Annotated in this window: 48 protein-coding genes, 1 tRNA gene and 2 pseudogenes (1 of these 51 only partly in view); 24 read left to right on the top strand and 27 right to left on the bottom strand. The window is 62.2% G+C overall.

The annotated features are described in order from the left end of the window. From NKJ89_RS11385 to NKJ89_RS11360, 6 genes are all read right to left on the bottom strand, one after another. Positions 1–33, bottom strand: partial view of an ABC transporter permease subunit gene (locus NKJ89_RS11385; protein ID WP_352602383.1) — the start only. 942 nt of this gene lie to the left of the window's left edge; 33 of the gene's 975 nt are visible here — the first part of the coding sequence; it begins with the start codon at positions 31–33; the stop codon falls past the left edge of the window. An 8-nt stretch (positions 34–41) separates the two neighbouring features. Beyond that, on the bottom strand, positions 42–1,181 hold the full coding sequence (locus NKJ89_RS11380) for an ABC transporter ATP-binding protein (RefSeq protein ID WP_352602381.1): 1,140 nt from the start codon (positions 1,179–1,181) through the stop codon (positions 42–44). A gap of 82 nt (positions 1,182–1,263) precedes the next feature. After that, positions 1,264–2,361, bottom strand: a complete 1,098-nt coding sequence (locus NKJ89_RS11375) for a polyamine ABC transporter substrate-binding protein (RefSeq protein ID WP_352602379.1) — start codon at positions 2,359–2,361, stop codon at positions 1,264–1,266. 344 nt (positions 2,362–2,705) lie between these two features. Next, on the bottom strand, positions 2,706–3,659 hold the full coding sequence (locus NKJ89_RS11370; protein ID WP_352602378.1) for a DMT family transporter: 954 nt from the start codon (positions 3,657–3,659) through the stop codon (positions 2,706–2,708). Positions 3,660–3,836: 177 nt separating this feature from the next. After that, positions 3,837–4,736: a DUF2167 domain-containing protein gene (locus tag NKJ89_RS11365; protein WP_023758365.1), complete on the bottom strand. Its 900-nt coding sequence runs from the start codon at positions 4,734–4,736 to the stop codon at positions 3,837–3,839. A gap of 151 nt (positions 4,737–4,887) precedes the next feature. Continuing rightward, positions 4,888–6,330 (bottom strand): helix-turn-helix domain-containing protein, encoded by a 1,443-nt coding sequence (locus tag NKJ89_RS11360; RefSeq protein WP_352602376.1) that lies wholly within the window; start codon positions 6,328–6,330, stop codon positions 4,888–4,890. Between the two features lie 235 nt (positions 6,331–6,565). Between NKJ89_RS11360 and aceA the strand changes: the two genes are divergently transcribed. The 3 genes and pseudogenes from aceA (at position 6,566) to NKJ89_RS11345 (ending at position 8,836) form a co-directional block, all read left to right on the top strand. Beyond that, the gene (gene aceA, locus NKJ89_RS11355) at positions 6,566–7,855 is read left to right on the top strand and encodes an isocitrate lyase (RefSeq protein ID WP_352602374.1); all 1,290 of its coding nucleotides are present in this window, start codon (positions 6,566–6,568) and stop codon (positions 7,853–7,855) included. 58 nt (positions 7,856–7,913) lie between these two features. After that, positions 7,914–8,156: an SMc00767 family acetate metabolism repressor gene (locus tag NKJ89_RS11350; protein WP_006202762.1), complete on the top strand. Its 243-nt coding sequence runs from the start codon at positions 7,914–7,916 to the stop codon at positions 8,154–8,156. 228 nt (positions 8,157–8,384) lie between these two features. After that, positions 8,385–8,836: pseudogene (locus tag NKJ89_RS11345) on the top strand (response regulator). A 66-nt stretch (positions 8,837–8,902) separates the two neighbouring features. Here NKJ89_RS11345 and NKJ89_RS11340 read toward each other — a convergent pair. After that, positions 8,903–9,619 carry an HAD family hydrolase gene (locus NKJ89_RS11340; RefSeq protein ID WP_352602372.1) on the bottom strand — a complete coding sequence of 239 codons (717 nt, stop codon included), beginning with the start codon at positions 9,617–9,619 and terminating at the stop codon, positions 8,903–8,905. A 163-nt stretch (positions 9,620–9,782) separates the two neighbouring features. Here NKJ89_RS11340 and NKJ89_RS11335 point away from each other — a divergent pair, with 163 nt between their 5' ends. The 3 genes from NKJ89_RS11335 to NKJ89_RS11325 all read left to right on the top strand — a co-directional run bounded on the left by NKJ89_RS11335 (position 9,783) and on the right by NKJ89_RS11325 (position 13,834). Then, positions 9,783–11,219: a glutamine synthetase family protein gene (locus NKJ89_RS11335; protein ID WP_023758370.1), complete on the top strand. Its 1,437-nt coding sequence runs from the start codon at positions 9,783–9,785 to the stop codon at positions 11,217–11,219. 173 nt (positions 11,220–11,392) lie between these two features. Further along, positions 11,393–12,679, top strand: coding sequence for an NAD(P)/FAD-dependent oxidoreductase (locus NKJ89_RS11330; RefSeq protein ID WP_352602370.1), 1,287 nt, complete (start codon positions 11,393–11,395; stop codon positions 12,677–12,679). A 300-nt stretch (positions 12,680–12,979) separates the two neighbouring features. Then, positions 12,980–13,834 carry an SH3 domain-containing protein gene (locus NKJ89_RS11325; RefSeq protein ID WP_352602368.1) on the top strand — a complete coding sequence of 285 codons (855 nt, stop codon included), beginning with the start codon at positions 12,980–12,982 and terminating at the stop codon, positions 13,832–13,834. A 45-nt stretch (positions 13,835–13,879) separates the two neighbouring features. Here the strand turns inward: NKJ89_RS11325 and NKJ89_RS11320 are convergent, their stop codons facing one another. Beyond that, entirely contained in the window at positions 13,880–14,626 is a 747-nt protein-coding gene (locus tag NKJ89_RS11320; RefSeq protein WP_352602447.1) for an SDR family oxidoreductase, read from the bottom strand. 316 nt (positions 14,627–14,942) lie between these two features. On the opposite strand from NKJ89_RS11320, the gene zwf reads away from it, so the two are divergent. From zwf to edd, 3 genes are all read left to right on the top strand, one after another. Next, positions 14,943–16,412, top strand: coding sequence for a glucose-6-phosphate dehydrogenase (gene zwf, locus NKJ89_RS11315; protein ID WP_352602366.1), 1,470 nt, complete (start codon positions 14,943–14,945; stop codon positions 16,410–16,412). After that, positions 16,394–17,110 carry a 6-phosphogluconolactonase gene (pgl, locus tag NKJ89_RS11310; protein ID WP_352602365.1) on the top strand — a complete coding sequence of 239 codons (717 nt, stop codon included), beginning with the start codon at positions 16,394–16,396 and terminating at the stop codon, positions 17,108–17,110. The genes zwf and pgl overlap by 19 nt, the downstream gene beginning before the upstream one ends. A gap of 71 nt (positions 17,111–17,181) precedes the next feature. Further along, positions 17,182–19,005, top strand: coding sequence for a phosphogluconate dehydratase (gene edd / locus NKJ89_RS11305; protein WP_352602363.1), 1,824 nt, complete (start codon positions 17,182–17,184; stop codon positions 19,003–19,005). Positions 19,006–19,079: 74 nt separating this feature from the next. Here edd and NKJ89_RS11300 read toward each other — a convergent pair whose 3' ends face one another. From NKJ89_RS11300 to NKJ89_RS35745, 4 genes and pseudogenes are all read right to left on the bottom strand, one after another. After that, positions 19,080–20,738 carry a vWA domain-containing protein gene (locus tag NKJ89_RS11300; protein WP_352602361.1) on the bottom strand — a complete coding sequence of 553 codons (1,659 nt, stop codon included), beginning with the start codon at positions 20,736–20,738 and terminating at the stop codon, positions 19,080–19,082. A gap of 454 nt (positions 20,739–21,192) precedes the next feature. Next, entirely contained in the window at positions 21,193–22,155 is a 963-nt protein-coding gene (locus NKJ89_RS11295; RefSeq protein ID WP_013530232.1) for a GlxA family transcriptional regulator, read from the bottom strand. Positions 22,156–22,210: 55 nt separating this feature from the next. Then, positions 22,211–23,110, bottom strand: coding sequence for a bifunctional methylenetetrahydrofolate dehydrogenase/methenyltetrahydrofolate cyclohydrolase FolD (gene folD / locus NKJ89_RS11290; protein ID WP_023758378.1), 900 nt, complete (start codon positions 23,108–23,110; stop codon positions 22,211–22,213). A gap of 846 nt (positions 23,111–23,956) precedes the next feature. Next, positions 23,957–24,169: pseudogene (locus NKJ89_RS35745) on the bottom strand (hypothetical protein); the annotation flags it as partial. 263 nt (positions 24,170–24,432) lie between these two features. On the opposite strand from NKJ89_RS35745, the gene proC reads away from it, so the two are divergent. Continuing rightward, positions 24,433–25,248: a pyrroline-5-carboxylate reductase gene (proC, locus tag NKJ89_RS11280; protein ID WP_352602358.1), complete on the top strand. Its 816-nt coding sequence runs from the start codon at positions 24,433–24,435 to the stop codon at positions 25,246–25,248. Positions 25,249–25,251: 3 nt separating this feature from the next. Here proC and NKJ89_RS11275 read toward each other — a convergent pair whose 3' ends face one another. The 3 genes from NKJ89_RS11275 to metH form a co-directional block, all read right to left on the bottom strand. Continuing rightward, positions 25,252–26,568 (bottom strand): NAD(P)H-dependent oxidoreductase, encoded by a 1,317-nt coding sequence (locus tag NKJ89_RS11275; RefSeq protein WP_352602356.1) that lies wholly within the window; start codon positions 26,566–26,568, stop codon positions 25,252–25,254. A gap of 85 nt (positions 26,569–26,653) precedes the next feature. After that, a complete protein-coding gene (locus NKJ89_RS11270) occupies positions 26,654–28,048 on the bottom strand; it encodes a multicopper oxidase family protein (RefSeq protein WP_352602354.1) in 1,395 nt (464 codons plus the stop codon). Positions 28,049–28,155: 107 nt separating this feature from the next. Next, positions 28,156–31,956, bottom strand: coding sequence for a methionine synthase (gene metH / locus NKJ89_RS11265; protein ID WP_352602352.1), 3,801 nt, complete (start codon positions 31,954–31,956; stop codon positions 28,156–28,158). A 378-nt stretch (positions 31,957–32,334) separates the two neighbouring features. On the opposite strand from metH, the gene NKJ89_RS11260 reads away from it, so the two are divergent. The 4 genes from NKJ89_RS11260 (at position 32,335) to NKJ89_RS11245 (ending at position 35,202) form a co-directional block, all read left to right on the top strand. Continuing rightward, positions 32,335–33,288: an RNA polymerase sigma factor gene (locus NKJ89_RS11260; RefSeq protein WP_352602350.1), complete on the top strand. Its 954-nt coding sequence runs from the start codon at positions 32,335–32,337 to the stop codon at positions 33,286–33,288. 87 nt (positions 33,289–33,375) lie between these two features. Then, positions 33,376–33,912, top strand: a complete 537-nt coding sequence (locus NKJ89_RS11255) for a carboxymuconolactone decarboxylase family protein (protein WP_352602348.1) — start codon at positions 33,376–33,378, stop codon at positions 33,910–33,912. Positions 33,913–34,014: 102 nt separating this feature from the next. Beyond that, positions 34,015–34,539 (top strand): OsmC family protein, encoded by a 525-nt coding sequence (locus NKJ89_RS11250; protein WP_352602346.1) that lies wholly within the window; start codon positions 34,015–34,017, stop codon positions 34,537–34,539. 231 nt (positions 34,540–34,770) lie between these two features. Continuing rightward, on the top strand, positions 34,771–35,202 hold the full coding sequence (locus tag NKJ89_RS11245) for a YybH family protein (RefSeq protein ID WP_352602445.1): 432 nt from the start codon (positions 34,771–34,773) through the stop codon (positions 35,200–35,202). A 182-nt stretch (positions 35,203–35,384) separates the two neighbouring features. On the opposite strand, the gene NKJ89_RS11240 is transcribed toward NKJ89_RS11245, so the two are convergent. Further along, positions 35,385–35,459: transfer RNA gene (locus tag NKJ89_RS11240), tRNA-Thr, on the bottom strand. 160 nt (positions 35,460–35,619) lie between these two features. On the opposite strand from NKJ89_RS11240, the gene NKJ89_RS11235 reads away from it, so the two are divergent. From NKJ89_RS11235 to yacG, 9 genes are all read left to right on the top strand, one after another. After that, entirely contained in the window at positions 35,620–35,796 is a 177-nt protein-coding gene (locus NKJ89_RS11235) for a hypothetical protein (RefSeq protein WP_352602344.1), read from the top strand. Positions 35,797–35,943: 147 nt separating this feature from the next. Further along, entirely contained in the window at positions 35,944–37,236 is a 1,293-nt protein-coding gene (murA, locus tag NKJ89_RS11230) for a UDP-N-acetylglucosamine 1-carboxyvinyltransferase (RefSeq protein ID WP_023758393.1), read from the top strand. Positions 37,237–37,327: 91 nt separating this feature from the next. Further along, complete coding sequence (locus NKJ89_RS11225) at positions 37,328–37,762, top strand: DUF2948 family protein (RefSeq protein ID WP_023758394.1); 435 nt, start codon at positions 37,328–37,330, stop codon at positions 37,760–37,762. Between the two features lie 7 nt (positions 37,763–37,769). Then, positions 37,770–39,062 carry a histidinol dehydrogenase gene (hisD, locus tag NKJ89_RS11220; RefSeq protein ID WP_352602342.1) on the top strand — a complete coding sequence of 431 codons (1,293 nt, stop codon included), beginning with the start codon at positions 37,770–37,772 and terminating at the stop codon, positions 39,060–39,062. 6 nt (positions 39,063–39,068) lie between these two features. Further along, positions 39,069–39,554, top strand: a complete 486-nt coding sequence (locus NKJ89_RS11215) for a UPF0262 family protein (RefSeq protein WP_352487184.1) — start codon at positions 39,069–39,071, stop codon at positions 39,552–39,554. Between the two features lie 2 nt (positions 39,555–39,556). Next, a complete protein-coding gene (locus NKJ89_RS11210) occupies positions 39,557–40,015 on the top strand; it encodes an arsenate-mycothiol transferase ArsC (protein WP_352602443.1) in 459 nt (152 codons plus the stop codon). A gap of 199 nt (positions 40,016–40,214) precedes the next feature. Then, a complete protein-coding gene (gene infA, locus NKJ89_RS11205) occupies positions 40,215–40,433 on the top strand; it encodes a translation initiation factor IF-1 (protein WP_006200926.1) in 219 nt (72 codons plus the stop codon). A gap of 21 nt (positions 40,434–40,454) precedes the next feature. Next, positions 40,455–41,081, top strand: a complete 627-nt coding sequence (locus NKJ89_RS11200) for a Maf-like protein (protein ID WP_352602340.1) — start codon at positions 40,455–40,457, stop codon at positions 41,079–41,081. Next, complete coding sequence (gene yacG / locus NKJ89_RS11195; RefSeq protein ID WP_352602338.1) at positions 41,078–41,275, top strand: DNA gyrase inhibitor YacG; 198 nt, start codon at positions 41,078–41,080, stop codon at positions 41,273–41,275. The genes NKJ89_RS11200 and yacG overlap by 4 nt, the downstream gene beginning before the upstream one ends. A 4-nt stretch (positions 41,276–41,279) precedes the next feature. On the opposite strand, the gene NKJ89_RS11190 is transcribed toward yacG, so the two are convergent. The 6 genes from NKJ89_RS11190 to NKJ89_RS11165 form a co-directional block, all read right to left on the bottom strand. Beyond that, complete coding sequence (locus NKJ89_RS11190) at positions 41,280–42,650, bottom strand: alpha-glucosidase/alpha-galactosidase (RefSeq protein ID WP_023758400.1); 1,371 nt, start codon at positions 42,648–42,650, stop codon at positions 41,280–41,282. 19 nt (positions 42,651–42,669) lie between these two features. Continuing rightward, positions 42,670–44,337 carry an ABC transporter ATP-binding protein gene (locus NKJ89_RS11185; RefSeq protein WP_352602336.1) on the bottom strand — a complete coding sequence of 556 codons (1,668 nt, stop codon included), beginning with the start codon at positions 44,335–44,337 and terminating at the stop codon, positions 42,670–42,672. A 10-nt stretch (positions 44,338–44,347) separates the two neighbouring features. Beyond that, a complete protein-coding gene (locus NKJ89_RS11180; RefSeq protein ID WP_352602334.1) occupies positions 44,348–45,484 on the bottom strand; it encodes an ABC transporter permease in 1,137 nt (378 codons plus the stop codon). A 1-nt stretch (position 45,485) separates the two neighbouring features. Continuing rightward, the gene (locus NKJ89_RS11175) at positions 45,486–46,493 is read right to left on the bottom strand and encodes an ABC transporter permease (protein WP_352602332.1); all 1,008 of its coding nucleotides are present in this window, start codon (positions 46,491–46,493) and stop codon (positions 45,486–45,488) included. Between the two features lie 114 nt (positions 46,494–46,607). Next, complete coding sequence (locus NKJ89_RS11170) at positions 46,608–48,692, bottom strand: ABC transporter substrate-binding protein (RefSeq protein ID WP_352602330.1); 2,085 nt, start codon at positions 48,690–48,692, stop codon at positions 46,608–46,610. 119 nt (positions 48,693–48,811) lie between these two features. Then, on the bottom strand, positions 48,812–50,278 hold the full coding sequence (locus tag NKJ89_RS11165) for an alpha-glucosidase/alpha-galactosidase (RefSeq protein ID WP_352602328.1): 1,467 nt from the start codon (positions 50,276–50,278) through the stop codon (positions 48,812–48,814). Between the two features lie 75 nt (positions 50,279–50,353). Here NKJ89_RS11165 and NKJ89_RS11160 point away from each other — a divergent pair, with 75 nt between their 5' ends. Beyond that, positions 50,354–51,400 (top strand): AraC family ligand binding domain-containing protein, encoded by a 1,047-nt coding sequence (locus tag NKJ89_RS11160; RefSeq protein ID WP_502904123.1) that lies wholly within the window; start codon positions 50,354–50,356, stop codon positions 51,398–51,400. 25 nt (positions 51,401–51,425) lie between these two features. On the opposite strand, the gene NKJ89_RS11155 is transcribed toward NKJ89_RS11160, so the two are convergent. From NKJ89_RS11155 to NKJ89_RS11135, 5 genes are all read right to left on the bottom strand, one after another. Continuing rightward, entirely contained in the window at positions 51,426–53,453 is a 2,028-nt protein-coding gene (locus NKJ89_RS11155) for an aldo/keto reductase (protein ID WP_352602324.1), read from the bottom strand. A gap of 35 nt (positions 53,454–53,488) precedes the next feature. Continuing rightward, entirely contained in the window at positions 53,489–54,568 is a 1,080-nt protein-coding gene (locus tag NKJ89_RS11150) for an ABC transporter ATP-binding protein (protein ID WP_352602322.1), read from the bottom strand. A gap of 8 nt (positions 54,569–54,576) precedes the next feature. Further along, positions 54,577–55,413 (bottom strand): carbohydrate ABC transporter permease, encoded by an 837-nt coding sequence (locus NKJ89_RS11145; protein WP_352602320.1) that lies wholly within the window; start codon positions 55,411–55,413, stop codon positions 54,577–54,579. After that, positions 55,410–56,270, bottom strand: a complete 861-nt coding sequence (locus tag NKJ89_RS11140) for a carbohydrate ABC transporter permease (protein ID WP_023758410.1) — start codon at positions 56,268–56,270, stop codon at positions 55,410–55,412. Before NKJ89_RS11140 ends, NKJ89_RS11145 begins: the two co-directional genes overlap by 4 nt. A 106-nt stretch (positions 56,271–56,376) precedes the next feature. Further along, positions 56,377–57,648, bottom strand: a complete 1,272-nt coding sequence (locus NKJ89_RS11135; protein WP_023758411.1) for an ABC transporter substrate-binding protein — start codon at positions 57,646–57,648, stop codon at positions 56,377–56,379. Between the last annotated feature and the right edge of the window lie 23 nt (positions 57,649–57,671).

The raw sequence follows: 57,671 nt of genomic DNA, 5'->3' as shown, positions 1-57,671 counted from the left end.
GGCTGATGCGGTGGTGACGGCGGCGCTCGACATGGTCGCTCCTACCGTGTCAGCACGACGCCGGCGTCAGGCCGGAAGGAAACCCAGGCGCGGTCGTTCCAGCTCAACGGATCCTCGGTGATGCGGGCCGCGTTCATGGTGCTCGCGCGCACGACCTGTCCGTCGTCCAGCCTGACGTGAAAGACGGTCATGTCGCCGAGATAGGCGATGTCGTAGACCTCGCCCTCGATGGCGTTGATGGCCTCGGCCGGCTTCTTCGACGACACCTTGATCTTTTCCGGCCGGATGGCGAAGGTGACGGCCGTTCCGGCGCTGGCGGCGCCGGCATTGTCGGTGCGGATGGTGATGCCATTACCGGCATCGATGCTGGCAGCGCCAGCCTCGCCACGCGCGATCTTGCCCTCGAACATATTCACATTGCCGACGAAACCGGCGACGAAGCGCGACCCCGGCGCCTCGTAGACCTCTGCCGGCGTTGCCACCTGCATCACCTCGCCCTTGTCGATGATGGCGATGCGATCGGCCATCGTCATCGCCTCTTCCTGGTCGTGGGTGACGACGACGAAGGTCAGACCGAGGTTCTGCTGCAGGTCCATCAGTTCGAACTGGGTTTCCTCGCGCAGCTTCTTGTCCAATGCGCCGAGCGGCTCGTCGAGCAAAAGCACCTTCGGCCGCTTGGCGACAGAGCGGGCGAGCGCAACGCGCTGGCGCTGGCCACCGGACAACTGGTGCGGCTTGCGCTTGGCGAACTGTTCGAGCTTGACCAGCCTGAGCATTTCGGCGACGCGGGCCGCGATTTCGGGCTTCGGCATGCCATCCTGCTTGAGGCCGAACGCGATGTTGTTCTCGACAGTCATATGCGGGAACAGCGCATAGGACTGGAACATCATGTTGACCGGCCGGCGATAGGGCGGGATGCCGCGCAAATCCTGGCCATCGAGCAGGATACGACCGGCCGTCGGCTCCTCGAAACCGGCGAGCATCCTGAGCAGCGTCGACTTTCCGCAGCCCGAGGCGCCGAGCAGAGCGAAGAACTCGCGCTCGAAGATGGTCAGCGACAGATTGTTGACGGCGGTGAAGTCGCCGAACTTCTTGGTGACGTTATCGAACTGGATGTATGGCTTGGCGTTCGGGTCGTTCCACGGCGTAAAATCCCTGCGGATGCTGCCAAGCGATTTCATGTCCCACTCCGTCCTGATTCTTGCTTCTTGCCCCAGAAAAGAATGGTCCCGGCAGGTGGCTGCCGGGACCATCTCAGATTGCTTACTGGCCAGTGACGATCTTGGTCCAGGTACGCGTGATGACGCGCTGGGTCTTGGGATCGTAAGGCGAGACGGTGTAAAGCTTCTTTATCGTCTCGGCATCGGGATAAACCGAAGGATCATCCAACAGCGCCTTGTCGACGAATTGCTGCGAAGCCTTGTTGCCATTCGCGTAGAGCACATAGTTGGACGACTTGGCGATAACTTCCGGCTTCATCATGTAGTTGATGAACTCGAGCGCCTCCGCGACATGCGGCGCATCAGCGGGGATAGCCATCTGGTCGAACCACATCTGAGCGCCCTCCTTCGGCACGGAATAGCCGATCTCGACGCCTTGCTTGGCCTCGACCGCGCGGTTGCGGGCCTGGAACACGTCACCCGACCAGCCGACCGCCAGGCAGATATCGCCGTTGGCGAGGGCGTTGATGTATTCGGAGGAGTGGAATTTCCTGATATAGGGCCGGACCTTGAGCAAAACCTCTTCGGCCTTGGCGATGTCGTCTGATGACGTGCTGTTCGGGTCGAGGCCGAGATATTTCAACGCCGCCGGAATGATGTCGGCCGGGGAGTCCAATACGTAGACGCCGCAGTCCTTCAATTTGGCCAGGCTGTCCGGATTGAAGAAAACATCCCAGCTGTCGATCTTGTCGGTGCCGAGTGCTGCCTGCACCTTCTTGATGTTGTAACCGATGCCAACCGTGCCCCACATGTAGTTGACCGAGTATTCGTTGCCGGGGTCATATTTGGCAGTGCGCTCTGAAACTGTGTCCCACATGTTGGAAATGTTCGGCAGCTTCGACTTGTCAAGCTTCTGGAACACACCGGCCTGGATTTGGCGCGCAAGAAAATTGCCGCTGGGTACGACGACGTCATAGCCGCTGCCGCCGGCAAGCAGCTTGGTTTCCAGGATTTCGTTGGAATCGAACGTGTCGTAGACGACCTTGATGCCGGTCTCCTTGGTGAAATCGTCAATAATCGAACTGTCGATATAATCCGACCAGTTGAAGACATTGAGGACGCGATCCTCGGCATGACCGCCGACGGTGAAAAGCGTCAGAAATACCGAAGTTGCCGAAAGCCAGAGCGCTTTGCGGATCATGCTATTCTCCTTTGATGAGTGTTCCTTCGCCGGCTCGTCGCGGTTCCAGCGCGGCCGGGCATTTGTTTCAGGCTATTGAGCTTTCCAAAAGGCGACAAGCGTGAACTGCCAGCGCTATGCAGGCAGTTCGATGAGAGGCAGGCGTTGCGTCGTCGCTGGGACTCGTGTGGCGTGCCAATGCCGTCATAGGCTTTCGCCGTGGCGCAGGCAGAGATACGACGATGTGGTCCGGTCTCGATCTGACCGGCAGGGAGACTTGGCAAGATAAGCCTGTCTTGTTGTTGCCGTAATCTCAGCCTGCCCGCGCGGCAGCGGCATTGTCAATGGCAAAGCTGCGCGCCACATCAATTAGGCGATGGAACTCCGGTGACCCCTGCACGTTCGGGCCCCGCCTGGCGCTTGAATTCGAGCCCGATATGGACGAGCAGCGCCGTGACAACCACCGCGCCACCGACGATGGTGCGCCCCGACGGCACCTCGGAATGGACGAGCCAGACCCATATGGGCCCCAGGATCGGCTCGAACGTGCCGAGCAGTGCTGCTATTGCCGCGGGTATCAGCCGAGCGCCGGTGGCGAAAAAGGCCAGGCCGAGGCCCAGATTGACCACGCCGAAGACAAAGAGAAAAGCCATGTCACTGGTCGACACAGCGAATGTCGAGGTCTGCGATGCGGCAAAGCCTGCCGCAAGCATGGTGCCAAGGCAGGTTGCCGGCGTCATGCGGACACCGGCAAACCGCCGGGTAATGACGGTGGCGATCGAGAACATCACCGCGATCAACAGCGCCAGCCCGTCACCTATCGGCGAGACGGCGCCATCAAGCGATTCCGACACCATGATGGCGACGCCGGCGATGACGGCAGCGATGGCCAGCCAGGTCGCGACACCCACCCTTTCACGAAACAACGCCCAGGCGAACAGCGCCGCCAGCAACGGCACGCCGGCCTGCATCAACAGGATATTGGCCACGGTGGTGTAGGCAAGTGCCACGACAAAGGCGGTCGATGCCGTGGCGAAGCAGACGCCGACGGCAAGGCCGGGCAGACCCATGTCGCGGAACATTTTCGACATGCCGCGCCAGCCGTCGCGCCAGACCATGAAGCAGATCAGGAAAGCCGCTGCCCAGACAGAACGCCAGAAAACAACCGTCCAGCTATCGCCGACAGTGATGAAGCGGGCGATGGTGCCGCCGAAACTCCACATCAGTGCCGACAGGAACACCAAAAGCATGCCGACGCGTTCGTCGCGCCGCGAGGCGGTCGATGAAGCAAGGATCGGCGATGATGCAGTGTCGGTCATGGGCGCGACTGTCGGGCTTTTGTGGACGGGACGATGCGCAAGGGACGACGAAAAGATGGCCTGTTCGCGTAACGCAAAGATGCGCGCTGGGGCTGAGCCAGTTCGATTTGCCGTTTGGGGCACTGAGAAGCCGTCTTGGTCTCAGCCGGACGGCGAACCAGACCGTCGCAACAGAGTCTATGAGGTACTCTTGTTGCCGCGGATGAAGCGCCAGAGCCCGGCCAATGGAACCAGCAGGATCAGACCGAACTTCTTCAACGCAACCAGAGCCACGATCAAAAAGCCTGCCTTCGCCGCCAACTTGCCGGCAATCAGCCCACCAACGCCTACCGCTGCAACCGTATCGACGCCTGGCACGAAATCGGCGTATGTCTTGCCGGCGCCGAAGTCCGCCAAATCTAGAACCTCATCCAGGCTCTGTTTTATTTCCGGCAATTGCTTCACGGTGGCGATGTAGCTCATCACAAAAACGCCTTCCCTGCCGAGAAAGCGGACGTCATAGTTGAGCGTGTGGACCGCGTCGCTGCCAAATTCCAATTCCTTGGCCCAGTGAAGCCGCTTGTTGACCGCATCATAGACAGGCGGTGAGGCCCAACCGACCAGCGTAACGGGCTGAAAGCCGTCCTTTACTCGCTGGTCATTGGCCGACGAGGTGTCCGCCTGCATGCTGCGCAGCAATTCGTCGTAGTCGATGGAGTTGGCGTCGCTATCGTCGACATATCCTATCTTCTCCCAGCGCAACTCTATCCCCCAATTGTTGTCGGCAATGGGATCGTTTGCCGCGGGAAAGATCATGCCGAGCGCATCGGCACCGGAGCCGGGCGGATTGCCCCAAGCTTCGGTCAGGACGGCTGCCGTGTCCTTCTTGTTCAGGAAGTAGAACTTGTCCTTGAGGTCAAGATGCACGCCCTCGGCGAGGTCTATCGCGCCGGTTTTCGGATCGATCTTGTCCAGGAATGCCTTGCCGGCGTCGTTGTACTGTTGGTAAGACTTGAAGAAGGCCGACGACTTTTCCGCTGCGGCAGGGCCAACCGAAAAGGCGAACGCCAAACTCAACCAGAAAACTGTCTTGCCCATCAATGATCCCCCGACCCATATGCAGCTTGCGTTTTGATATCCTGCCGGCAATGTTCGAGCAATATTGTAACTGTTACATCACGATCGACAGCTAGCATCTTTCACAAATACACACATTTCGTTGTATTGTTCTGCGACCAACAGTCATGACTTACTGGAAATCGAAAGCGCTCAGGCCCGTTACCATCTCGTCGAGGCCGAGCGGACGCGTCACCGGCGGCTCGGCGCGCGCCAGGCAGCCGACGCGCTCGCAAAGCCGGCAGGCGGGTCCGACCGGTGTCGCCGCGACGCGGCCGGCCTTTGCGGCGATTGCCGCACCGGGCAGCGCCGCGCCATAGACGATGTCGTCGCGAAAGCCGATGTCGCAACCGAGCAGCAGCGCGGTGCGGCGCGGGCGCTCCGAGAAGGCGCCTTGCGGTCCTTCAAGCGTGCGAGCAATGCACAGGAACTCGGCGCCGTCGGGCATTTCCACCGCCTCCACGAAGATCTGGCCGGGCTGGGTGAAAGCGACATGCACGGGCAGTTTGGGGCAGGCGCCGCCGAAGCGGCTTTGCGGAAAGCCCTGGCTCCCGGCCTTGCGGAAGCGGTTGCCGGCATTGTCGACCTCCAGCATAAAAAACGGCACACCCGAGGCACCCTGCCGCTGCAGCGTGGTCAACCGGTTCGCCGCCTGTTCGAAGGAGACACCGAAGCGCGAACGCAGGACATCGATATCATAACGGGCACGCACGGCAGCCGTGTGAAAGGCCTGGTAGGGCATCATCAAGGCATGCGCCGAATAACGGCCAAGTTCGAAGCGGGCGAGCCGGCGGGCCTCGTCGGTGGCCAGCTTGAGCGCCTGGATCTCGCCGGCGACCGCGACCGTCATGCGGATCAGACAGGCCTCCATCGCGACTTCGCGTAATTGGTCGAACGGCGACAGCCGCTCGGACAGGAACAGGCGCTGCGAGTGGCGGTCATAACGGCGACGCCAGTTCGGCATGGTGGCGACCGGCAGCACCTTGACCACGATGCCGTATTCGCGCTTCAGCCAAGCCTTCAGCGCGCCGAACAGATCGTCGCCGGGATCAAGCACCGAGGTGAACGCCGCGGCCTCCTCCTCGAGGGCTGCGAAATGGTTCGGCCGGCGCTCGAAAATCTCGTGCACCTCGTCGATCGGCAGGCGGGCACCGGAAACTGCGGTCGTCCGGCCCTCGCGCGCCAAAAGCTCGTTGAGGTCGGACAGGCGCTCGGCCTGTTCGCGATAGGCGCGAAACAGCTTTATCACCGCCGCGGACGCGTTGGGCGCCGCCTCGGCAAGTTCTATCAGCTCCTGATCGCCCGGCAGCTCGCCGACCAGCAGAGGATCGGTGAACACCTCCTTCAAAGCGGCGACTGACCCCCTTGCCTCGCCCTGCAACTCATGCGGATCGATCTTGTAGACGGACGCCAGCTTGAGGATCAGCTGCACGGTTAGCGGCCGCTGGTTGCGCTCAATCAGGTTGAGATAGGACGGGGAAATGCCAAGCCCCTCGGCCATCGCCGTCTGGGTCAGGCCCTTGGCGTTGCGGATGCGGCGGATGCGCGGCCCGGCAAATATCTTCTGGTCAGCCATCGACTGTCCTTGACAGGAATTTACACAAGGTTCGCGACAATCTCGATGCGCCGCTCTTTACAATCATGACAAATTTACAGCGTGCGCCTGTCAAACGCAACACAGGTTTTCCCTTATATTTCGCCGATTTTCTTGATTCTGCTGGCTCATCTCGCGCCGCAATGTAAATTCAGTCACACCCCGCGCTCGATGATCGATGCCCGGACACGGATGCAGTAATCCTTCGGAGTGACCAATGACTGATTTTTACAACCTCGTCCCATCGGCGCCGGAAGGTCGCTTCGACGGTATCGAACGGCCTTACTCCGCGGAAGACGTGAAGCGGCTGCGCGGCTCGGTGCAGATCCGCCAGAGCCTTGCCGAAATGGGCGCCAACCGGCTGTGGAAGCTCATCCACGAGGAGGACTTCGTCAATGCGCTCGGCGCCATGTCCGGCAACCAGGCGATGCAGCAGGTGCGCGCCGGGCTGAAGGCGATCTATCTGTCGGGCTGGCAGGTCGCCGCCGACGCCAACACCGCATCTGCGATGTATCCGGACCAGTCGCTCTATCCGGCCAATGCGGCGCCCGAGCTGGTCAAGCGCATCAACCGCACGCTGCAGCGCGCCGACCAGATCGAGACGTCCGAGGGCAACGGGCTTTCGGTCGAGACCTGGTTCGCGCCGATCGTCGCCGACGCGGAAGCCGGATTCGGCGGACCGCTCAACGCCTTCGAGATCATGAAGGCATTCATCGAGGCGGGCGCCGCTGGCGTCCACTATGAGGACCAGCTGGCGTCGGAAAAGAAGTGCGGCCATCTCGGTGGCAAGGTGCTGATCCCGACTGCGGCGCATATCCGCAATCTCAACGCAGCGCGCCTGGCAGCGGACGTGATGGGCACGCCGACCCTGGTCGTCGCGCGCACCGACGCGGAAGCCGCCAAGCTGCTCACCTCCGACATCGACGAGCGCGACCAGCCTTTCGTCGACTACGGCGCTGGGCGCACGGTGGAAGGCTTCTATCACGTCAGCAACGGCATCGAGCCCTGCATTGCGCGGGCCATCGCCTATGCGCCTTACGCGGATCTGATCTGGTGCGAGACCTCGAAGCCTGACCTGGCGCAGGCCAGGAAATTCGCCGAGGGCGTGCGCAAGCACCACCCCGACAAGCTGCTCGCCTACAATTGCTCGCCATCGTTCAACTGGAAGAAGAACCTCGACGACGCGACGATCGCCAGGTTCCAGAAGGAACTCGGCGCCATGGGCTACAAGTTCCAGTTCATCACGCTCGCCGGCTTTCACCAGCTCAACTACGGCATGTTCGAACTGGCTCGCGGCTACAAGGCACGGCAAATGGCGGCCTATTCCGAGTTGCAGGAAGCGGAGTTCGCGGCCGAGGCCAATGGCTACACCGCGACCAAGCACCAGCGCGAGGTCGGCACCGGCTATTTCGATGCCGTGTCGATGGCGATCACCGGCGGCCGGTCGTCGACCACCGCCATGCACGAGTCCACCGAGCACGCGCAGTTCAAACCGGCAGCGGAATAGCGAGCTGCAAAGTACAGAGGAAACGCCCAGCAGGGCTTGGGACACAAGGAGAAGACCAATGGCATCGATAAGCCGTGTCAAGGAACGCGCCGAGGAACAGTCCACGACGATGAGCGTCGACCAGCAAGCGACGATCCGCATGCTGGCCAATGATCTGCACCGCCTCAACCAATCGGTGATGAAGGCGGTCGAGGCGGGCGTCTCGGTGGAGCTCGTGCGCTCGGCACGCCATCACGGCGGCGACGGCAACTGGGGCGACCTGCTGATCCCGGTGATCGTCACGCAACAAAGCCACGGCTGATCGCAATCCGTGCAACCGCCCTTTCACCTGCGCGGTCGCCGTGCAGGTGAATTTTCTTTCATGACATCCCGGTGGACAGTCCAGTACAGTAGAGTTGCTTGAAATTCACTGCTCCCAGGCATGATCTCGGGGTCTTTTATTTCAACTTGACATAAGCCACGATCTCACGCCAATTGCACCCCAGATTCAACTCTGCATTGAAATAGGGGCGAGCTTCTTGGCCGACTTGTGTGCCCATTGAATCACGAAGGCGAGACTCCAAGACATCTGAATCGGGCGCCGCGCGACGCTAGCTCCGAGGCGATCCGCGATCCGTCGCAGGTGCTTGTCGTCGGCAAATCGCCCATCAATCGCGTGGTGATCTCGAAGATCGTCGAGCGATCCGGGCTCAAGCCAATCTCGGAATCTCCCGACACGGCAGCGAGGATCTTACGGTCCCTCATCCCGGCGCAGTCGTTCTAGACGGCGGTGCCGACAACAAGGACTGCGACGACCTGATGTCCAGCATCGGAGCGTTGCGGCGGGCCTCGGGCAAATCGCTGCCACCGGTGATCCTGCTTTCGACCAAGAATGGCTCGCCGGAGAGCCTGAGCCTGTCTGATATCATCGATGTCGTGGTCGCCAAGCCGATCACGCCCGAACGGCTGCAGCCGGTGATCGACCGCCTGGTCGGCCGCTAGATTGCAGAAAGAGTTTGTAGGCGGTTTCCCCGCCCGTAAACGGAAAACAATGGCCGACTACTGCGATCAGCCCGCGTTCACGATGCTTTCAACCAGCCCGGGCAGTTGGCCGAGATCGGATATCTGGCGGAATCTCGATTCGGCCACCGGAGCCTCGACATGCTCCAGCACCCAGGTCAGTTCATGCGGCACATGGACACCCCAACCGCCGGCCTCGATGGCCGGCACCACGTCCGACTTCAGCGAATTGCCGACCATCATGCTTTTTGCCGGACCATCGCCATGCCGGCTGAAGATCCTGTCATAGGTGGCGGCATTCTTGTCGCTGACGATCTCGATCGCGTCGAACAATTCGCCCAGACCTGACCCGGCCAGCTTGCGCTCCTGATCGAAAAGGTCGCCCTTGGTGATCAGCACAAGGCGGAACGCGCCGGCAAGCTTTTCGACAGTCTCGCGCGCATGCGGCAAGACCTCGATCGGATGGCTCAGCATCTCGCGGCCGGTATCGAGAATCTCCGATATGACCGCCGCCGGCACGTGGCCCTGTGTAACCTCGATCGCTGTTTCGATCATCGACAGGGTAAATCCCTTGATACCGAAGCCATAGACGGCAAGGTTGCGCCTTTCGGCTTCCAACAATCGCGCGGAGATGTGCCCCGCTTCGCCATGGTCGGCCAACATGGCGGCAAAGCGCTTCTGCGTCAGGCGGAAGAACTGCTCGTTCTGCCAGAGTGTGTCGTCGGCGTCGAAGCCGATCGTCGTCAGTTTGTCGTCGTGCCGCATGCAATTTCTCGATTAAGATTGGGGTCTCGATTGGGATCGGGATTGCGGAAACTAAGCCGATTGGCGCGATTTTCAACAGCGTCAGCCAATGCCCGGCGCGGCTCCCCTTCCCTTCCATTGGAGGGCACGGCTATACTCCACAATCCGCAACCCAATCTGGTGAATGATGCCGCCTGCAAAAAAGGAAGTCCGTCCGTCGAGCCGCGGAGGACGTGCCCGCACGCCTGCCTTCGTGAAAAACCAACGGGGCGTGAAGAACTGGAAGGAAGTCAGCGCCTGGCTGGAATGGCGCGGCATCGAAGACATCGAGTGCATCACGCCTGATCAGGCAGGCGTCGCCCGCGGCAAGATGATGCCATCGAAGAAATTCACCTCCAACACATCGCTGGCCCTGCCATCGGCGGTCTTCATGACGACGATTTCCGGCGGCTATCCCGAGGACGGCAACGGCTTCCATTACCCGGAAGACGACGGCGACCTCAAACTGATGCCGGACCTGTCGACGCTGACGGTGGTGCCCTGGGAAGAAGACCCGACGGCCGCGGTCATCTGCGATCTGGTCCATCAAGATGGCCGCTCGGTCGAGTTCACGCCACGCAATGTGTTGAAGCGCGTGGTTGCCGCCTATGACAAGCTCGGCCTGAGGCCGGTAGTGGCGCCTGAGATCGAATTCTATCTGGTGCGCAAGAATCCCGATCCGGATTATCCGCTGACACCGCCGGTCGGCCGTTCGGGACGTGCGATCGGCGGCGGCGCCGGCTATTCGATCGCCGGCGTCAACGAATTCGACGAACTGATCGACGACATCTACCATTTCTCCGAAAGCCAGGGCCTGGAGATCGATACGCTGATCCATGAAGAAGGTGCCGGCCAGCTTGAGATCAATTTGCGCCACGGAGACCCGATCGAACTGGCCGACCAGGTGTTCATGTTCAAGCGCACCATTCGCGAGGCGGCGCTGAAGCACGAGATCTATGCCACCTTCATGGCCAAGCCCATCCAAGGGCAGCCTGGCTCCGCCATGCATATCCATCAATCGATCATCGACAAGAAGACCGGACAGAACATCTTCTCGGCTGCCGACGGTTCGGAAACCGACGCCTTCTTCCATTTCATCGGTGGTATGCAGAAGCATGTGCCGAACGCGCTGGTGATGTTCGCGCCCTATGTTAATTCCTACCGGCGATTGACACAGGCGGCGTCGGCGCCGGTCAATAACAAATGGGGCTATGACAATCGCACCACGGCGTTTCGTGTGCCACGCTCGGATCCGGCGGCGCGGCGCGTCGAAAACCGCATCCCCTCCTCCGACGCCAACCCCTATCTGGCTTTGGCGGCATCGCTTGCCTGCGGGCTGATCGGCATCACCAGGAAGATCAAGGCCGAACCTCCCGTCCTGACGACCGCCAATGCCGACGAGATCGACCTGCCACGTGGCCTGCTCGAAGCCGTCGACCTGTTCGAGGGCGATAAGGAGCTCTGCGCTCATCTGGGCAAGTCCTTCGCCGCGACCTATGCGGCGATCAAGCGCGCGGAATTCGAGACGTTCATGGAAGTGATCAGCCCGTGGGAACGGGAGTATTTGTTGCTCAATGTTTAGCGAATAGCGAATAGCGAATAGCGAATAGCGAATAGCGAATAGCGAATAGCGAATAGAAATGATGAGACGGGCGATACAGTCTCGATCAACCCTCACTTTTCAATTCTTCCCTATTTGCTACTCGCTATTCGCTATTCGCTTCCCCTTCCAAATCTCCGAGTCTTCACCGCACCATGCCTTACCAATCCCCGATCTCCCCCGGCCGCTCCTGGTACGAAGACACAGCCGGACCGCGGCCTGAATACCCCGTGCTCGATGGCGACCGTACCTGCGATGTCGTCATCATCGGCGGCGGCTTTACCGGCCTGTCGGCGGCGGTGCATCTGGCCATGGGAGGGACGAATGTCGTTTTGATCGAGGCGTACCGTTTCGGCGATGGCGCTTCCGGGCGCAATGGCGGGCAGCTCGGCACCGGCCAGCGTTCCTGGGCAGAGGAACTGGAGGCCGAGTATGGTTTTTCGCGCGCCAAGGCCCTGTTCGATCTCGCCGAAGAGGCGAAGAAGCACCTCCTCGAATTCGCTGCTGCCAACCGGATCGACATCGACTATCTGCCGGGCCAGCTCTCGGTGGCGCACAAGCCGCGCTACGTCGACGACTACAAGGCACATGCCGAGATCATGGCGAGCCGTTTTTCCTACCCGCATATCTCGTTCATGGATGCCAGGGAGACGGCGGAGCGGCTGGGATCGACAGCCTACTTTGGCGGGACGCGCGACACCGGCACTGGACACATCCACCCGATGAAACTGGTGATCGGGACGGCGCGGGTGGCAGCGCTTGCCGGCGCGCAGCTGTTCGAGGGGACGCCATCGACCCGCATCATTTCCAGTGGCGGCAAGGTCAAGGTTTCGACGCCGAGAGGCACGGTGACGGCGAAGAAATGCCTGATCGCGGTCAACGCCCACGGCGGCACGCTCGAGCCGGTGAGTGCAGCGCATATCATGCCGATCGGTTCATTCATCGGCGCAACCGTGCCTTTGGGAGCAGACTCGAACGTGTTGCCGGGCGGCGAGTCCGTCGATGATTCCCGCTTCGTCGTGCGCTATTTCCGCAGATCGAAAGACGGGCGGCTGCTGTTTGGCGGACGCGAGATTTACGGCGTCAACGATCCGAAGGATATTCACATCCACATCCGTCGCCAGATCGCGGAACTCTATCCGGCGCTCAGGGACGTCGAGATCACACATGGCTGGGGCGGCTATGTCGGCATCACAGTGCCGAGAATGCCTTTCGTGCGCGAAGTGATGCCCAATGTGATTTCGGCCGGCGGCTATTCCGGCCACGGCGTCATGCTGTCGAACTTCTTCGGCAAGCTCTATGCCGAATCCGTTGCCGGCAACCGCGACCGGCTGAAGCTGATCGAGGATCTGAAAATCCCGCCCTTCCCCGGCGGACGGCGCTTCCGTACGCCGCTGCTGTTCCTGGCGCTCAACTGGTTTGCTCTGCGGGACAGGATTTAGGGTTGTTCCCACTTTTCGGGATTGCGTTTCGGGCTGGACAGGATCGCGCTGAATTCATGTAATATTACTGTAATATTTGTTGCCGTAGCGGCACATTGCGGAATCCCCGTCAAAGGTGCAGAATCGGGTGGGAAGGCGTAGTGATGCCACAATCGCCGGCAAAAGATGCCGGTTGTGGGCGACTGATGGGGAATTTTGCGGGCTTGCCCGCTTTGGTTTCTTGGGACCGATGCAGATCTTTCGCCAGGTTCTTTGGCATTCGATCGAAAGAACATTGGCCCACTTATGGAGGTGGCAAGAGTGAAAGAGCCCTTCAGTTTCGGTACGCCGGAACGTCGGCGCTTTGCCATGCAGTTCGGATACGATATGCGGCCGTCGTTCTGGCAGGAAGTCCGTTCGAACTCGCATCTGGTGATCGCCGCAATCGGCACCGCCGCACTGCTTGGCGTCGCCGCCGTGGCGCTATGGCTGGCATTGCCGGCCAGCGACAGGCAAGCGTCAGCAAGCCCCGAGCAGACGATTCCAGCCATTCCGGTGAAGACGACGAAAATCGCCCCGGTGGGGGCTGCAGTCGCCGCGACAACCGTGCCGCAGGCGCGCAAGTCCGACGCGGTTTCACCGACCGTGGCAGCAGCGGAAGCCATCCCCGCACTCAAGGCCAATGATCCGCGCTGGACCGGACCGCAGCCGAAGGTCGCCTCCGATTCGACTGCTCCCAGCCAGGTGGCGAACCGGGCTGAACCGACGCCGGACAAACCGGCGGTGGCGTTCGCGCAGCCAGGAGCCGATACCGATGCCACCGCTGAACTTGCCAAGGTTGCCGCGCCCCCCGCGGCGGCGGGCAGCCATCCCGATGGCGCACAAACCGCCGCCATCCCCGCGGTGAAGCCGCCAGTGCCGGCTCAGCAGCCAGCGGCAACAGAAGGCGACGGCAGCCAGGTCAAGGCGAAGCCTGGGAAGGTCGCAGCCGCCGGAACGGGGCGTATCCTGAGGACCGTGACCATGCGTAGCGGGCCGAAGAAGAATGCCGCCGCCATCGGCACGGTGCCAGCCAGAACCTCGGTGCAGGTGATGAGCTGCAAGCAATGGTGCCAGATCACCTATAACGGCAAGACCGGCTGGGTCTACAAGACCTACATCAAGACCGGCGCCTGACTCCCACTGCTCGGCGTGGTCATGTTGGCGACATACGCCAGGCTATCAGATGCAGCGGCCGCCATCGACCTCCAGCGCCACACCGGTGATGAAGGCGGCTTCGTCGGAGGCCAGCCAGAGTGCGGCATTGGCGATGTCGAGCGGCGTCGAAAGCCGGCCGAGCGGGATCGATGCGCGGAACTTCTCGCGGATTTCGGGTGTGTCGGCGCCCATGAATTTCTCCAGCATGCCGGTCTCTCCAGCAACCGGGCAGAGGCAGTTGACGCGGATGTTCTTCGGCGCCAGTTCCACCGCCATCGACTTGGTGGCGGAGATCGCCCAGCCTTTCGACGCATTGTACCAGGTGAGGCCGGGCCTCGGCCGCAGACCCGCGGTGGAGGCCGTGGTCAAAATGACGCCGCCGCCTTGCCGCTCCATGATCGGCACCACGGCAAGCGCTGCGTGATAGATCGCCTTCATGTTGACTGATGTGATCAGATCGAAGGTTTCCTCGTCGACATTGAGCATGTCGCCGTTGCGATGGGTGTAGCCGGCATTGTTGACCATAATGTCGATGCGCCCGAAGGCGCTCTTCGTGGCATAGACCATCTCGTCGAATTCGGAGCGCAGCGAAACATCGGTCTGGGTCCAGATCGCCGCTTCACCGATCTCGCCGGCGACACGCTCCGCACCCTTGCCATTGAGATCGGCGACGACGACCCTGGCGCCCTCCTCGGCAAAGCGCCTGGCCATGCCCTCGCCAAAGCCTGACGCAGCACCGGTGATGACGGCAACCTTGTTTTCCAGACGCATGTTTTTCCCGCTCATGCTTGGTGACGATCGACCTTCACGCCGATCATACACATCCACGCAGTGCCGCGGCTGCTGAACAGGTTGGTTGAAAGATGTGCGGCCATCGCCGATTTCTCCTTTGGCTTTCGCCTCGATCCCGCTCTATGCTGCAACTGCGAAGGGCTTCCGGAGCCGCGCCTGTCGACAAGCCTCCAGGTCATCGGACTGTCAAGGGGCAGGCGCATACACCCAGATGTGACACCATGGCACTGGAAAATTTAAATCGATTAGATTATATCAGCCGCGTACTTGCGACCGGCGTCAGAGCGGATAGACCATGACCAGCCAGATCATCCCCGTCGACCCTTTCGACTTCATCATTTTCGGCGGCACCGGCGATCTGTCGGAACGCAAGCTTTTGCCGTCGCTCTACTATCGCCAGCGCGACCATCAGTTCTCGGAGCCGACGCGCATCATCGGCACATCACGATCGAAAATGAGCGATGAGGAATTCCAGGCCTTCGCCAAGCAGGCGATCTCCGAGCACGTCAAACCGGCCGATATCGACGCCACGGAATTGAAGACCTTTCTGGCGCGGCTATCCTATGTCTCGGCCGATGCAACGACCGGCGCCGGCTTCGACAAATTGACAAAGGCGATCGGCGACAGCGACCGTATCCGTGCCTTCTACCTGGCGGTGGCGCCGGCGTTGTTCGGCGATATTTCGCACAAGCTGAAGGAGCACAATCTGATCACGCCGAACTCCCGCATCGTGCTGGAGAAGCCAATCGGCCGCGACCTTGCCTCGGCGCGAGCGCTCAACGATTTGGTCGGCGACAATTTCCACGAAAGCCAGATCTTCCGCATCGACCACTATCTCGGCAAGGAGACGGTGCAGAACCTGATGGCGCTGCGCTTTGCCAACGCGCTCTATGAGCCGCTGTGGAATTCCGCCCATATCGACCATGTGCAGATCACGGTCGCCGAGACAGTGGGGTTGGAAGACCGCGTCACCTATTACGACAAGGCTGGCGCACTGCGCGACATGGTGCAGAACCATATGCTGCAGCTGCTGTGCCTGGTCGCCATGGAAGCGCCGTCTTCGATGGACGCCGACGCGGTGCGTGACGAGAAGCTGAAGGTGCTGCGGGCGCTGAAGCGCATCAACGGCAACGAGGCGCCGAAGCACACCGTGCGTGGCCAATACCGCGCCGGCGCCTCGGCCAGCGGAGCTGTAAAAGGCTATGTCGAGGAGCTTTCCCACGACAGCAACACCGAAACTTTCGTCGCCATCAAGGCCGAGATCGGCACCTGGCGCTGGGCGGGCGTTCCGTTTTACTTCAGGACCGGCAAGCGGCTGGCGACCCGGGTTTCGGAAATCGTCATCGAATTCAAGCCGATCCCGCATTCGATCTTCGGTGACAGCGCCGGTCCGATATTCGCCAACCAACTGGTCATCCGGTTGCAGCCGGACGAAGGCGTCAAGCAGTTCATCATGATCAAGGATCCGGGTCCGGGCGGCATGCGGCTGCGCCAGATCTCGCTCGACATGAGCTTCGCGCAATCCTTCGATGGCCGCGCGCCGGATGCCTATGAGCGACTGATCATGGATGTCATCCGTGGCAACCAGACCCTGTTCATGCGCCGCGACGAGGTCGAGGCGGCGTGGAAGTGGATCGACCCGATCCAGAACGCCTGGGAAAGCGCCAGACAAGAGGCGCAAGGCTATACGGCAGGCACCTGGGGACCCTCGGCCTCCATCGCACTGATCGAACGTGACGGGCGGACATGGCACGAGAGCAATTGAACAGCGCCGCCTACAGCTGGAACGGCTTCGCCGGGCGCCAGGAATTGGCGGCCGCCCTTGCCGGTCATGTCGCCGGCCGCCTGACCAAGGCAATCGCCGAGCGCGGCACGGGGCTGCTCGCCGTCTCCGGAGGCACCACGCCGGCAAGGTTCTTCGCCGCTCTTTCGGCGATACCGATCGCCTGGGACAAGGTGATCGTGACGCTGGTCGACGAGCGCTTCGTGCCGGCCTCCTCGCCACGTTCCAACGCCGGGCTGGTGGCCGCAAATCTCTTGCAGAACGCAGCCAAGGCGGCACGTTTCGTGCCTCTCTATCACGAAGTCACCGACATCGAGGACGCGGCGGCGTCCGACAACGCAGCACTGCAGTCGCTGCCCTGGCCGCTCGACGTCGTCGTGCTCGGCATGGGGCCGGACGGCCATACCGCCTCGTTCTTTCCCGATGCCGACGACCTGGCAAGATTGCTCGACCCGTCCTGCGACAGGATCGTGCTGCCGGTTCGTGCGGCGAGCGCGGGCGAGCCGCGGCTGACCCTGTCGCTGGCGCGCATCGTCGATGCCGGCTTCATCGCGGTGCACATCGAGGGCGAGGACAAGCGCACCGCCTTCGACGGCGCGGTCGCACCCGGACCGCGAAAACCAATCCGCGCCGTGCTCGACGCCGCGCGTAAGCCCGTGGAGATTTTCTGGGCGCCCTGATTTGAACGTACTGAGGGTCCCGGCGGACAGCCGGATTGTGTTCCGGGACCTCGCCTGAAAGGACCGACACCATGACCGTCAGACGCGACATCGAAGCCATCACCGAACGCATCCGCGAGCGTTCAAAGCCAGGCCGCGAGCGTTATCTCAGCCGCATAGCCGAGGCGTCGAACCGCACCGCCAACCGGGCCGTGCTGTCGTGCGGCAATCTCGCCCATGGCTTTGCGGTGTGCAGTCCCTCGGAAAAGCTGGCGCTGGGTGCGGATAAGGTTCCAAACCTCGGCATCATCACCTCCTATAACGACATGCTCTCGGCGCATCAGCCGTTCGAGACCTTTCCGGCGCTGATCAAGGATGCGGCGCGCGAGGCCGGCGGCATCGCCCAGGTCGCCGGCGGCGTGCCGGCGATGTGCGATGGCGTCACCCAAGGCCAACCCGGCATGGAGCTATCGCTGTTTTCGCGCGACGTGATCGCCATGGCCGCAGCGATCGGCCTGTCGCACAACATGTTCGACGCCGCCGTCTATCTCGGCGTCTGCGACAAAATCGTGCCTGGCCTGGTGATCGCCGCACTGACCTTCGGCCATCTGCCGGCGGTGTTCATTCCCGCAGGACCGATGACCACTGGCCTGCCGAACGATGAAAAGGCCAAGGTCCGCCAGCTCTATGCCGAGGGCAAGGCCGGACGCGCCGAACTGCTGGAGGCCGAGTCCAAGTCCTACCATGGGCCGGGCACCTGCACCTTCTACGGCACGGCGAATTCCAACCAGATGCTGATGGAGATCATGGGCCTGCACACGCCGGGCGCTTCCTTCGTCAATCCCGGAACGCCGCTGCGTGACGCCCTGACCCGCGAGGCGACGAAGCGGGCGCTGGCGATCACAGCGCTTGGCAATGCCTATACGCCGGTCGGCCGGATGATCGACGAGCGCTCGATCGTCAACGGCGTCGTCGGCCTGCACGCCACCGGCGGCTCGACCAATCACACCATCCACCTGATCGCCATGGCGGCGGCGGCCGGCATTGCCATCACCTGGCAGGATATTTCCGACCTTTCGGAAGCGGTACCCCTGCTGGCGCGGGTCTATCCCAACGGTCTCGCCGACGTGAACCATTTTCATGCCGCCGGCGGGCTCGGCTTCCTGATCCGCGAACTGCTCGACGAAGGCATCCTGCACGAGGATGTGCAGACGGTGTGGGGCGAAGGCTTGCGGCCCTACGCGGTCGAGGCAAAGCTCGGTGCCGACGGCAGCGTGGTGCGCGAAGCCTCGCCGCGCAAAAGCGGCGACGAGAAAGTGCTGGCGCCGTTCAGCAAGGCTTTCCAGGCGACCGGCGGCCTCAAGGTGCTCTCGGGCAATCTCGGCCACGCCGTCATCAAGACTTCCGCGGTGAAGCCGGAACGGCGCATCATCGAGGCGCCGGCCAAGGTCTTCGACAGCCAGCAAGGGTTGAACGAGGCGTTCAAGGCGGGCACGCTGACCGGCGATTTCATCGCCGTCGTCCGCTTCCAGGGACCGAAGGCCAACGGCATGCCGGAACTGCACAAGCTGACCACCGTGCTCGGTATCCTGCAGGATCGCGGCCAGCGCGTGGCGCTGGTCACCGACGGGCGCATGTCGGGCGCCTCCGGCAAGGTGCCGGCGGCGATCCATGTGACGCCGGAAGCAGTCGAGGAAGGGCCGATCGCCAGGATCCACGAAGGCGATATCATCCGGCTCGACGCCGAGGCCGGGACACTTGAGGTTCTGGTGCCGGCCGGCGACTTCGCCTTGCGCCGGACGGCGGATGCCGACCTCATCGGCAACGAGTTCGGATTCGGCCGGGAGCTGTTCGCTGGCTTCCGCCAATTGGTCGGCCGCGCCGACCATGGCGCCAGCGCCTTCGGCACGGCGTGATGGAATCACCGTTCTGTGCATGAAAAGGGCGGCTCTTGGCCGCCCTTTTTGCTACCGGTCAAGTCAAATGGCGGTCACGGCGTAACGGTAATTTCGCTCCGTTCGCCGGCCTTGACGATCACCGGCATTTCCTTGTCATGGCCTGCATCGGACATGTGGCGGACGACCACATAGTCGCCGGCCGGAACGGTCTGCTGCCAGGTATCGCCATAGTTCATGCCAAGCGCCTTGCGCTTACCCTCTATGTCCTTTTTCGGTGACAGTATCTCGATCGAATAGGCACCCGAGGCCGCTATCGCCAGGACGCCGGCATCGAGCGGCACCTTGATGTCCATGATATCACCGACCTTGACGCTGAACGGCTGCTCGACGACCGCCAGGTCAAGCGTGGTGACCGCCACATAGTCGTCCGGCGGCAGCCAGAACTTGCTGTCGGGTCCATAGGAATGCTCGACACTGTCACGCGTGCCGTCGATTCTCTTCTTCGCTTTGACGATCTCGAAGCCGAGGCCGGAACTGTCGGCCTTGTCACCGCCGGCGACATAGAAAGCGTTGAGCACGATATGGCCGACGCCGACGATGACGTCCTTCTCGATCTTCTGCCCGGCGGCGAGCTGGATGGTTTCGGTGACGCTGCCGGAGCCTATCTGGACCGTGACCTTCTGTTCGCCCGCCGGCACGATGATTTTGGTGTCGCCATAGTGGGTGGTGCTGCCGCCCGGATAGGCGAAATTGAGGCTGGCCGCGTCACTGATGTCGGCGCCCTGGCTCGGTCGCGGATGAATGAGCATGGTGCCCGCGTTCAAGGTGAACAGCGGCTTGTAGACCTGGCCCGCCTCGATCTTGAATTTCTGCTCCACCTTGGCTTCGTCGTCGCGCGCCACGACGATGTAGTCGCCCGGCTCGAGATTGCCGTTGTAGGTGCCATATTCGGTGGTGACGGAATCGCCCCGCGAGCCGTCGGCGCTTGCCTTGTAGATCTCCCAGGCGTTGCCGTCGGTGATCGGCTCGCCACCTTCGGCCATCACCACTGTCGGCTGAAAATTGAACTCCGGTTTCGCCGGCTCCGGTGCGGGCGCAGGCGCCGGAGCGGGAGCCGGTTCTTGAGCGGGTGCCGCCACGGTCTCGACAAGGGCTTCCTGCAGCGCCTTCTCGTCGGAGGCCTGGATGTATTTGCCGCCGGTGTTGTCGGCGAGGCAGGCGATCTGCTTGCCTTCGTCGGCGGTGAGGCCGAAGCCAACGACATCGGCTGTGAAGTCGACGCCGGATGCCTCAAGCTCCTTGCCGAGCGCGCAGGGGTCGCCACCGCATGTTTCGAGACCGTCGGTGATGAGCACGACGGTCGCCTTGTCCTCGGTATATTTCAACGCCTCGGCTGCTTGCTTGACCGCAGAGGTCAGGGGCGTCTTGCCGAGGAATTTCAAGCTGTCGGCGGCCGCCGAAATGGCACTGGCCGAACCTGCCTGTGGCGGCACGATCAACTGGATGTCGTCGCAGCTGCCCTTTTCGCGATGGCCATAGGCCATGAAGCCGATTTCGTCGTCGACGGGGACCGATTGAAGCACCGTTCGTAGCGACTCGCGGGCGATTTCGAGCTTGGGCTTGCCGTCGATCTGCGCCCACATCGAGCCGGAGGCGTCGAGGATAACGATGACCTTGTTTGCGGCGAAGCCGAACGTCGTCATCGACAAAAGGAGGATCGCCGCAGCGACGCCCCGTGCAAGTCCCGCCATCGAAATCTCCTCAATCCGCCCCTGATCCGGGCGGCAAGCTATTTGACGCGGCGCCGGGACACAAGTCGGTGCCGGTGCGTAGGGCTCCGAACTCAGCTTAACAAAAGACCTGACGACATCCAGTTCGGCGGTGTCGGCAGTGCCGGTAGTTTTTCACGATAGGAATTTTTTCTTGACTCAGTGCCCTCAGCTATGGTACATATTCGCCCATAGTGCTGATTTGCGCCGGTGACCCGCCGCTCAGGCGGGTTTTTCGTTTGATGCTCCGCCGGCCCGGTGCCGGGGCCGAATACCGAACTTTTCAACGGAAGCGAAAAACCGCTCAGTAGGTCGTGCGGCGCTCTTCCGAGGGCGGCCTGCATGACCCGCCGCTCAGGCGGGTTTTTCGTTTGATGCTCCGCCGGCCCGGTGCCGGGGCCGAATACCGAACTTTTCAACGGAAGCGAAAAACCGCTCAGTAGGTCGTGCGGCGCTCTTCCGAGGGCGGCCTGCCGAATTGCAGCCGGTAGCTCTGGGCAAAGTAGGAATGCGAGGTGAAGCCGGTTGCGATCGCCACGTCGAGGATCGGCATGTTGGTCTGGCGCAACAATTCGCGCGCCCGCTCCAGCCGCAGCCGCATGTAATAGCGGCCGGGGGTGACGCTGAGATGGCGCAGGAACAGCCGCTCGACCTGGCGCACCGACAGGCCGGCGGACTTGGCCAGTTGCACGGCCGACAGCGGCTCGTCGAGGTGGTCTGCCATCAGTTCGACAATGCGCCTGAGCTTCTCCGACTTGCCGGTCAGGTCTCGTTCCGGACCGACGCGCTGGCGGTCGCCGGCCGAGCGGATGCGTTCGTGCTGGAACTGGTTGGCGACGCCATTGGCGAGATTCGAACCGAAATCGCCGCGCACGATCTCCAGCATCAGGTCGATCGAGGTGGTGCCGCCGGCGCAGGTGTAGCGCTTGCGGTCGATCTCGAAGACGTTGCCGGTGCAGTTGATGTCGGGGAAGCGTTCGACGAAGCCGGCGCGGTTTTCCCAATGGATGGTGCAGCGATAGCCTTCGAGTTGGCCGGCCTCGGCCAGCAGATAGGAGCCGACCGACAAGGCACCGAGCGCATTGCCGCGCCGGCCCCAGCTGCGCAGTGCCGCCAGCACCTTGCTCTTGCCAGGAAATTCCGTCGTCAGCCCGACCGAGACGAAGAGGATGTCGACCGGCGGCAGGTCGGCAACGGCATAGTCGATCTTGAGCGGCAGGCCATTGGAGGCCATCACCGGATCGCCATCGGCCGACACCGTGGTCCAGCCGTAGAAGTCGCGGCCGAGCAACCGGTTCGCCGACCGGAACGTATCGATCGCCGCGGCCAGCGAGAACATGGAGAACTTGTCGACCAGCAGGAAAGCGAACTGCCGACCGCCCTGAACGGGATCAGTCATGACCGGCCGTTCCGGGGGAATAGTGGAGTTCGGCAAAGCTGCGGCTTTCTGGCGGTCAGAAGGACGGCCGTTTCAATCCGGCCGCAAGGTAGGCCGAGGCTAACGTATTGGCCATCAGCATGGCAATGGTCATCGGCCCGACACCACCGGGAACCGGCGTGATGGCTCCGGCGGCCTTGGCCGCTTCGGCATAGGCAACGTCGCCGACGAGGCGCGACTTGCCCTCACCCTTCTCTGGTGCGGGAATGCGGTTGATGCCGACATCGACGACGGTGGCGCCAGGCTTCACCCAATCGCCCTTGATCATCTCCGGCCGGCCGACGGCCGCGACCAGAATGTCGGCGGTGCGGGCAAGTGCCGGCAGGTCTTTGGTGCGGCTGTGGGCGATGGTGACGGTGCAATTGGCGGCAAGCAGGAGGTTGGCCATCGGCTTGCCGACGATGTTGGAGCGGCCGACGACGACCGCATTGAGGCCGGACAAATCCTTGCCGCGCACCCGCTCGATCAGAAGCATCGAGCCGGCCGGCGTGCAGGGCACGAAGGCAGTCTCGAGTTCACCGGTGCCGAGCTTGCCGACATTGATGAAATGGAAGCCGTCGACATCCTTTTCCGGCGCGATGGTCTGGATGATCTTGCCGGCATCGATATGGGCCGGCAGCGGAAGCTGCACCAGGATGCCGTTGATGGCCGGATCGGCGTTAAGGTCGCCGATGATCTCCAGCAATGCCGGTTCCGAGGTTTCGGCCGACAGCGTGTGCTGCACTGAATGAAAGCCGCATTCCTTCGCGGTGCGCGATTTGGAAGCGACATAGACCTGGCTGGCCGGATCCTCGCCGACGATGACCACTGCAAGACCGGGCTTGGCCTTGCCTTTGGCGACAAGCTCGGCGGTCAGGATCTTGACCGTCCGCACCACGTCTTCGGCAACGCTCTTACCATCAATCACTTCGGCCATGGACCACCCTCAACACCAAAATGCCCAAGCGCGACGCTTCGGGAAGCGACGCGCTTTCTGATCTTTAACAGCGTGGCATCTTCACGAAAATTCCCACACGCAATCCCGCCAAAGCGCCGTCCCATGCCGTTTACGCGAAACCGGCATGCTTTTGTACGACACGGCGAAGAATTTTGTGGCTCAGAAGTACCGGCGACGCGCGCGGCTCTCGGTGAGTTCGCGGACCGCTTCACGGAATTCGCGCAGGCTGGCGCGGATTTCCTCGATCGGCGCTTGCGGTTCGACATCCTCCGCGGCCTGCCGCGCCTCTACCGATGGCTGGCGAGGCTGGGATGACTGCTGCCGCGGGAAGGGCGGAGGCGCAGGGGCAGGCTGAGGCGGATAGGAGGGCTGGCCGGCATTGGGGGCCGACGTAGATTGCGGACGTGGATAGTCTGGCTGCTGTATGTAGGCCAAAGGCTGCGCGTAGGGATAGAGTTGCGGGCCCGAATACGCTCGCGGCGGCACCATTTGCGGAGGCTGAGGCGGCTGCGCCATCTGCGGCGGAAAGGGAGAATGGCCGCCGGGCTGGAAAGGCGGCGGGTAAGCAGCGGGAACTGGCTGCCGAGGCGCAATGGCCGGCGCCGACTGCGAATAGGGAGAGTACGTCGGATCTTGCGTTGATATCGCGTTTTCAGCGGATACCCAACCGTGGGTATCGAAGGGCTCCTCCGGGACCGGCTTGCGGAACACGGCCTTATGCAACCACGACAGCAACGCTCGGACCCGGCCGGGCTGTGTCTGTGGCTGTGGCGTGGTTTGCGCATGGTTCATCGACGAGGCCGACTCATGGCCAGCCTGATACCCGCCTGTCGCAGGCGACAGCTTCGGGTTCGTTGGCGTTTCGCGTTGTGAACGGGCGAGACGATGACGCGTGGCGGCATCCTCGCGCCATGACGGGTCCGCCCGGTCTCCGATCGAGACCAGGGATGCGTCGGGTTCGTCGCCACGCACAGCCTGGCCAAGCGCCAGCAACGAGCGCTCGCGCTTCCAGTCTTCGCGGTTTTCCCTGTCGACCATCGTCTGGAACTCTACTCCTTGGCGACCTGCGAACGCGATTGGCCATTCGTTAAGCCACGCTAAACAGGCATGGAAAACAAAAAGTTAATTTTTCGCGCCGACAGAGCGGCCTCCCTCTGTAATTGCATCTATTTGCAAAACACGCTGCGGCCGATGGCATTGCATGATCCCAATCGCAGCACGCGATCTCCCGTTCGTCCTGACGGGGGCTTCCCCAGGGAACAGCCAGCGTCTATGTGAAGGCCTTGCTTCGGAGGCTTTCCATGACGATCAGGCTTGTTCTCGCCGGCTGCGGCAATATGGGCTACGCCATGCTCTCGGGCTGGCTGAAATCCGGCAAGCTTGCGCCGTCGGCGGTTTTCGTGGTCGAGCCCAATGCCGATCTGCGCAATCGTGCGGCAACGCTAGGCTGCGCCACATCAGCCGATCCGGGCAGCATTCCAGCCGATGCCGTGCCCGATCTGGTCGTCATTGCGGTGAAGCCGCAGGTGATCCGCGATGTTACCGCCGCCTACAAGCGGTTCGCCGATGGCCGCACCACCTACGTCAGCATCGCCGCCGGCACGCCTACCGCCACCTTCGAGGACATCCTGGGCACTCTTGCGCCGGTTGTGCGCTGCATGCCCAACACGCCCGCGGCGATCGGCAAGGGCATGATGGTGGTGTTTTCCAATCCCCTGGTTTCCGACGACACCAAGCGTTTCGTCGCCGACCTTTTGTCGGCGAGCGGCGAAGTGACCACCATCGACGACGAGGGCCTGATGGACGCGGTGACCGCCGTGTCGGGATCGGGCCCGGCCTATATCTTCCATTTCATCGAGGCGCTGACCGTGGCCGCCGAGAAGGCCGGCCTGCCGACAGCGACCGCCAAGCTGCTCGCCATGCAGACCGTCTACGGCGCCGCCTCGCTCGCCGCCGAAAGCGGTGAGGAGCCGGGCGTGCTGCGCCAGCAGGTCACCAGCCCCAAGGGGACGACGGCCGCGGCGCTGGAGGTGCTGATGGGTGAGGACCGGCTGACGCGCCTTCTCACAGAGGCGGTGGAGGCTGCGCGGCTGCGGTCGATCGAGCTGGGCAAATAGAGCTCAGTTCGCCCCATACAGCATCTCGTCCTGCAGCCGGCGCAAGGCGAACAGCCTCGTCGTCTGGTCGGGTACGGCATTATCCGCAGTCAGCAATTCGCCTTTCCTGACCGGCTTCAGCACCCTGCCGCCTTCGAGCAGGCCGACCGGCACGGCGCGCTGGGCACGGGCTTCGCCGACGGTCATGGTCCAGGAGCGGTAGCAAGTCTCGCCGATCGCATCGAAGATTTCGCCGGCGGCAAGGTCGCGCTTGGCAACGGCACACACTTCGGCGACCGGCCGCGGCAGCGGCACCATGTCGGGCTTGCCGAAAAGCATGATGCGGGCAGCGGTCAGCGGCACCTCCAGCGAAGTCAGATGATAGGGCCGGAACAGGCTGTAATAGGGGCCGTGGCCGATATGCAGATCGTCCATGCGCTCGATGATGCGCGGATGCGTCGCCTCGACGATGACGAAGACGCCGGGCGCGACGCCCTTGCCGACCGTGTAGTCGACAACGCCTTTCTTCAGCAACAGACCGCCATCCTCGCGCGGAATGAGCACTTTGGCGAGATCGTCGCGGTCGGCCTTCGGGCCGTGCATGCCGGGCACATCGGGCACCAGCCCGGTGGCGTTGGCGATGGCGCACATCTCGACCATGGTCTTGGAACCGTCGACGAACTCGACCAGCATGCGCGGGTTCATGTTGCGGCGGATCGCTTCCTCGCGGTAGTCGTCCGGCACGGCATCGTGGTTGAGGGGGTTGTTCTTGCCCTTGCCGGCCGAGACGATGGTTAGCCCGAGCGCCGACGCAAACTCGATCAGTTCCATGCAGCTCGACGGCTCGTCGCCTGCGCCGACCGAATAGACGACGCCAAGCCGGTCGGCTTGCTGTTTGAGATAGCAGCCGATGGTGACGTCGGCCTCGACGTTCATCATCACCAGATGCTTGCCGTGCTCCATCGCCATCAGGTCGAAATCGGCGGCAACACCCGGCTTGCCGGTGGCGTCGATGACGACATCGATCAACGGATTGGTGACCAGCATCTCGTTGGAGGTGATGGCGATCTTGCCGTTCTCGATGGCGCCGGTGACTTTCGACGCGGTGCCGGCTTCGACCGCCATGGCTTCATCGCCATAGGCGATACGGATGGCATCGCGCGCGGTGTGCGGGCGGCGTGTAGAAACGGCGCAGACCGAAATGCCCGGCATCAGCATGCCTTGCGTGACCAGATCGGTGCCCATCTCGCCCGAACCGATGACGCCGATGCGCACAGGGCGGCCCTCGGCGGCACGCCTGGCGAGATCCCGGGCAAGGCCGGTCAGGGCGACATTGGTCATGCAGGAATGTCCCATGGTTCTTGAGTTGGAGGCGGCAATAGCAGGGAACCGCCCTCCTTTGCCAACGAAACCCTCGGCCGCGACTTCAGACCACCCTGACGTAGCTCGTCATTCCCGACTTCTGGTGCTCGATGATGTGGCAGTGCAGCAGCCAGTCGCCGGGATTGTCGGCGACGAAGCCGAGCTGAACCTTCTCGTTGGGCTGGATGAGATACGTATCGGAAATCACGGGCTGAACCTGGCGCGTCGAGGACGACAGCACTTTGAAGCTCATGCCGTGCAGATGCATCGGATGGGATTGCGGCGTCAAATTTTCCATGTCGATGACATAGCTCCCGCCGAGCTTCAATTCTGCCAGCGGCGCGGTCGGATCCGGCGCATCGCCGGGCCACGGCACCTTGTTGATGGCCCAAAAGCTGTAGCCAAGCGAACCGCAGATGCCATCGCTCGGGACGTTTTCCGCAGTGGCGCTCAGAGCCAGGGAAATATGCTTGGCGCTGGTGAGATCCACTTCCGCCACCGGATTGAGTTCCAGGGGTGCAACATCGCTGATATCACGCTTGAGCGAGCTTCCGGTCGTGCGCAGGGTCGCAAGCACCTTGGGCTTGGTGCCCCTGACGTCTCTCAAGCTGACACTCGCACCCTCGCCATCGGGCATACGGATGGCCAGTTCCAAGCGTTGGCCGGGGCCAAGCAGCAAGGCATCGGGGGAAAAACGCTGCTGCACCGGATTGCCGTCCAATGCGATGACTGTCGCCTCGGCGCCATCGACACGAAAGGCATAGATGCGCGTGACGTCGGTGATGGCGATCCTGAGCCGCACCAGCCCTCCGGCCGGCGCGTCATATTGCGGCTGGTCGAGCCAGTTGGCGGTGCGCACCGTGCCATAGGTGCCGGTTCTCGCAGCATCGCGCGGGCGGAACTGGTCTATGAACTGGCCGTCGTCACCGAGGCGCCAGTCGCGCAGATTGAGGACGACCTCGGCATCGAATTTCGGATCGTTCGGATTCTCGACCACGATGACGCCTGTCAGGCCGTGGCCCATCTGCTCCAACGTGTTGCAATGCGGGTGATACCAGAAAGTGCCGGCGTCGGGCGGCGTGAAGGCGTAGTCGAAATGATCGCCGGTGTAGACATAAGGCTGAACCAGAAACGGGACGCCGTCCATCTTATTGGGCACGCGAATGCCATGCCAATGAATCGTCGTCGGATCGTCGATCGCGTTGACAAGACGAGCGGCGAAGGGCTCGCCCTTTTTCATTCTGAGCACGGGCGGCATTCCGGCATTGCCGTAGGTCAGCACATCCCTGGTCTGGCCGACATCCATCAGCTTCGCCTGGGTCTTTGCCGTCTGCAAGACCACCGGCTCAGGCGTGGCAGCCGCCCAGCCGCCAAGCCGACCCATGGCCGAAAGCCCGATCCCGCCCGCGCCGGCAACCGCAGCCGTTTTCAAAAGTCTGCGGCGTGTGATTAGGGTCATTCGGCGCTCCAACTGCAAAGGCGACTGCACGCGAAGGTGTAACCGTCACGCCATGGATCACGAGCCGGCAACCAGTGCAAATTCTATTGAAGGCATGCCGCCGCTATTCAGCCGCCTCGGCATGCCGGCACGTAGTTGAGGATGGGGCCGAGCCAGCGCTCGACCTCCGCCAACGGCATCGCCTTGCGGCGCGCATAATCCTCGACCTGGTCGCGCTCGACCTTGGCGACGCCGAAATAATAGCTTTCGGGATGCGACAGATAGATGCCTGACACGGACGAGCCCGGCCACATCGCATAGCTTTCGGTCAGGCTCACGCCCGCATTGCGCTCACCGTCGAGCAGCCGGAACAGCGTGGCCTTTTCGGTATGGTCGGGCTGCGCCGGATAGCCTGGCGCCGGGCGGATGCCGCGATAGGGTTCGCCGATCAGCTCGTCGGGCGCCAATGATTCGTCTGGCGCGTAGCCCCAGAACTCCCTGCGCACCTTCTCATGCATGCACTCGGCAAAGGCCTCGGCGAAACGGTCGGCCAGCGCCTTGACCATGATCGAGGAATAGTCGTCATTGGCGCGCTCGAAGCGCTCGGCGATCGCCACCTCCTCGATGCCGGCGGTGACGATGAAGCCGCCGATATAGTCGGGCTTGCCGCTGTCCATTGGCGCGACGAAATCCGACAGCGCGACATTGGCCTTGCCGTCGCGCTTGGTCAGTTGCTGGCGCAGGGTGAAGAAGGTCGCCAGTTCCTTTGAGCGCTTGTCATCCGTGAACAGCCTGATGTCGTCGCCGACGGTGTTGGCCGGCCAGAAGCCGATGACGCCGCGTGGCGCAAACCATTTTTCGGCGATGATCTTTTTCAGCATCGCCTGCGCATCCTCGAACAACTGGCGCGCGGCGGGTCCTTGCGCTTCGTCTTCAAGGATTTTTGGATAACGGCCCTTCAGCTCCCAGGTCTGGAAGAACGGCGTCCAGTCGATGTAGCGCGCGAGTTCGGCCAGGTCCCAATTCTCGAAGACCTTCACGCCTGTGAAGGACGGCTTCGGCGGCTCATATTCAGACCAGTCGAGCCGATGCGCATTGGCCCTCGCCTTGGCCAGCGGCAGCCGCTGCTTGTCGGCTTCGGAGCGGGCATGCGCGTCGGCGACCTTCTTGTATTCGGCGCGCACCGTGTCGACGTAGCCGCCCCTGGTTTCGTTCGACAGCAAGGCTGAGACCACGCCGACCGCCCGGCTGGCGTCGGTGACATAGACCGCTTGTCCCTTGGTGTAGCGCGGGTGGATCTTCACCGCCGTGTGCACGCGGCTGGTCGTCGCGCCGCCGATCAGCAGCGGGATGTCGAAGCCTTCGCGCTCCATCTCGGCGGCCATATGCGCCATTTCATCGAGCGATGGCGTGATCAGGCCTGACAGTCCGATGATGTCGACTTGTCTCTCGCGCGCCGTCTGCAGGATCTTTGCCGCCGGCACCATGACGCCGAGATCGATGATCTCGTAATTGTTGCAGGCGAGCACGACGCCGACGATGTTCTTGCCGATGTCGTGGACATCGCCCTTCACCGTCGCCATCAGGATCTTGCCCGCCGTCTGGCGTTCGCCATTGTCGATGCCATTGGCGGCGTTGGCCAACTTCTCGGCTTCCATATGCGGCAGTAGTCCCGCCACCGCCTGCTTCATCACCCGCGCGGACTTCACCACTTGCGGCAGGAACATCTTTCCCGCGCCGAACAGGTCGCCGACGACGTTCATGCCGGCCATCAGCGGGCCTTCGATGACATGCAGCGGGCGCTCGGCGGCAAGCCGCGCTTCCTCGGTGTCGGCGTCGATGAACTCGGTGATGCCGTTGACCAGCGCATGGCTGATCCGCTGTTCGACCGGCAGTTCGCGCCAGGCAAGATCGCGCTCCTTGGCTTCTTGGCCCGCCGCGCCCTTGAAGCGTTCGGCGATCTCCAGCATGCGTTCAGTGGCGGTGCCGCCGGCCTTGGGCACACGGTTGAGCACGACATCCTCGCAGGCCTCGCGCAGCACCGGCTCGATCGTGTCGTAGACGGCGAGCTGGCCGGCATTGACGATCCCCATATCCATGCCGCGCTGGATGGCATGGTAGAGGAACACGGCATGCATGGCCTCGCGCACCGGCTCATTGCCGCGGAATGAGAAGGAGAGGTTCGACACACCGCCGGAAATGTGGACATGCGGCAGCGTCCCGGTGATCTCGCCCGCCGCTTCGATGAAGTCGACGCCGTAATTGTCGTGCTCCTCGATGCCGGTGGCAATGGCGAAGACATTGGGGTCGAAGACGATATCCTCGGGCGGGAAGCCGGCCTGTTCGGTCAAAAGCTTGTAGGCGCGGGTGCAGATTTCGACCTTGCGCGCCTTGGTGTCGGCCTGGCCATCCTCGTCGAACGCCATGACGACCACGGCGGCGCCATAGGCGCGCACGAGCCTGGCGTGATGCAGGAATGCCGCCTCGCCTTCCTTCATCGAGATGGAATTGACCAGCGGCTTGCCCTGCACGCATTTAAGGCCGGCCTCGATGATCTCCCATTTCGAACTGTCGACCATCACCGGGACACGGGCGATGTCGGGTTCGGCGGCGATCAGGTTGAGATACTCCACCATCGCCTTCTTCGAATCGATCAGGCCTTCGTCCATGTTGATGTCGATGATCTGCGCGCCGTTGGCGACCTGGTCGCGCGCCACGTCGAGCGCGGCGACATAGTCACCCGCCGTGATCAGCTTGCGGAACCTGGCTGAGCCGGTGACATTGGTGCGCTCGCCGACATTGACGAAGGGAATCTCATCCGTCAGCGTGAACGGTTCCAACCCGGACAGGCGCATCTTGCGCTCGATGTCGGGAATGGCGCGCGGCGGATATTTCCGCACCGCCTCGGCGATGGCGCGGATGTGCTCGGGCGTCGAACCGCAGCAGCCGCCGACGACATTGACCAGCCCCTCGCGAGCGAAATCCTCGATCTGCGCCGCCATGAATTCCGGGCTCTCGTCATAACGGCCGAATTCATTGGGCAGGCCGGCATTTGGATAGGCGCAGACAAAAGTGTTGGCGACGCCTGATATCTCGGCCAGATGCTCGCGCATGGCATTGGCGCCGAGCGCGCAGTTGAGGCCGATGGTGAAGGGGCTCGCATGCCGCACCGAATGCCAGAAGGCGGTCGGCGTCTGGCCCGACAGTGTGCGGCCGGAGAGGTCTGTGATGGTGCCGGAAATCATCACCGGCAGGCGCACGCCCTTCTCGTTGAAGATCTCCTCTGCCGCGAAAATCGCCGCCTTCGCGTTCAGCGTGTCGAAGATGGTCTCGATCAGGATGATGTCGGCGCCGCCATCGATCAGGCCGCGCAGCTGCTCGCCATAGGCGAGGCGCAATTCGTCGAAGGTCACGGCGCGATAGCCCGGATTGTTGACATCAGGCGACATCGAAGCGGTGCGGTTGGTTGGCCCGAGCGCACCGGCGACGAAGCGGCGCTTGCCATCCCGCTGCTGTGCTCTCAACGCGGCGCGCCGCACCAGCCGCGCTCCGTCGCGATTCAGCGCGTAGACGGCATCCTCCATGCCGTAATCGGCCTGGGCGATCGACGTCGAGGAGAAGGTGTTGGTCTCCAGGATATCCGCGCCTGCGATGGCATATTGATAGTGGATTTCCTCGATCGCCTGCGGCTGCGTCAGGATCAAAAGATCATTGTTGCCTTGCTGGTGGCAGGCGCAGCCGGCGAAGGCTTCGCCGCGAAACTGGTCTTCATCGAAACCCAGGCCCTGGATCTGCGTGCCCATGGCACCGTCAAGGATGAGGATGCGTTCGCTAGCCGCCGCCGTGAGCGCCGCAAGCACCTCCGACCCATCGGGCTTTGCCGCGACAGAGCCGAACAATGCGTCCAGCGATGCAGAATTCTGCGACATTTTTTATCCCCCTGGCGACAAGCCTGTTCGTGTCACATAAGGATATCTTTATGTCAATATACGGCAGACGCTCATCATTGTCACGCGCTGTTGCAAGCGTTGGCTTCCCAGCGCGATCGTTCCGTCGGCGCAAGGCGGCTGGACGAGGAGAAGGCGGCACGAACGAGCGTGGTTTCACGGACCCCGCTTCGGGCCGGTCGTTGCGGAGCTGAAGTGGCGCCGCGCTGCACGCTGACGGATCTGGGAGCGATGGTCGAGGATCATAACCCAATTCAAAGCCTGCTCAAAGCTTACTGGTGATCTGGTGCCGAACACGGATGGTGACGAAGCCTGAACAAGCATTCGAACTTTTTCGCCGGTTGGTGCATCTTTCAGTCGATGAGCTACGAAACTCGTATCGTGCCGAATGATGCCGAACTGGCAGTTGCCGCTCGGGGCGGTGATTGTGGTTGCCTCGGCCTGTTGCTGGAACGTCATCGCGCGCGGCTCTATGCGACAGCGCTGAATATGCTCGGCTATGGATCTGACGCCGAAGATGCAGTGCATGAGACGTTCCTGATCGCGCTGAGGCGCATCGGTGAACTCAAGGATCCGCAAGCCGTCGGTGGCTGGCTTGGCGCTGTGCTGTACCGATGCTGCCTGCAACAATTGCGTCGAAGACGACGCGAGATCTTGACCGCCGACATTCCCGACCGCCCTGACGAACGCGCTGGCATCGAGGAGCGGCTGGAGAAAATCGCGCTTCGCGAATGGGTTTGGGATGCCCTCCGCAAGCTTCCCGAGCCGCTGCAGGCCACCGCAATCTTGCGCTATTTTGGAAGCTATCAGTCCTACCAGGAACTGGCCGCCATTCTGGATGTGCCGATTGGGACGGTTCGCAGTCGTTTGTCGGAAGCCAAACGCAAGCTGGCGGAGATGCTGCTCGAAACGGCAGGCCTTGGCGACGCAGGGGCTCGCTCACAGTCTTGCGAACGCCAGCGATTTTACTCCGAAATCTTCAATGGACTCAACCGGCACGGCGAACGCGACCGCTTCCTCGGGCACTTTGCGGAAGATCTTCACCTGGTCCGTGGAGCGAGCGAACCGGTGTTGGGGCGTTCATTCCTTGCCGAGGAAGTCGACTCCGACACGGAAGCCGGCGTCCGCCTCGAGCCCCAGCGCATTCTCAGCGGCAGCCATGTCACAGTCATCGAAGGACGATTCATCAATCCGCCCGAAGACCCGTTCCACTGCCCGCCGGGTGTCGTCCTGGTGATCTTTCAACGAGGCGGCAAGGCCCGACGCTTGCACCTTCATCTTTCGCCGCGCCCGCCCAGAATCGAGGATGATTGATCGAACTTTTTCTCTCGTCGGTGACTCCTTGGAGCAAGGGGCCATCACAGAACGCCGCCTCGAATGGTTCCACAGAGGAGAGAGATCATGTCCGCCTTCGCAGTTTACCATATTGCTTCCAACGCATACCACGGCAAGCTCGGACCCCGCCGGTCGCGCCGCTTCCTTCAAACGGCGTTCGCATCGACTGTCGTCTGCGCCACATTTTTGTCACCGGGCTTAGGCTGGGCCGGCCAGGCTGAGGTCGACGCCACCTATAAGGACGTCGAGCGGACGCTCGGCTCGGTGCCAAGCTTTGTCCATCAGGTTTCAAAAGCGGCGCTGCCGGGCGCCTGGGCCGAGGTGAAGGCTCTGCAATTCTCGAACGACACCGCCCTGCCGCCGAAAGTCAAGGCTTTGATCTCGCTCGCCGTCTCCGCTCAAATTCCCTGCCAGTATTGCATCTGGGAAGACACCGAGAGCGCAAAACAGGCGGGCGCAACGGAGGACGAGATTGAAGAGGCCGTCGCCATCGCCGCTGTGTCACGCCACTGGAGCACCATCTTCAACGGCATGCAGGTCGATTTCGAAACCTTCAAGAAAGATCTCGGCGGCGATACCCAAGCGGCCGCGCCCGCCAAATAGGGCGAGCCTTGTCGGCACATTATCGGATCAAGGCCGGACCGCGACAGCCGCCGTCGGCAACCGAGGAAGTGAGTGGAATTGTAACTTTATAGGGAGGTAAAAATGCCAATAGTCTTCGGAGAATCCGTCAGCACGGTCAAAGACATCGTATCCGTGCTGAAGAAACACGGTGACGCGGTGCGTGGCACCTACCGTGCCCGCTACCGCTTCGAACGGCAGTCAAGCGATCCTTATACAACGCCGCTGCTGGAGCGACCGGCGAGCCTCAAGGACAATTCGCTGGCCGCAGTCTTTCCCTGGGAGCAGATCTTTGCCGCGGCGGCGGTGTGTGCCGGCTCGGACTATCCGATGCTGGCAGCGCATGCGGGGGTCGATCTGCGTTCAGTCGATTTTGTCGCGGAAGGCGTGTTCGACCCGCGTGGCGAGTTCGACGGACTTGATGGGCTCACGGCGCCCAGGGACGCCCGGCATTGCTATGTGTCCCTGCACCTGCGCGCGACCGTGTGTTCTTCGGCGCCGCGCGCCGACCTGGAGAAAATTCATGATCGCGCGATCTCCCACAACATGGTGCTTGGGGCCCTCAGAGGAATTCCCATGACCAGCGAATTGGTGATTCAGCAGGCGTGATCCCGTCGCAGAACTCGCCCGGCCTGATGGGTCGCACAGACTTTTGTCCCAAACATTCCTGACCTGTTGGGGCAGTTCGGCTGTCGCACTGTTCTCCATTCAGTGCATGTTTCAGTGCATGTTCCCACGACGACACTGCCGGGAGGCGGCAGGCATTTTAGCGCAGGCTAACGGAACAAGTTGCCGCTTCTGAAGTTTTGGGAAGCATGGCAAGACTGTGGGAATGTTAAGATGTTAGCCTCCGACCTAACGAAAGTTATCGAGCAGGATCATCTGGCTCTGGATGCCTTCGTAAAGGGCGATCCTGAGCCCTTGAAAGGCCTCTACTCGCGACAGGACGACGTCATAATTGCCAATCCCTTTGGCCCGCCGGCGAAGGGATGGAGAAAGGTCGCTGAGACCATGGAACGGGCCGCCACCAATTACCGGCACGGCAAGGCCATCGGCTTTGAGCGCATCTCCGAGTATGCGACGGCCGACTTGGGATACATCATCGAGGTCGAGCGATTCCAATCCAAGGTCGGCGGGGGCGACAAACTGGTGCCGATTGCGCTTCGGGTCACCACCATCTTCCGCCGGGAGGAAGGCGCGTGGAGGATCGTCCTTCGTCATGCCGATCCGATAACCTCGGTACGCTCACCGACGTCCATTGTCGGGGAGTAGAAGGACCAGTGCTTGCTGGCCGCCGGCAAAAGAAAGTCGGGCCTAATCTACACGCCCGACACCAGCCCGAACGCCTATCCCTAAAATCCGAGGACGCGCGTCGCCAAAGATAATAGACGCCGATCTTCGGATGTCGCCGAGGTCCAGGCATTCTCAAGCTTATGTGTACCACCCCTGTGTAATGGTGCTGCGAGAGAGGATTGAACTCTCGACCTCTCCCTTACCAAGGGAGTGCTCTACCACTGAGCTACCGCAGCCGCTGATGGCGGGGCTTCTGCCATATCGAACCGGCAAGCGCAAGGCCAAGTGCAACGCTTCTGTGAAAGCCTTTGCCGGATAGCTTTATTGACATGGCGGCGCCACAATGTTGGCTATCCCTGATTGGCAGGCTGGCTGGTCGCCGGCCCGGACGGGACCATGAACGACAAGACAATCCCAGCAAAAAAGGGCGGCATCAACCGCAAGGACCGGCTGGCCGAGCAATTGCGTGCCAATTTGCAGAAGCGCAAGGCGCAGTCGCGCTCGCGGCGCGCCGGCGATGCGGATCAGCGGCCGGACGGGATCGGCGCTGCGAAGGAAATACAAAAAGATTAACTCAAATCTGCCACTCTTGGCCCGGGGCGGGGCGAAATCCTATTTCTTGAACCAGCCAATTCCTTGAACCAGATTGGCCAATGGTCTAGACGGGCCGCTACTCAAACGATTGAACCGGCTTTTTTGAGCCGAGAGGGACGTTCTTCCATGGATCGCATCAGAATTGTCGGGGGCAACAAGCTCTCCGGAAGCATTCCGATCTCAGGCGCGAAAAACGCGGCGCTGCCTCTGATGATCGCCTCGCTTTTGACCGACGACACGCTGACGCTGGAAAACGTGCCGCATCTGGCCGATGTCGAGCAGTTGATCCGCATCCTGGGCAATCACGGCGTCGATTATTCGGTCAATGGCCGTCGCGAGAAGCAGAATGAAGGCTATTCGCGCACCATCACTTTCTCCGCCCGCAACATCGTCGACACGACGGCGCCCTACGAGCTGGTATCGAAGATGCGGGCGTCGTTCTGGGTGATCGGGCCGCTGCTGGCCCGCATGGGCGAGGCCAAGGTGTCGCTGCCCGGCGGTTGCGCCATCGGCACGCGCCCGGTCGATCTGTTCCTCGAAGGCTTGCAGGCGCTGGGCGCCGACATCGATGTCGACACCGGCTATGTCATCGCCAAAACCCGGAATGGCCGTCTTGTGGGCAACCGCTACGTATTCCCGAAGGTCTCTGTCGGCGCCACCCATGTGCTGATGATGGCCGCGGCGCTCGCCAAGGGCGAGACGGTGCTGGAAAATGCCGCCTGCGAACCCGAAATCGTCAACCTCGCCGAGTGCCTCAATGCCATGGGCGCGAAGATTTCCGGCGCCGGCACGCCTGTTATCACCATCGATGGCGTCGAATCGCTGTCGGGTGCCCGCGTGCGCGTCATTCCCGACCGCATCGAGACCGGCACCTACGCAATGGCGGTGGCAATGACTGGCGGCGACGTCGTGCTCGAGGGCGCACGCCCCGAACTGCTGCAGACAGCGCTCGACGTGATCTCCCAGACGGGTGCGGAGATCACGCAAACCAATTCCGGCATTCGTGTGAAGCGCAACGGCGCCGGCATTTCCCCAGTCGACGTAACGACGGCGCCCTTCCCGGCCTTCCCGACCGATTTGCAGGCGCAGTTCATGGGCCTGATGACGATGGCAAAGGGCAAGTCGCGCATCACCGAGACGATCTTCGAAAACCGTTTCATGCATGTGCAGGAACTGGCCCGGCTCGGCGCCCACATCACGCTTTCGGGCCAGACGGCAATCGTCGACGGCGTGCCGAAATTGAAGGGTGCGCCGGTCATGGCGACCGATCTTCGCGCCTCGGTCTCGCTGGTCATCGCCGGCCTGGCGGCCGAAGGCGAGACGACGGTCAACCGCGTCTATCATCTCGACCGCGGCTTCGAGCGGCTGGAAGAAAAGCTGTCCAACTGCGGCGCGGTGATCGAGCGGATTTCCGCATAGGCCAATCGCAAGGCCGTGCGGTGCGGTTGCGCGGACGGGAAAGACCGCCTAACAGAAGGTTCGGTTATCAACCTTCAGGTGCGAAATCCGCATGACTGCCCTTAAGCTTATCGCGCTCGACGACCAGGATCTGAGCATCGTTTCGGCCCATGTCCAGGATGCCGTGATGAAGGTCAGCGACCTCGAATTCCTGCCCGCGGCCAAGCGTTTCCTGATGACCATGAACCGTTTCGTGTGGGAGGCCAAATCCGGCCTGTTTCGCCAGCACAATGAGCGGCGGCAGGCGGTGCTGCATTTCGACCGGGTGCTCGGTGCCAAGACCAACGGCATCGCCCGCGACAAGCCGACTGAGGTCCTGTCCCTGCTGGCGATCAGCTTCATCGAGATCAGCAAGCCGGCCGGTATCGTCGAGCTGATCTTTGCGGGCGGCGGCACGATCATGCTCGATGTCGAGTGCATCGAGGCCCGTCTTGCCGACATCGGCGGCGCGTGGGAAGCCAGCTCGCGCCCGATCCATAAGGCCTGAACATCCGATGGCCATCACGCTTCGTCAGTCCGACGCCGATTTCGAGCAGCGTTTCGCCGCCTTCCTCCTGACCAAGCGGGAAGTGTCAGCCGATGTCGACGCCGCGGTGCGCGACATCATCGCGCGCGTCCGCGCCGAGGGGGACGCGGCGTTGATCGAGTATTCCCAGAAATTCGATCGCGCCGATCTGGCTGGATTAGGCATCGCCGTCTCGAAGGACGACATCGCCCAGGCTTACAAGGCCGCTGACCCAAAAACGATCGAGGCACTGGAATTCGCGCGCGACCGCATCCGCTCGCATCACGAACGGCAGCGGCCGAAGGACGATCGCTATAGCGATGCCGCCGGCGTCGAACTCGGCTGGCGCTGGACGGCGATCGAGGCGGTCGGGCTCTATGTGCCGGGCGGCACGGCGAGCTATCCGAGCTCGGTGCTGATGAACGCCGTACCTGCCAGGGTAGCCGGCGTCGAGCGCATCGTCATGGTCGTGCCGGCGCCCGGCGGCGTCATCAACCCGCTGGTGCTGGTGGCCGCCGATATATCAGGCGTGTCGGAAATCTACCGCGTCGGCGGCGCCCAGGCGATCGCAGCCCTTGCCTATGGAACCGAAACGATCCGGCCGGTCGCGAAGATCGTCGGCCCGGGCAACGCCTATGTCGCCGCAGCCAAGCGCCAGGTGTTCGGCACCGTCGGCATCGACATGATCGCCGGGCCGTCGGAAGTGCTCGTCGTGGCTGACGGCAGCAACGACCCGGACTGGATCGCCGCCGATTTGCTAGCCCAGGCCGAGCACGATGCGTCGGCGCAGTCGATCCTGGTCACCGACGACCCGGGCTTCGGCATCGCCGTCGAACAGGCGGTCGAACGCCAGTTGCAGAACCTGCCGCGCGCCGAAACGGCGGCGGCAAGCTGGCGCGATTTCGGCGCCGTGATCGAGGTCCCCACCATCGACGCCGCGCTACCGCTGGTCGACCGTATCGCCGCCGAACACGTCGAATTGGCAATCGACGATGCCGAGGGTTTTCTGGCCCGGATGCGCAATGCGGGTGCCGTCTTTCTCGGCCGCCATACGCCGGAAGCTATCGGCGACTATGTCGGCGGATCCAACCATGTGCTGCCAACGGCACGCTCGGCACGTTTCTCGTCCGGCCTGTCCGTGCTCGATTTCGTCAAGCGCACCTCGATCCTCAAGCTTGGGCCGGAGCAGTTGCGGATCTTGGCGCCGGCGGCGATTGCGCTGGCCAAGGCGGAAGGCCTTGAAGCACATGGCCGCTCCGTCGCCATACGGTTGAATATGTAGGCCGGCATGTCGGACTCCGATCAAACCCGCGGCAGGCTGATCGATGTCGAACTCGATGAATCGATCGGCCGTTCGACACCCGATGTCGAGCATGAACGCGCGGTGGCGATCTTCGATCTGATCGAGGAAAACAGTTTTCGACCCGTCAATGACAGCGGCGCCGGCCCCTATCGGCTGAAACTGTCGCTGGCCGAGCAGCGCCTGGTCTTTGCCGTGGCGCGAGAGGATGGCGCCGCCGTCGTCACCCACATCCTGTCGCTGACGCCGCTCAGGCGCATCGTCAAGGACTATTACATGATCTGCGAAAGCTATTACGATGCCATCCGCTCCTCGACGCCTAGCCACATCGAGGCGATCGACATGGGCCGCCGCGGCCTGCACAATGAGGGTTCGCGGACGCTGATGGACCGGCTCTCCGGCAAGATCGACATCGACTTCGATACGGCGCGCCGGCTGTTCACGCTGGTCTGCGTGCTGCACTGGCGGGGCTAGCCCTGGCACCCGGCGGCGGCCTTCCCCGTTCGATCCTGTTCCTGTGCGGGATGAATGCCGTGCGCTCGCCGATGGCGGAGCAACTGGCGAGGCGCATGCTGCCTGCCACCATCTTCGTCGCCTCGGCCGGCGTTCGCGCGGGCGAGCGCGATCCGTTCGTCGATGCGGTGCTGGCCGAGGAGGGTCTCACGCTGGGCGAGCGTCACCCAAGGACGATGGACGATCTCGAGGACGACTATTTCGACCTCATCGTCACGCTGGCTCCGGAAGCGCACCATGCGGCGCTTGAACTCACCCGCTCGCTCGCCGTCGAAGTCGAATACTGGCCGATGCCGGATCCCACCGATGCCGGCGGCACGCGCGATCAGATCATGGCAGCCTACAGGGACGTACGCGAGCGGCTGAAGTTGCGCATAGGTCGACGTTTCTTGCTTCCAGAAGCAAAAAACGCGACGGATTAAGCGTGTTCACAAGCGAACGATTATCATATAGGTTCCGCCGAAATTCCGGCTAGAGTCGGATGATTTCAGGTCTGTTCGAGCTGAAATCCGAATCCGCCTCTAAACCAAGAAGTAGAGCATGATGTCGTCCGAAAACCGCTTCACACTTTTCGGCATCATGGTCTAAGCGCCGGAACTACCATCCAAGCAAAGGTATCGAATGCCGAAGGAAGAAGTCCTCGAGTTTCCGGGTGTCGTGACGGAATTGTTGCCCAACGCGATGTTCCGGGTAAAGCTCGAAAACGAACACGAAATCATCGCCCATACGGCCGGCCGCATGCGCAAGAACCGCATCCGCGTGCTGACCGGCGACAAGGTTCTGGTCGAAATGACACCATACGACCTGACCAAGGGCCGCATCACCTATCGTTTCAAGTAAGCAAAGCCCGACTGGTCCGCGATGAGCATTTTGCATAAGCTGGTGCTTGCCTCGGGTTCGCCGCGCCGAATCGAGCTCTTGCAGCAAGCCGGTATCGAGCCGGACCGCGTGCTGCCTGCCGATGTCGACGAAACGCCGCTGCGTGCCGAGCATCCGCGCTCGCTGGCCAAGCGGCTGGCGAAGGAAAAGGCCGAGAAGGCATTCGCTTCGCTGACAATCGAAGCCGACTATGCGCCGGGCTTCGTGCTGGCCGCGGACACGGTGGTGGCCGTCGGGCGGCGCATCCTGCCCAAGGCCGAGACGCTCGACGACGCCGCCAACTGCCTCGGACTGTTGTCCGGCCGTTCGCACCGGGTCTATTCCGGCATCTGCCTGATCACGCCGGGCGGCAAACTCCGCCAACGGCTGGTCGAGACGCGGGTGCGCTTCAAGCGACTGCCGCGCGAAGAGATCGACGCCTATGTCGCCTCGGGCGAATGGCGCGGCAAAGCCGGCGGCTACGCTGTCCAGGGTCTCGCCGGCGCCTTCGTCGTCAAGCTGGTCGGCTCCTACACCAACGTCGTCGGGCTGCCGCTCTATGAGACGGTGGCGCTGCTATCCGGCGAAGGCTTCAAGATCCATCGAAGCTGGTCATCGCCGCGGCCATGAGCATCGACGACAAGGTGACGCCGCTACGGCCCAAACGCCCCTGCCCCGAATGCGGCAAGCCGTCGGCGCGCGAGACCTATCCATTCTGCTCGACGCGCTGCAAGGACATCGACCTCAATCGCTGGCTGAAGGGCGCCTATGTCATCTCGGCCCGCGACGACGAGGGCGAGACGGACCCCAACGCTCCGAAATAGGTCGTCAGGCGGCTTCGGTCTTGCGCCTCACGCGCGCCCAGGCCGGCAGCCAGTCGCCGTGAGCGGCGAGTAGGTCATCGACCAGTGACCAGATCTGGTCGAGATCAAGCTCGGCGGCGGTATGCGGGTCCATCATCGCTGCATGGTAGATGTGCTCTCGGTTCTCCGTCATCAGCGCCCGCACCGTCAGTTCCTGCACGTTGATGTTGGTGCGGATCAAGGCGGTCAATTGCGGCGGCAGTTCGCCGATATAAGTCGGCTGGATGCCGGAGGCGTCGACCAGGCACGGCACTTCGGCGGCGCAGTCGAAAGGCAGCGAGGTGATGCAGCCATTGTTGCGGACATTGCCGTAGATCACCGACGGTTCGCCGGTCCAGACCGAATTCATGATCGAGGAGGCATACTCTTTCGACTGCTCGACTTCGATGCGATCGGCCGAACGATAGGCTTCCGCCTGCCCCTTCCAGCGCTCGATCTGCTCGATGCAGCGCTTGGGATACTCATCCAGCGGGATGCCGTACTTCTCGATCAGGTCCGGGCGTCCGTCCTTGATGAAATAGGGCGTGTATTCGGCGAAATGCTCCGAGCTTTCGGTGACGAAATAGCCGAGCCTCGTCAGCATCTCGTAGCGCACCTTGTTGGGGCAGCGCGGGTTCCAGCCGGGCTTGGGCGCGCGGCCTTCGCGATAGGCGCGCACGAGATCTGGATAGAGATTGCGGTAGGAACCGTCCGGCTGGCGATGCTCGAAGCTGAGATAAAAGGCCATGTGGTTGATGCCGGCCGAGCGATAGCGGATTTCCTCATAGGGAAGGTCGAGATCGTGCGCCAGCTCCATTGCCGTGCCCTGCACCGAATGGCAGAGGCCGACCTGCCTGATCTCAGGATATTTCTCTGATATCGCCCAGGTGTTGATCGCCATCGGGTTGACATATTGCAGCATGATCGCCCGCGGGCAGACGGCGAGCATGTCCTCGCAGACCTTCCACAGATGCGGCACGGTCCGGAGCCCCCGCATAATGCCGCCGACGCCGAGCGTGTCGGCGATCGTCTGGCGCAGGCCGTATTTCTTCGGCACTTCGAAATCGGTGACCGTGCAGGGCTCGTAGCCGCCGATCTGGAACGCGACGACGACAAAATCGGCACCGGCCAGCGCCTTGCGCTGGTCCGAATGGGTCTCGGTCTTCGCCTTGACGCCAAGCGTCGCGATCAGCTTGTTGACGACGATGGCGCTCTCTTCCAGCCGTTGCGGATTGACGTCCATCAACGCGATCGTCGCGCCGGCAAGCGACGGGCGTTGCAGCACGTCGCCGACAATGTTCTTCATGAACACCGTCGAGCCGGCGCCGATGAACGTGATCTTGGGATTTCTTGCCATGCTAATCTCCGGCATATGTTCAGGCCACTTCGAAAGCGGCCCTGACGAGCCGTTCGGTGTAGGCGGTCTTGGGATTGGACAGGACGTCGTCGACGGGGCCTTGCTCGACGATCTTGCCGTTCTGCATGACGATGACGCGGTGGCACAGCGCGCGCACCAACTTGAGGTCATGCGAGATGAAGAGGTAGCTCAGGCCGCGCTCGTCCTGCAGCTTGCGCAAGAGGTCGATGATCTGCGCCTGGACGGAGAGGTCCAGCGCCGATGTCGGCTCGTCGAGCAGGATGAATTCGGGTTCGAGCGCTATGGCGCGAGCGATCGCGATGCGTTGCCGCTGGCCGCCGGAGAATTCGTGCGGAAACCGCGACAGTATATCGCCTGGCATGCCGGCGCTGACCAACGCGTCGCGCACTCGCTCTACCCGCTCGCGCCGCGTCGCTCCTATGCTGTTGACGATCAGCCCTTCCTCGATGATCTGCCCGATCGTCATGCGCGGGTTGAGCGAAGAGAACGGATCCTGGAAGACGATCTGCATGCGCGATCGCAAGGGCCGCATCTCGGCCCGCGACAGGCCGTGAATCGGCTTGCCGTCGAAGCGTATCTCGCCGCGCTTGGTGTCAATCAACCGGAGCAGGGCTTGGCCGAAGGTGGTCTTGCCGGAACCGGACTCACCGACCAGCCCCAGCGTCTCATGGCGGCACAGGCTGAGGCTGAGACCGTCGACGGCGACCAGTTCGCGCCAGTCCGGTTTCAGGAAGGTGCCGTGGCGCAACATGAAGGAGACGCGCACGCCGCTGGCCTCGAGGATGGTGCCGCAGCCGGCGGGGAGCGGCTTCGGCTGCCCGCGCGGCTCGGAAGCCAGAAGCCGCCTCGTATAGGGATGCTGCGGATCGGCAAACAGCCGTTCGGTGACGTTGTGCTCGCACATTTCGCCATGCTGCATGACATAGACGTAGTCGGAGAACTGGCGCACGACGGTCAGGTCGTGGGTAATCAGGATTACCGCCATGCGCAGCTCTTTCTGCAGGCTGCGGATCAGGTTCAGGATCTGCGCCTGGACGGTGACATCGAGCGCCGTGGTCGGCTCATCGGCGATCAAGACATCGGGATTGTTGGCAAGCGCCATCGCGATCATCACCCGCTGGCGCTGCCCGCCTGACAGCTGGTGCGGGTATTGCCTGAGCCGCGCGGCGGGATCGGGAATCTGCACGTGCTGTAGAAGTTCCAGTGCCCGCGCCCAGGCCTGCTTGCGGCTGACCTTGCGATGCACCCTGATCGCCTCGACGATCTGGCTGCCGACCGTGTAAATCGGGTTGAGCGAGCTCATCGGCTCCTGGAAGATCATCGAAATGCGGTTGCCGCGCAGCTTGCGCCTCGCGCTCTCGGGGAACTTCAGGATGTTTTGTCCGTCATAGCACACGCTCGATTCGGGCGACACCGTGGCGCGCCGCGACAGCAGTCCCATGACGGTGCGCGCCGTCACCGACTTGCCGGAACCGGATTCGCCGACGATGGCGATCGTCTCGCCGCGATAGAGCTGGAACGAGATGTCCTTGACCGCGTCGACGACGCCATGCTCGACCTTGAAGGCCACGGCGACGTTGCGGGCGTCGATGACGGGCTGATCCTGGCGCCCGTCGTGATCGTGGCGGACGGTCGGTGCGAAGGATACGGCGAGCGCGACTGACATCTGTGCCACCTCAGTAGGGATCGACGGCGTCGCGCAGGCCGTCGCCAAGCGCGTTGAAGGCAAAGACGGTGACGAGCACGAAGCCGACCGGCGACAAGATCCAGGGATAGGTGCCGATGACCGAATAGGTCGCGGTATCCTGCAGCATCAGGCCCCACGAGATCAGCGGCGGCTTGACGGCGAAGCCGAGGAAACCGAGGAAGGATTCGAGCAGCACCACCGTCGGGATCGCCAACGTCACGGCCACGATCACATGGCTCATCACATTGGGGAAGATGTGCTGCATGATGATGCGCCGGTCGGTGGCGCCGACCGCCATGGCGGCGCGGACATACTCGATCCGCGCCAGCGCCAAAGTCTTGCCGCGCACCTCGCGCGACATCTGCGCCCAACCCAATGCCGACATGACGATGATGACGAAAGCGAGAAAGACGTTGGTGGGAGCAGTAACCGGGATCAATGTCGTCAGCGCCAGGTAAAGCGGCAGTTGCGGGAAAGCGAGCACCAGGTCGACGAAGCGCTGCATCCAGACATCGAACCTGCCGCCGAAATAGCCGGAGACCATGCCGACGGTGGTGCCGATGACGGTGATGATGAAGACGACCGTCAGCGCGATCATCAGCGAGACGCGCGAGCCATGGATGGCGCGCGACAGCACGTCGCGGCCGAATTTGTCTGTGCCGAGGAAATGTACCGGCTGGCCATCCAGCGAGCCGAACAAATGCCGGTCCGCCGGTATGAGCCCGAACAGCTTGTAGGGTGCGCCGTGCGCAAAGAAACCAAGCAGCCTCGGATGGTCATAGTCAGGACCAACGACAGGCTGGAAGGTGACCGGATCGAGATCCGCCGAATCGGCGAGCGCATAGACCCTTGGCCGAGCCGTGAAACCGCCGTCCTTGTCATGGAAAACAGGCACCTGCGGCGGAGCGAAGCCGACGTCCGTGACCTTCGGGTCCATCGGCGCGATGAACTCGGCGAACACGGCCATCACCAACAGGAGCACGACAAGCCAAAGCCCGGCCATGCCGGTCCAGGAGCGCTTCAACCGGCGCCAGACAAGCGCGATATAGCTCTCATTGCCGCGCTGCGGCTTCTCGATTGTGCCTTCGGCAGGCAGCGGTGGTGGCAGATTGTCGAAAGCCAGCATCTCAGCTTTCCCCGAACTGGCGCACGCGCGGATCAAGCAGCACAAGCAGCATGTCGGCGATGATGTTGCCGACGATCAGCGTTGCCGACAAAACCATCATGAACGTGGCGGTGACATAGACGTCGCCGACAGCCATGGAGCCGACGATCGCCGGGCCGACGGTTGGCAGCGCAAAGATGATCGCGGTCTCGATCTCGCCGGTGAGCATGTAAGGCAGCACCACGCCCTGATACATGACGAGAGGGTGCAGCGCGTTGGGCACGGCGTGACGCATGACGACGGCAGTGCCGGTCAGCCCCTTGGCCCTGGCAGTCTCGACATATTGCGCGTTCAGCGTGTCGAGCAGATTGCCGCGCATGACGCGCATATTGTAGGCGAGACCACCGAAGGTGGCGATCGCCACGACCGGCCAGACATGCTTGACCAGGTCGACGAATTTGGCCCACGACCACGGAGCGCCGCCATATTGCGGCGAGAAGAAGCTGCCGATCTCCGATACGTTGAACTGAAAGACCAGGAGATAGACGATGATCAGCGCCATCAGGAAGCGCGGCACCGTCATGCCGAGGAAGGAGATGGCCGAAAGCGTGCTGTCTATCCAGGTATATTGCCGGGTCGCCGCCCAAATGCCGAAGCCGATGCCCAGCACCGAGGCGAGCAGATGGCAGACCAAAGCCAGAAGGAGCGTGCGCGGCAGCCGCTCGCCGACCACATCGGCGACCGGCTTGTTGTAATAGAGGCTGTAGCCGAAGTCGCCGCGGGTGATGATGCCACCGATCCAGTTGAGATACTGGACGGGCAGCGGCTTATCGAGACCATGCTCGATGCGATAGGCCTTTGCCTGCGCGTCGGCCTCGGCGAAGGAAGCTCCACCTTGGTTGATCGCCTGCGAGCGGATGTAGTCGGCATAATCGCCCGGCGGCGCCTGGATGATGGCAAAGGTGACCAGGCTCAAAATGGCGAGGACCGGTATTGCCGACGCAATGCGCGTGAGCAGGAATCGCAACATGGACGGTCCGTTTCCTTGTCTCGCCGATCGCGCCCTTTGGATGCGTCCGGAGGTTGACTTTGTCGGGCCCCGCCGGCGGCGCGGCCCGAATTCTCTCAGTCAGGGGAGGTAAACCTAATCCATCGGGCCTTTTTCTCCGGGCTTGCCGGGCAGCTCCTCAGGGAACAACTCGTATTTCGCCTGCTTGTCGGCGGCGACAAAGACCCGTTCGCGAATGATCGAATCCTCGGCCCAGTTGAACATGAAGATCGGTGTGCCCTGCGGAATGTTCGAAAAACGCTTGTTGACGATCAGCGCGCCAGGATATTCCGTCAGACCGACATTGTAGACGTGTTCCGTCGATATCTTCTGAAACTGTTTCATCAGGCTGGCACGTTGGTCATTGTCCTGCGTCGAGACGAACTTGTTGACGATGTCGACGAGGTCCTTTTCGAAAGGCATCAAATCGACCTCACCGTTTTCCGGCGCTCGATGGTCCCAGCTGGTGCGCGGACCGACCGGGGCGAGCTGCGCGGTGTTCTGCACCACCGAGGTCAGTTCCTGGTCGTTGCGCCGGACCAGCCAGTCGAAGCGGCCGGAATATTGCGAAGCGTCGCGCTGAGTACCGTTGAGCCCGTTGAGCACGACCCGAATTCCAAGCTTTTCCATCTGGGCGACGACGCCTTCGGCAAGGCTCTTGTCGGTGGTGTAGTCGTTGTTGACCAACATCACGACCTCGACGTTCTTGCCTCCGGCGGTGCCGGAAGGGAAGTTCACGAAACCGTCGCCGTCCGTGTCCTTGAGGCCTGCCTTGGCCAGTTCGGCCTTGGCGCCATCGAGATCGAAGGGATAGTAGACCGTCGAATTGCGGTCATAGAAGCTGGTGCCCGACGACAGTCCGCCGGGATAGATGGCGGTGAACGGCCCCTTGACCAGCGAGTCGCCGAGCGCCTTGCGGTCGAGCGCCATGGTGATGGCCTTGCGGAAGTCCTCGTTGCGGTTCAGCTCGCGCACGGCTTGCCCGCGCGCGTCCGGGTTGCCCCAGCCATTGGCGGAAAAGTTCATGCGCAAATTGTAGCCGATGAGCCGCGGGCCGAAGGCCAGGCGTGCGGGGGCATTGGCCTCTGCCGCGCGCTTCAGCGAGGCGACGAAGTTTTCCGGCTGTTCCAGATTGGAAAAGTCAGCCGAGCCGGCGACCGCCTGGACGTCGCGGTCGGCCCAGGTCGACAGCTTGTACTGCAGCTCGTTGAGGTAAGGCAGCTGGTTGCCCTTCTCGTCGACTTTCCAATAATAGGGGTTGCGACGCAGGACGATGATATCGTCAGGCCGGTATTCGACCGGCACCCAGGCGCCCATTACCGGCAGGTTCATATATTCCGGCGGGAAGGCGTTCTTGAACTGATCGTAGGTGTTCTTCGAATATTTCGGATGCTGCGGCTTCAGGATGTGCGAAGGACCCGGGCAGAAGGTGCCGTATGCCATCGCGTAGAGATATTGTTTCGGAAACGCCTCCTTGAAGGTCCACTCGACGGTGTAGTCGTCGATCTTCTTCAGCGTCGTACCGACACCGAAAGTTTCCGGCGTCGCTCCGTTCAGCGGCGAGACGTTCGGGTCGACGACCTCGTCGTCCCAGTAGAACATGACATCGTCGGCATTGAAGGCAACGCCATCCGACCATTTGGCGCCTTCGACCAGGTGCATGGTCAGCTTGTGGCCGTCCTTCGACCAGTCCCAGCTCCTGGCCAGGTTCGGCAACGGCTCGGTGTCCTTCGCCTCGACCTGGAACAGCGGTGCGGTGCGCGTCAGGCATTCGGAAAGACCGATATCGATGCCGCCCCAGCCTTGGGTCTGGCCGGCGCCGTAGTTCCAGCCCTCCGGCCGCCCGCCGATGACATGGCGCATCGTATCGCCGTAGACGCCGATGCCGTCCTGCATGTTGCCCGTCTTGAAGACCAGCGGTTCTTTCGGCAGCCGGTCCTTGAGCGGCGGCAGCTTGCCGGTCTTGACGTATTTATCGGTGACCCAGTCCGGCTCGTGATATTCGGGGAGCGCCTTGAACTCCAGAATGGAGTCACGCGCCACATAGTGGATCTTGCCCTCGGCGGGGAACGGTGTCGGCGCCGGCGGAACCGTCGGTTCGCTAGCGTATGCATTGAGTGCCGAGACCGAGACGCTCAGCGCCAGTCCGGCAGCAAGACCGATATTGCGTAAATTCCTCACTGTCTCTCTCCCTCTTGTTTGTTCCGGAGCGTTTGCATCCGCTCCGCTTCTCCTCGAACTCAAACGGCTTCCTGGCAGTGGATCCGCCTCCCGTAGATCCACCGTCACCGCATGTGGTTTCAGCCGGCTTGCGCCAGCGCAGCTTTTTCGGCTCGCAATTCCTCGATCGAGCGAACGCTGCGCCGTGCAGCGCCCGCCCACTCGCGGGTCTTCACCTGAGATGTCGACAGCCGCTCCCTGGCGGCCGGAACCGCATGGGCATATTGCGGCAGCCAGGCCGCCTGGGCGACGACCATTTCGTCGACCATCTGCCAGACCTCCTCCGGCGTCGAAACCGCGCCGACCAGCGGGTCGTGCAGCACGGCGAGCTTCAACAGATCGATGTCGCCTGATATCGCGGCATGAACAGACATGCGCTGGACGTTGATCGAGGAAATGCAGGTGGCGGCGCAGGCTTCCGGCAGCGTGATGCCGGCCGCCATGTTGATGCCGAAACGGTCGACGAAGCCGGGCGACTCGACGATGGCATCCTGCGGCAGGTTGGTGATCACCCCATCGTTCTTGACGTTGAAGTGGCCGCGATAGACACGGTTGGTCTCCAGCGCCTCCAGAATGTGGCTGGCATGCTCGTTGGAGCGCTTCTCCGGGTCGATCGGCTTTGACGCCGCTTCGAGGAACTGCGGATATTCCGTTTCGAACCAGTTGCGGGTTTCGGTGGAGTAGCGAAGATAGCCGCCCGTTTCACCGTGGATCCAGTCGGACATGTCGATCCAGCGCGTAATCTCGTCGGGACGTTTGCGATACCAGGGCAGATATTCGGAAAGATGGCCGTTGCTTTCGGTCGAATAGACGCCGAAGCGCTTCAAGACATCGATGCGCAGCTTCTCCTGTTGCGAATAGACCGGATGCGCCTCGAAGGCGGCCACCAATTCGTCCTTGCCGATGGGGCGGCCGTTCAGGCGCAGGTCGATGAACCAGGTCTGGTGGTTGATGCCTGAACAGACATAGTCGAGTTCCTGCCTCGACTTCGCGCCGAGGACCTCGGCGATCTGCTCGGCTCCGTGCTGAACCCCGTGGCAGAGCCCGACGGTGTCGACCTTGCCGTATTCGATCGCTGCCCAGGTGTTCATCGCCATCGGGTTGGCGTAGTTCAGGAATTTGACGTTCGTCTCGGCGACCTCGCGGATGTCCTTGCAGAAATCCAGGATCACCGGGATGTTGCGCTGGCCATAGAGAATGCCGCCGGCGCAAATCGTATCGCCGACGCACTGGTCGATGCCATATTTCAGGGGAATGCGGATATCGTCGGCATAGGCTTCGAGGCCTCCGACCCGCACGCAGCTGATGACGTAGCGTGCGCCTTCGAGCGCCTTGCGGCGGTCGGTGGTCGCCGTCACCTTGGTCGGCAATCTGTTTGCCTCGATGATCCTGTCGAGGATCGCCTTGATCATCTGAAGATTGTGCTCGCTGACGTCGGTCAACGCGAATTCGATGTCCTTGAATTCGGGCACGCACAGGATGTCGGTGAACAATTTCTTGGTGAAGCCGACGCTGCCTGCACCGATGATAGCGATTTTGAAACTCATCAGCCGCACCTCATTCCATTCGATATGCAGGCAAGGAATGACAATGGGAAGTTGTAGCCACATGCCGTGACATGTATGCGCGACAAGCCGGAATCCGGCTCACCAACCTCCCTGTCCGCTCCTCGACTGCGGATCCCTCTCGCTTTTCGACGGGGATTATGCGCTTATTCGCGAGCGCTGCCAGAGAAGGATTATGCTTTCGAGGGTAATTTTGTGCTGCATGATTTAATAGCCAACGGACAATCCATGCGCACGATCTCGCTGCCGCGCGGTCGGCAGCGCCTGCACGCCATGCCGACGAGCACGGGCTATGAGGTGCGCGAGGACGAGATCTATGATTGGGACGGCCGCAAGCGCGGCCAGACACCGTTCACGGTGCTCCAGCACACGATCAGCGGAGCCGGCCGGCTGCGCTACGAAAACCGCAACTACCGCCTGCAGAAGAACGACACATTGCTGGTGCTGGTGCCGCACAACCACCGCTACTGGCTGGCTGGGGATGAGCGCTGGGAGTTTTTCTGGATTTCGATGAACGGCGAGGAAGCGCTGCGCATCCACAAGTCGATCCTCAGCGTCTCCGGTCCTGTATTTCGGCTGCAGCCGGCGACAATCGATCATCTTGCCGATTGCAGCCTGCGCCTGATCAAAGGGGCTGCTTCGCCGGGTGCTGCTTCGGCGATAGCCTACGAGGCTGCAATGGCGCTCTATGACGATGTCTTCGGCTCCCACGCCTTTGCCGAAAAACAGAGCGTCATGCAGCCGGTGATCGATCACATCGGTGCCAATCTCGACAAACCGCTGCCTGTGGCGGATCTGGTACAGATCAGCGGCCTCAGCCGGGCTCATTTTTCGCGCTGTTTCGCCGAAAGCGAAGGCGTGCCGCCCGCCGAGTTCGTGCTGCAGCAGCGCCTGCAACGTGCCGCGAAGCTGCTGACCAAGGTGGATTTTCTGCCGGTGAAGGAAGTCGCCATCCTCTGCGGCTTCGAGGACGCGAACTATTTTTCGAAGGTCTTCCGCCGCTGTTACGGCATTACGCCAAGCCAATTCCGCACCACCGGCATGTACGCCAGCATGAGAACCCCGGCCAGGCGCGGCGTCAGGGCGTCCGATGACGGGACCTGACACCGCCGCCGTTAGTCAGAGCTAATTAGGCTGCGCGCAGACTGCCGCCATCCAACCACTCGAGATCGGCCTGCGAAAGCGTGATGTCGAGGGCGCGCAGGCTGTCGTCCAACTCGTCCAGCGTGCGCGGCCCGATCAGTGGAATGGATGGGAAGGGCTGGGCAAGCACATAGGCGAGCGCAACATGGATCGGGCTCTTGCCAAGTCTCGCGGCAAGGTCGATCGCCCGGTCGCGGCGGCCGAAATTCCGCTCCGAGTACCAGACACGTACCAGTTCCTCGTTGTCGAGCCTGTCGCGCCCGGCGCGGTCGGTGAAGAAGCCGCGTCCCTGGCTCGACCAGGCGAAGTTCGGCATCTGCCTAGATGTCAGCCAGGCCTTCCACGCATCCGTGGAGGACGTGACGCAGCCAGCCCAGATCGGCTCCAGCATTTCGGCCAGCGAGAAATTGTTGGATAGCGCGCCGGGCTTTTGCTTGCCGGTGCGTTCGGCATAGGCAATGGCCTCGTCCATGCGTTCCATCGTCCAGTTCGAGCCGCCGAACGGGCCGCGGATACGGCCAGCCTTTACCTCGCGATCCATCGCATCGACGAATTCGCCGACCGGCACGTCCGGATTGTCGCGGTGCATGAAATAGACATCGACATGGTCGGTCTGCAGGCGGTCGAGCGACTGGTCGAGCTGCTTGCCGATCACATCGGGATAGCAGAGCGGCGAGTGGGCGCCCTTGGCGATGACCACCGATTGCGCGCGCACGCCGCGGTTCTTCAGCCACTCGCCAAGCAGCTTCTCGGTATAACCGGCGCCGTAGACATAACCGGTGTCGAAGAGATTGCCGCCGGCCTCGAAAAAGGCGTCGAGCAGGATCGAGCCCGAGGAAAACGTGCGGAAATCCTCGAAGCCGAGCGCCACCACCGACGCGGGCTTCGACAGCCCCGGTATCTTGCGCTTGGCGATCGCCGTGCCGCCTGATCGCAAAGGCCGGCCGGAGATGGTGTTGATGCGTTGTTGGGGCTTCTCGATCCCGTATTCGAGGCCGGCCGCCGCCCGCCATCTGTCCAGCACACGCAACGTGCCGAGGCTTTCCGCCCAGGCCATGCCCGGCCAGGCGAATTCCTGCCGCCCGGCGCGAATGGCCTCGCCGGCCGCGTCGACCTCGAAGGAATAGACATGGCGCTTCTCGTTGACGCTGATGGTCTCGCGCGAGCCATCCGATGCAATGACGTCGATCTGGCCCAGGCCGACGTTGCGGTTACCGCCAGCGAACCAGAAGTCCGGCACCTCGATGCGGCCTTTGGTGCCCAGGATGCGCAGAACATTGTCCTGGTTGAGCGAGATGCTGCAGGAGACTTCGGCGACAATGCCGCCGGGGAAATGCAGCAGCGCCGAGGCCCATTCGTCGACGCCGGACTGGCCAAGATGGGCGGTGCCGACGACCTTGTCAGGCTCGGCGAAGGGTTTTCCAGCGGCGGCGCCGGCAATCAATCGGACCATCGAGACGGGATAGCCGCCGACGTCAAGAATGCCGCCGCCGGCAAGATCGTTGGCGTAGAGCCGGTGCTGCGGCATGAAGCCCGGCATGGCGAAACCGAAGCTCGACTTGATCATCCTGATCTCGCCGATGACACCGGACCTGATCAGCTCGACCAGCTTCAGCGTCTGCGGGTGCAGCCGGTACATGAAGGCTTCGCCGAGAAACGTGCCGGCCTTGCGCGCGGCATGCATCATGGCGTCGGCCTCGAAGGCGGTCAGTGCAAGCGGCTTTTCGCACAGCACATGCTTTCCTGCCTCGGCCGCCTTGATCGCCCATTGCGCATGGCCGGGATGCGGTATCGAAATGTAGACCACATCGACTTCGGGATCAGCAAGCAGCGCATCGTAGCCGTCGAGGATACGGGCGCCGGGGAAACTCTCGGCGAGGCCAGGCTTGGCGGGATTGCGGGCACCGATGGCGACCAGCTTTCCGGTGCGCGAATCGGCCACGCCACCGGCAAAGGACTGGGCGATGCTGCCCGGTCCGAGGATGCCCCAGCGAATGGGCGTGGTTGCAGTCATTGTCATTCTCCTTGAAGGCTGGAAAGGGCGGCCGGTCAGCGCAGCCGCAGTCCTTTTTCGTCGAACAGGTAGGATTTGCGGATGGAAACGGTGATCTCGGACGCATCGGGAACTTTTGCGGCGTCGCGCTGGATCACCACGTCTTCACCATTGGCCGTTCTGGTGTAGAGGAAGCTCGTGCCGCCGAGGTGCTCAATCACGTCGATGCCGACGACGAGGTCGGCGCCACCTTCTCCCGCGTTGCCGAAATGTTCGGGCCGCACGCCGACGATGACCTTGCTACCCACTTCGGGCGTAGCGCCTGTCAGCGGCTGCGTGAAACGGGTCTTCTCCTGACCCGCCAGTTCGACCATCACGCCGCGCGCATCGTGTCCAACAATATGAGCCTTGATGAAGTTCATCTTCGGCGAGCCGACAAAGCCCGCAACGAACTGGTTGTCGGGATTGTCGTAGAGATCGAGCGGCCGGCCGATCTGCTCGATATGGCCGGCGCGCATCACGACGATCCTGTCGGCGAGCGTCATCGCCTCGGTCTGGTCGTGCGTGACATAGATCATGGTGGCGCCGAGTTCCTTGTGCAGCCGAGAGATCTCGACCCGCATCTGGACGCGCAATTCGGCGTCGAGATTGGAGAGCGGCTCATCGAACAGGAAGACCTGCGGCTCGCGCACGATGGCGCGACCTATGGCGACGCGCTGGCGCTGGCCGCCGGAGAGTTTTTTCGGCCGCCTGTCCATCAATTCGCTGATGCGCAGGATCTCTGCCGCGCGCTTTATCCGCCGATCGGTGTCGGCTTTCGGGTTGCCGGTCATGCGCAGCCCGAAAGAGAGGTTCTGTTCGACGCTCATGTGCGGATAGAGTGCGTAGGACTGGAACACCATGGCGATGCCGCGGTCGGCTGGCTCGACATCGTTCACCACCTTGCCGCCGATGGCGATCTCGCCGCCGCTGATGTCCTCGAGCCCGGCGATCATTCTGAGCAGCGTAGACTTGCCGCAGCCGGACGGGCCGACAAAGACGACGAACTCGCCGTCCTCGATGTCGATGCTGGCGCCGTGGACGACCTCGAAGAGGCCGAAGCGCTTGACGACATTGTTGAGCGTGACCGTTGCCATTCTGCCCCTTACTTGACTGCGCCGGCGGCGATGCCGGCGATGAAATGGCGCTGCAACAGCACGAAGACGACGAGCATCGGCACCGTCAGCATCACCGCGCCCGCCATGATGCCGCCCCATGACACCTTGGTGAGGCCGATCAGCGTGCCGAGCGCCACCGGCGCCGTCATTGAACCGGGCTGGCTGTTGATCAAAAGCGGCCACAGATAATTATTCCAGGAGGCGAGGAACAGGATGATGGCGAGCGCCGCCAGCATCGGCCGCGCCAAGGGCAGCGCAACGAACAGGAAGATGCGCCATTCCTTCACGCCTTCGACGCGCGCCGCATGGAAGAGGTCGTCCGGCATCATCGAAAAACTCTGCCGCATGAACAGCACGCCGAGCGAATTGAACAGCGGCGGCACGATCAGCGCAATCCAGGTGTTGGCGAGCTTGAAATCGCGCGCCACCATGATGAATTGCGGGATCAGCACGACCGCATAGGGAAGCGTGATGGTGCCGAGGATAATGGCGACAATCGCGCCTTTGCCGAAGAACTGGTAACGAGCCAGTGCCCAGCCGGCCATCGACGTCAGCAGTACCGACAGGATGGTGTAGGTAACCGCCACCGAGACCGAAATGCCGATGGCGCCGACGAAGTTGGTGTCCCGCTGCAGATTGTTGAAATTGTCAATGAAATTGCCGTGCGGCAACAGCTCGATGCCGGGGCTGAAGATGCCGTTGTCCGGCATGGTCGAAAATACCACCATCATCCACAGCGGAAACAGCCAGATCAGCGCCAGTGGCGTCAGGAACAGATGCAGCGCAATGCTGCGTCCCAGCCTGGTGGAGGAGCGCGAGCTCATTTCGGCTCCCTCGTCAGCCACAGCTGCACTAGCGTGATGGCGATCGCCAGGCCGGCCATGGTGTAGGCAACGGCCGACGCGTAGCCGAAGTTGAGCGACCGGAACCCCTGGCGATAGAGCAGCAGGCCAAGCGTCTCCGTGCCGCCTCCCGGGCCGCCCCGCTCGGTGATCAGGAATGGCTCGGTGAACAGCTGCATGGTGCCGATGATCGACAGCACCAGGCAAAACACGATGACCGGCTTGAGGAGCGGCAGGGTGATATGGAAGAATTGCTTGAGCTTGCTGACACGGTCGAGCGTCGCCGCCTCGTAGACATCTTCGGGAATGGACTGCATACCGGCGAGCAGGATGATGGCGTTGTAACCGGCCCAGCGCCAGGTCACCGCGATCATGATCAGCGCCATCGCCGGCGTGACGTTGGAGAACCAGTCGATCTTGGGCAGGCCGACGCTGTTCAAGAGCTTGTTGATGATGCCGAAATCGAGGTTGAACATCAGCCGGAACACCGCCGAATAGGCGACCTCGCCAACCACGACCGGGGCGAAGAAGGCGAAGCGGTAAAGGCCGCGCGCCTTCAAAAGCGGCGAATTCAACAGCACCGCCATGACGAGCGCCAGCGAAATCATCACCGGCACCTGGATCACCAGGATCAGCAGCGTGTTCTCAAGCGCGTTGAAGAAGGCCGGATCGCCAATCAATCGGCCCCAGTTGAAGCCGGGCGCAAACCGCCACGGCACGGTGCGCGTCGCCTGGAAGGAGATCATGAAGGAGCTGATGATCGGCCACACCCAGAACACCGCAAAGATCAGCAGATAGGGCGCGAGGAAGCGATACGCCGTGGCATTCTGATGGCGCATTGCTGTCTCCTTTCCGCGTTCAAGGGTGGCGCGCCCTGCTGAAACGCGCGGCGCGTTCGGTAATGGTCGCGGGCAGCATCATGTTGCCCGCGACATCATCTCCAGATCAAGATTTGACGGGCAATCCGGTCGCCGCGGCGATCTGGCTTGCGGCGTCGTCGAGTGCCGCCTTGGCGTCGGGATAGCCGCCGGCCAGATATTTGGTCTGCACTGCGCGAACGATGATTTCGGCATCGCTCTGGAATGGCGTGCCGCGGCTGGGAACAACTTTCGGCAAGGTGCCGAGGATATCCTTCCACACCGCCTGGCCGCCCCAGTAGGGCAGGCCTTCGGAAACATAGGGCTCATTGAGTGCCGAGATCAGCGAGGGCACGAGGCCGAAACCCTTCAGCATCGTGATCTGGCCTTCATTGGTTCCGAGCGTGTACTTGAGATAGGCGTAGGCAGCCTCCTTGTTCTTCGACGCCGATGTGATGGCCAGCGAGGACCCGCCGAGATTGGCGGCGCGGGGGCCGTCGGCGGTGAGGCTCGGCATCAGATAGACGCCCCATTTGCCGTTTTCACCGGCCGATTCGGTGCGAATGGTGCCTTCATACCAGCCGCCATAAATCTGGGTGGCGACGGTACCGGCGGTGTTGTTGGTGATCTTGGTGCCCCAGTCGGCCGACGAAATGATGCCGGCGTCCTTCATCTCCTTGATCTTGGTCATGGCATCGACGCATTTGGGCTGGTTGACCGTGATGGACTGCCCATCGGCGGAGAAATAGGCGCAGCCCTGTTCGTTGGAGATCATACGGAAGAATTCGCTATCGCCGTTGAAATCGGCGTTGGTCATGGTGACGCCCGGATTGGCGGCCTGGATCTTCTTGCCGGCTGCGATGAAATCGTCCCAGGTCTTGATCGACGCCGGATCGACGCCGGCCTTTTCGTAGAAATCGCGGCGATAGAAGGCCGCGACCGGACCCGAATCCCACGGCATCGCATAGGCCTTGTCGCCGACTTCGAGCTCGGTGCGTTTGAAGTCGGGGAATTTCGCCTGATCCTCTGCGGTATAACCCAGCGTATGCAGGTCGACGAAGCAGTCGGGGAACTGGCTCCAGTAATTTTCGGCTTCGCCGTTCTCGATGGTGACGATGTCGGGCAGGCCGACGCCGCCGGCCGCACAACCGGCGATCGACTTATCGTAGGTCGGCTGGTTGCCGAGATCCTGGACCGTAACCTTGACGTCTGGGAATTGCTTGTTGAAGCCGGCAATGGTCGCCTTCAACGATGAAGCGGCGACATTCCAGCTCCAGATGGTGATTTCGCCGGACTGCGCATAGGCCGGGGCAGACCCCAGGGCAAGCACGAGCGCGGCGCAGGTCATTGTGATGCGCATAGAAATCCTCCCATTTCATTTGC

It is taken from the genome of Mesorhizobium sp. M0047 (genome assembly GCF_040323315.1).
GTDB lineage: Bacteria > Pseudomonadota > Alphaproteobacteria > Rhizobiales > Rhizobiaceae > Mesorhizobium.
The sequence above is the reverse complement of the archived record's forward strand: the minus strand, read 5'-3'. Positions and strand labels throughout refer to the sequence as shown.

What these genes read in the sequence shown, in the direction of transcription:
- NKJ89_RS11275 (WP_352602356.1), bottom strand. Translation starts at nt 26,568, where the DNA reads ATGACCAATGTCGCCCTGACCGGCCTTGCCCGGGATCTCGCCAGGCGT.
- NKJ89_RS11270 (WP_352602354.1), bottom strand. Translation starts at nt 28,048, where the DNA reads ATGACCCTAATCACACGCCGCAGACTTTTGAAAACGGCTGCGGTTGCC.
- murA (WP_023758393.1), top strand. Translation starts at nt 35,944, where the DNA reads ATGGATCGCATCAGAATTGTCGGGGGCAACAAGCTCTCCGGAAGCATT.
- NKJ89_RS11140 (WP_023758410.1), bottom strand. Translation starts at nt 56,270, where the DNA reads ATGCGCCATCAGAATGCCACGGCGTATCGCTTCCTCGCGCCCTATCTG.
- NKJ89_RS11185 (WP_352602336.1), bottom strand. Translation starts at nt 44,337, where the DNA reads ATGTCAGTCGCGCTCGCCGTATCCTTCGCACCGACCGTCCGCCACGAT.
- NKJ89_RS11155 (WP_352602324.1), bottom strand. Translation starts at nt 53,453, where the DNA reads ATGACTGCAACCACGCCCATTCGCTGGGGCATCCTCGGACCGGGCAGC.
- folD (WP_023758378.1), bottom strand. Translation starts at nt 23,110, where the DNA reads ATGGCCGAAGTGATTGATGGTAAGAGCGTTGCCGAAGACGTGGTGCGG.
- NKJ89_RS11200 (WP_352602340.1), top strand. Translation starts at nt 40,455, where the DNA reads ATGAGCATTTTGCATAAGCTGGTGCTTGCCTCGGGTTCGCCGCGCCGA.
- yacG (WP_352602338.1), top strand. Translation starts at nt 41,078, where the DNA reads ATGAGCATCGACGACAAGGTGACGCCGCTACGGCCCAAACGCCCCTGC.
- NKJ89_RS11260 (WP_352602350.1), top strand. Translation starts at nt 32,335, where the DNA reads ATGAGCTACGAAACTCGTATCGTGCCGAATGATGCCGAACTGGCAGTT.
- hisD (WP_352602342.1), top strand. Translation starts at nt 37,770, where the DNA reads ATGGCCATCACGCTTCGTCAGTCCGACGCCGATTTCGAGCAGCGTTTC.
- NKJ89_RS11245 (WP_352602445.1), top strand. Translation starts at nt 34,771, where the DNA reads ATGTTAGCCTCCGACCTAACGAAAGTTATCGAGCAGGATCATCTGGCT.
- NKJ89_RS11360 (WP_352602376.1), bottom strand. Translation starts at nt 6,330, where the DNA reads ATGGCTGACCAGAAGATATTTGCCGGGCCGCGCATCCGCCGCATCCGC.
- pgl (WP_352602365.1), top strand. Translation starts at nt 16,394, where the DNA reads ATGGCACGAGAGCAATTGAACAGCGCCGCCTACAGCTGGAACGGCTTC.
- NKJ89_RS11160 (WP_502904123.1), top strand. Translation starts at nt 50,354, where the DNA reads ATGCGCGACAAGCCGGAATCCGGCTCACCAACCTCCCTGTCCGCTCCT.
- NKJ89_RS11380 (WP_352602381.1), bottom strand. Translation starts at nt 1,181, where the DNA reads ATGAAATCGCTTGGCAGCATCCGCAGGGATTTTACGCCGTGGAACGAC.
- NKJ89_RS11175 (WP_352602332.1), bottom strand. Translation starts at nt 46,493, where the DNA reads ATGTTGCGATTCCTGCTCACGCGCATTGCGTCGGCAATACCGGTCCTC.
- NKJ89_RS11370 (WP_352602378.1), bottom strand. Translation starts at nt 3,659, where the DNA reads ATGACCGACACTGCATCATCGCCGATCCTTGCTTCATCGACCGCCTCG.
- NKJ89_RS11375 (WP_352602379.1), bottom strand. Translation starts at nt 2,361, where the DNA reads ATGATCCGCAAAGCGCTCTGGCTTTCGGCAACTTCGGTATTTCTGACG.
- metH (WP_352602352.1), bottom strand. Translation starts at nt 31,956, where the DNA reads ATGTCGCAGAATTCTGCATCGCTGGACGCATTGTTCGGCTCTGTCGCG.
- NKJ89_RS11145 (WP_352602320.1), bottom strand. Translation starts at nt 55,413, where the DNA reads ATGAGCTCGCGCTCCTCCACCAGGCTGGGACGCAGCATTGCGCTGCAT.
- NKJ89_RS11235 (WP_352602344.1), top strand. Translation starts at nt 35,620, where the DNA reads ATGAACGACAAGACAATCCCAGCAAAAAAGGGCGGCATCAACCGCAAG.
- NKJ89_RS11250 (WP_352602346.1), top strand. Translation starts at nt 34,015, where the DNA reads ATGCCAATAGTCTTCGGAGAATCCGTCAGCACGGTCAAAGACATCGTA.
- aceA (WP_352602374.1), top strand. Translation starts at nt 6,566, where the DNA reads ATGACTGATTTTTACAACCTCGTCCCATCGGCGCCGGAAGGTCGCTTC.
- edd (WP_352602363.1), top strand. Translation starts at nt 17,182, where the DNA reads ATGACCGTCAGACGCGACATCGAAGCCATCACCGAACGCATCCGCGAG.
- NKJ89_RS11180 (WP_352602334.1), bottom strand. Translation starts at nt 45,484, where the DNA reads ATGCTGGCTTTCGACAATCTGCCACCACCGCTGCCTGCCGAAGGCACA.
- zwf (WP_352602366.1), top strand. Translation starts at nt 14,943, where the DNA reads ATGACCAGCCAGATCATCCCCGTCGACCCTTTCGACTTCATCATTTTC.
- NKJ89_RS11300 (WP_352602361.1), bottom strand. Translation starts at nt 20,738, where the DNA reads ATGGCGGGACTTGCACGGGGCGTCGCTGCGGCGATCCTCCTTTTGTCG.
- NKJ89_RS11295 (WP_013530232.1), bottom strand. Translation starts at nt 22,155, where the DNA reads ATGACTGATCCCGTTCAGGGCGGTCGGCAGTTCGCTTTCCTGCTGGTC.
- NKJ89_RS11320 (WP_352602447.1), bottom strand. Translation starts at nt 14,626, where the DNA reads ATGCGTCTGGAAAACAAGGTTGCCGTCATCACCGGTGCTGCGTCAGGC.
- NKJ89_RS11215 (WP_352487184.1), top strand. Translation starts at nt 39,069, where the DNA reads ATGTCGGACTCCGATCAAACCCGCGGCAGGCTGATCGATGTCGAACTC.
- proC (WP_352602358.1), top strand. Translation starts at nt 24,433, where the DNA reads ATGACGATCAGGCTTGTTCTCGCCGGCTGCGGCAATATGGGCTACGCC.
- infA (WP_006200926.1), top strand. Translation starts at nt 40,215, where the DNA reads ATGCCGAAGGAAGAAGTCCTCGAGTTTCCGGGTGTCGTGACGGAATTG.
- NKJ89_RS11225 (WP_023758394.1), top strand. Translation starts at nt 37,328, where the DNA reads ATGACTGCCCTTAAGCTTATCGCGCTCGACGACCAGGATCTGAGCATC.
- NKJ89_RS11135 (WP_023758411.1), bottom strand. Translation starts at nt 57,648, where the DNA reads ATGCGCATCACAATGACCTGCGCCGCGCTCGTGCTTGCCCTGGGGTCT.
- NKJ89_RS11350 (WP_006202762.1), top strand. Translation starts at nt 7,914, where the DNA reads ATGGCATCGATAAGCCGTGTCAAGGAACGCGCCGAGGAACAGTCCACG.
- NKJ89_RS11365 (WP_023758365.1), bottom strand. Translation starts at nt 4,736, where the DNA reads ATGGGCAAGACAGTTTTCTGGTTGAGTTTGGCGTTCGCCTTTTCGGTT.
- NKJ89_RS11340 (WP_352602372.1), bottom strand. Translation starts at nt 9,619, where the DNA reads ATGCGGCACGACGACAAACTGACGACGATCGGCTTCGACGCCGACGAC.
- NKJ89_RS11150 (WP_352602322.1), bottom strand. Translation starts at nt 54,568, where the DNA reads ATGGCAACGGTCACGCTCAACAATGTCGTCAAGCGCTTCGGCCTCTTC.
- NKJ89_RS11190 (WP_023758400.1), bottom strand. Translation starts at nt 42,650, where the DNA reads ATGGCAAGAAATCCCAAGATCACGTTCATCGGCGCCGGCTCGACGGTG.
- NKJ89_RS11165 (WP_352602328.1), bottom strand. Translation starts at nt 50,278, where the DNA reads ATGAGTTTCAAAATCGCTATCATCGGTGCAGGCAGCGTCGGCTTCACC.
- NKJ89_RS11335 (WP_023758370.1), top strand. Translation starts at nt 9,783, where the DNA reads ATGATGCCGCCTGCAAAAAAGGAAGTCCGTCCGTCGAGCCGCGGAGGA.
- NKJ89_RS11255 (WP_352602348.1), top strand. Translation starts at nt 33,376, where the DNA reads ATGTCCGCCTTCGCAGTTTACCATATTGCTTCCAACGCATACCACGGC.
- NKJ89_RS11330 (WP_352602370.1), top strand. Translation starts at nt 11,393, where the DNA reads ATGCCTTACCAATCCCCGATCTCCCCCGGCCGCTCCTGGTACGAAGAC.